Source organism: Leisingera sp. SS27, assembly GCF_028368855.1.
GTDB lineage: Bacteria > Pseudomonadota > Alphaproteobacteria > Rhodobacterales > Rhodobacteraceae > Leisingera.
The window spans coordinates 1-57,346 of the sequence record NZ_JAQNCY010000018.1; the positions used below are offsets into that span (position 1 = coordinate 1).

The window sequence follows — 57,346 nt, forward strand, 5'->3', positions numbered from 1 at the left end:
CTGCTGCGCGATCCCTTGGGAGCGCTGCTTGGTATTTCGCTCTCACGCCACAGCTTCCCTGCGCCAGCCCGGCAATTCGGCCCCGAGATCTACCTGTCAAACGGCGCGGGCTTTCCTGCGGAGTTCTACGCCGCGGTCTGCGGCTGGCAGCTGCAGGCCGCACAGGCACAGCCACAGGCGCAGGCGCAGGCGCAGGCAGCAGTGCCCATCCACGGGCCGTCGAACAGACTTGCCGGCTGGCACCTGACGCACGTCTTGCCGCCGCTTCCCCGTCCTGCTTGGGTGCCGAACATCAAAACCGCCTCTGCCTCCGGCGCGCGTTTGGCCGCCGAAGCACTGGGAGCCCGGTTTGCAGGCGAAGCCGTATTGCCCGGCACGCAGTCCCCCTGCTTGCTGCTGCAGACGCCCGGCGGCGCGCCTGCCGTGTTCAGCACCGCCCCGGCCCGGGACGGCCCGGTCAGCACATCCGGCTGACCCCAGCGTCAGGACCCCAGGGTCCTGACGCTAGATATGCAGCGCCTGCCCCAATGCTCTGAGGCAGGCCTCCTGCAGGGCTTCCGACTGGGTCGGATGGGCATGGATCGTCGCGCCGATATCCTCCAGGCAGGCGCCCATCTCGATGGCCAGCGCAAAGGCGGCAGAGAGTTCCGGCACCCCTGCCCCAACCGCCTGCAGGCCCATCACCGCATGGTCGCTCTGGCGCCAGACAACCCGGAGGAAGCCGTCCTCGCGTTCCGCGGTCAGCGCGCGCCCATTGGCCTGCAGCGGGAAAACCGTGGCGGCGGTGCCCTCGACCTCGCCCGGCAGGGCGCCGCAGGCCACCACCTCCGGATCGGTGAAACAGACCGCCGGAATGGCCCGCTTGTCCCACTGGACCGCATGGCCCGCGATATGCTCCGCGACCATTTCGCCCTGCGCCATGGCGCGGTGGGCCAGCATCGGCTCGCCGGTCACATCCCCGATGGCATAGATGCCGCGCATCGACGACTGGCAATGGCTGTCGGTTTTGACAAACGGCCCGTCCTGGGTCAGCGCCAGCTCCTCGATGCCGATCCCCGCGGTGCGGGGCCGCCGCCCGACGGTCACCAGCACCTTCTCCGCCGCCACGTCGCCCTGACTGGTCAGCAGCCTGCCGTTCTCATAGCCCCGCGCCGAGGTGCCGGTCTTCACCGCCACCCCCAGCGCCTCCAGCCGCGCCGCAACCGGGCGGGTCAGCTCCGCATCATAAAGCGGCAGAATGCGCTCCTCCGCCTCGACCACCGTGACCTTGGCGCCCAGCTTGGCAAAGGCGGTGCCCAGCTCCAGCCCGATATAGCCGCCGCCGACCACCGCTAGGCTGTCCGGCACCTGCGTCAGCTCCATCGCTCCGGTCGAGGACAGGATGGGGCCGCCGAACGGCAGATCCGGCAACTCCACCGGGGCAGAGCCGGAGGCGATCACGATATGCTGCGCCTGGATCACCTGGCCGTCGCCATTGCCGTTCACCGACACTGTCTTGCCGTCCAGAAACCGGGCGCGGCCCTGCACGAACCGCACGCCCGCCTTTTTCATCAGCGCCGTCACGCCGCTGTTCAGGCGCTGCACGATGCCATCCTTCCAAGCCACCGTTTTGGCAAGATCAATCGCAGGCGCGCCGCAGCTGATCCCCAGCGGCCCTTGCGGCGCGCTTGCGATCCGGTGAAATTCCTCCGCCGCATGGATCAGCGCCTTGGACGGGATGCAGCCCACGTTCAGGCAGGTGCCGCCCGGTTTGCCCTCGTCCACCACGATGGTGTCGATTCCCAGCTGGCCCGCGCGGATGGCACAGACATAGCCGCCGGGACCGGCGCCGATGATCAGCAGTTTGCATTTCAGATCAGACATTCAGCCCTCGACAAACAGCATCGCTGGGGTTTCCAGCAGGGATTTCAGTTTCTGCACAAAGACCGCGGCGTCCCAGCCGTCCACCACCCGGTGGTCGAAGGAGCAGGACAGGTTCATCATCTTGCGCGGCCGGAACTGCTGACCGTCCCAGACCGGGCGGATCTGCATCTTGTTGACGCCGACGATGGCCACCTCCGGGTAGTTCACAATCGGGGTGGTGGCGATGGCACCCAAGGGCCCCAGCGAGGTGATGGTGATGGTGCCGCCGCTCAGCTCCTCCCGCTTGATCGAGCCGTCGCGGGCGGCCTCCGCCAGCCGCTGGATTTCCGCCGCATTGTCCCACAGGCTGCCCGCCTCTGCATGGTGCACCACCGGCACCGTCAGGCCCTGACCTGTCTGGGTGGCAATGCCCGCATGCACACCGCCGTGGCGGTGGATCACGCCGTCCTCATCGTCAAACCGGGCGTTCAGCCCGGGCTGCTCGCGCACCGCCTCGACAATGGCGCGCAGCAGGAAGGGCAGCAGGGTCAGCTTGGGGCGGCTGCCCTCGTGCTTCTTGTTCAGCGCCGCCCGCAGATCCTCCAGCGCCCCCATCTCCACCTCCTCAACGATGGTGATATGCGGGATCTGCCGTTTCGCCTGCGCCATCTTCTCGGCGATCTTGCGGCGCATGCCGACCACCCGGATCTCCTCAACCCCGGTGTTGCGGCCGCGGGTGACGCCGCCCTGCTTGATGCCGCCCGAGGCAATCCAGTTGTCCAGGTCCTCATGGCTGATGCGCCCCGCCGGGCCGCTGCCTGGCACCTGCCGCAGGTTCACCCCCTCGGCCCGTGCCCGCGCCCGCACCGAGGGCGCAGCCAGCGGCCTGGCGCCCTCCGGCGGCGGCATCCGGCGCCCCGGTTTCTTTGCCGCAGGCTCCCGTGCCGGCTCTGGCCCTGTTTCTGGCTGTGTCTCTGGCCCTGTCTCTGGCGCTGTCTCAGCAGCCTGCTCAGCTTCTGCCTCCGGTGCGGGGGCGGCGGCATTGCCCGCGCCCTCAACCTCCAGCCGCACCAGAACCCCGCCTACCGGGATCATCGCGCCGATTTCACCGCCCAGCTCCAGCACCGTGCCGTCCGCCGAAGACGGCACCTCCACCGCCACCTTGTCGGTCATCACCGCGGCCAGGATGTCATCCTCGCGCACCACGTCGCCCGGTTTCACATGCCACTCGATCAGCTCCGCCTCGGCAACGCCCTCGCCCACATCGGGCAGCCGGATTTCAAACACCCCCATGGATCAGTCCTCCATGACTTTCTTCAGCGCCTCGCCCACCCGGCCAGGCCCCGGAAAATACTCCCACTCCTGCGCATGCGGATAGGGCGTGTCCCAGCCGGTGACGCGGATCACCGGCGCCTCCAGGTGGTAGAAGCAATGCTCCTGCACCAGCGCCATCAGCTCTGCCCCGAAACCGGAGGTGCGGGTCGCCTCATGCACGATCACGCAGCGCCCGGTCTTCTGCACCGAACCCACGATGGCCTCCAGGTCCAGCGGCATCAGGCTGCGCAGGTCGATCACCTCGGCGTCCACGCCGGTCTCCGCCGCCGCCGCCTCGGCCACAAACACCATCGTGCCATAGGCCAGCACCGTCACCTCCGCGCCGGCGCGCCGCACCGCCGCCTTGCCCAGCGGCACGATGCCGTCCCCGTCCGGCACCTCGCCCAGCGGATGGGACTTCCAGCTTTCCACCGGCTTGTCGTGATGGCCGTCAAACGGCCCGTTATAGAGCCGCTTCGGCTCAAAGAAGATCACCGGATCCGGGTCCGCGATGGCCGCCAGCAGCAGCCCCTTGGCGTCGCGCGGATTGGAGGGCATCACCACCTTCAGCCCCGACACATGGGTAAACAGCGCCTCCGGGCTCTGGCTGTGGGTCTGGCCGCCGAAAATGCCGCCGCCGGTGGGCATCCGGATCACCAGCGGGCAGGTGAAATCCGCGTTCGAGCGGTGCCGCAGCCGCGCGGCCTCCGAGACGATCTGGTCATAGGCCGGATAGACGTAATCCGCGAACTGGATCTCGATCACCGGCTTCAGCCCATAGGCCGCCATGCCGATGGCGGTGCCGACAATGCCGGATTCATTGATCGGTGCGTCAAAGCAGCGGGATTTGCCGTATTTCTCCTGCAGCCCCGCGGTGCAGCGGAAGACACCACCGAAAAATCCCACATCCTCGCCGAAAACCACCACCCTTTCGTCCGCCGCCATCGCCACGTCATGGGCCTCGCGGATGGCTTCGATCATCGTCATCCGCGCCATTTCAGAACCCCGCTTCCTGCCGCTGCCGGATCAGATGCGGCGGCATGGTTTCATAGACGCCTTCGAACATGTCGCGCGGGCTGGGGACCTTGCCGGCGCTCAGCGTGCCGATGGCCTCCGCCTCCTTCTGCGCCGCGCGCACCGTGTCCAGCACCTCTGCCTCGGCCTGGGCGTGGCGCTCCTCGCTCCACTCCCCGATGGCGATCAGGTGCTTCTTCAGCCGCTCCACCGGGTCGCCCAGCGGCCAGGCCGCCGCCTCGCGCCGGGACCGGTAGGCCGACGGGTCATCGCTGGTGGAATGGCCGCCCGCCCGGTAGGTCACATGTTCGATCAAGGTCGGCCCATGCCCCCGCCGGGCGCGTTCACAGGCCCATTTCGCCACCGCGTGCACTGCCAGATAGTCGTTGCCATCCACCCGGACTGAGGCGATGCCGAACCCGTGGCCGCGCGCGGCAAAGGTGCCGACCCCGCCGCGGGCAATGCCCTGAAAGGTCGAGATGGCCCACTGGTTGTTGACGATATTCAGCACCACCGGCGCGGTGTAGGTCGAGGCAAAGACCATCGCCGCGTGGAAATCGTTCTCCGCAGTGGAGCCGTCGCCGATCCAGCCCGCCGCAATCCGCGTATCGCCGGAAATGGCAGAGGCCATGGCCCAGCCCACCGACTGCACGAACTGGGTGCCCAGATTGCCGGAGATCGTGAAAAACCCGTGTTCCTTGGAGGAATACATGATCGGCAGCTGCCGCCCGTGCAGCGGGTCCTCGGCGTTGGAGTAGATCTGGTTCATCATGGTGACCATCGGATAGCCGCTGGCGATTAGCAGCCCGGCCTGCCGGTAGGTCGGGAAATTCATGTCGCCCGGCTCCAGCGCCCGGCTGAAGGCGCAGCTGACCGCCTCCTCGCCCAGATGCTGCATATAGAAACTGGTCTTGCCCTGCCGTTGCGCATTCAGCATCCGCGCATCGAACGTCCGCAGCAGCAGCATGTGGCGCAGCCCCTCGTGCAGCTCTTCGGTGCTCAGCGCGCCCGCCCAGTCGCCCACCGCCTCGCCGTCCTTGTTCAGCACCCGCACGATGGAAAACGCCATGTCCCGGATCGCATCCGGGTCCACATCCACCGGCGGCCGCGGCACCGCGCCCGCGCGCGGAATTTCAAAACCGGAAAAATCCGGCGTATTGCCCGGGCGGCAGCCCGGCTCAGGAACATTCAGCGAAAGCGGTCGGGTGTCACTGGTCATGCTGCACCTTTCTGGCTGTGCAGCCCCGGGACGCCGTCCGGCGGGCTGCTCCGTGCCGGGCGGACGCCGCCGGTCTGTGCCGCTGCCGTCTGCCCTGCCCCGTTTTTTTACCACATAGTCCGGTAACCAATGACTGCCACGGTTGCAGAACCGCGCCGCCACGGCAACCTTTGCATGACAGAATACCGCCCGGGCGGCGGCCCAGGCGGCTGGTTTAACGCAACTTTTCGGTCCGGGGGTGCCGCCGGCCGGTCAGGCGTAATGCTTGTTCCGGGACATCTTGCCGATGCCGGGGTTCATGCTGTTGGTGGGGTCCACCGATTTGTAGAACGCCGCCAGATCCGGCTTGGCCGGGTACAGGTGGCCGACGTTGTGCTCTGCCGGGTATTCGGCCCCGCGTTTGTCCAGCAGAGCCAGCATCGCGTCCTTCAGCGCCTTCACGTCTGCACCCTTCTTCACGATGTAGTCCTGATGCAGCACGTGGCACATGAAATGCCCGTAATAGAGCCTGCCGGCCAGCTGATCCCCGATCTCCGGCGGCAGTTCCTCGAACCAGTCCTGATCGTTGCGGCGCAGGGCGATATCCAGCGCGATGATGTCCTCCACCTCGGCCCGGTGCACGGCCATGTAGCGCACCGCGGCGCCGGCCGCAGCAAAGCGGTGCAGCCCGGCCATCTTGGCCTCGCGCGGGGTGCATTCGAAGTAGCTGAGACTGCCGCCGGCTGCCATCTCCGCCAGCAGGGCGCGGGCCTCGGCAATGCCGCCATCGCGCATCTTGAGGATCAGGTGGTGCGGGTGGGACCGGCGGAACGCCCGCATCCGCCGCGGCAGGATATCCGGCCACAGGCGCGACAGCATCTGCATCACCCGGTCGGTCAGATTGCCCAGGCCGGGAATGCCGGCCAGCCGCGCATCCACCGCGCCTTTCAGCGCAAAGAACATGGGCAGCCGGTCCGTACCCAGCTTGTCGATCATCACCATGGTGTCCTTGCCATAGCGGTCCGACAGGTCAAAGACATCCCGGTGCATGTATTCGGCGCTGACCGGCAGGGTGGCAAACTCCGCCAGAATGCGGCGGCGCAGGGCGGTCAGCGCCGCCGTGGTCCGGCTGCCGACGTAAAACGTCAGCTCTTCGGCGTTTTTCGCGTAGGTATCCAGCCGCACCGCAAAGACCGCCAGCTTGCCCGCGCAGCCCGCCGCCTCATAAAGCCGCGACTTGTCGGCATTGAACCGCGCCGGGGTCGGCGCGTCGATATCTCTAACCCTGCGCGCATAGGAAGTGTCGGAGGCTTTCCGGTTGCCGGTCTCAACATCTTCAGGGCGGTAATCGCCGTTCTGCAGCCGGGTCAGGATCTCCTCCGGGCTAGCGCCCAGATTGATGCCCAGATGGTTGACCAGTTCCAGCTCCCCGTCCCCGGTGATACGGGCAAACAGCGACAGCTCGGTATAGGACGGCCCCCGCTCCACCAGCGACCCGCCGGAGTTGTTGCAGACCCCGCCCACAATCGACGCCCCGATGCAGGAGGAGCCGATCACCGAATGCGGCTGCCGGCCCAAGGGCGCCAGCAGCTTTTCCAGCGCAAACAGGGTGCTGCCCGGGAAGCTCACCACCTGCTTACCGCCGTCCAGAAGCTGCAGCTGGTCCATCCGCCGGGTGTTGATCAGCACCACATCGCGGTCATATCTGCCCTTGGGGGTGGAGCCTTCGGTCAGCCCGGTGTTGGCCGCCTGCATGATGACGATCTTGTCCGCCGCGACACAGGCCTGCAGCACCTTCCACTGCTCCAGCAGGGTTGCCGGCCGGACCACCGCCAGCGCCTCCCCCTCACCGGAGCGGAACCCCTTGCGGAACCGCCGGGTGGCGCGGCCGCCGGTGAGCACATGGCGGCGCCCGCAGATGGATTTCAGCGCAGCAATCAGCTCTGCATCAGTCATAACAGCCGCCCTCCCCTGCTCAATACGCCACAGAGGGCAGCCAGGTCGCCAGTGCCGGCCACAGGTAGACAAACATCAGCCCGGTCAGCTGCAGCAGCACAAAGGGAATGATGCCCTTGTAGATATGGCCCAGGCGGATTTCCGGCGGGCAGACGCCCTTGAGGTAGAACAGCGCAAAGCCGACCGGCGGCGTCAGGAAGGACGTCTGCAGCGTCACCGCCACCAGGATCACGAACCACACCAGCGCCGGCTCATCGATGGCGCCGAAGCCGGGAATATCCAGGCCCAGCCCGTTCACGATCGGGCGCATCAGCGGCAGCACAATCAGGGTGATCTCGATCCAGTCCAGCACAAAACCCAGCAGGAACACGATGAACAGGATCATGAAGACGGTGCCCTCAGGCCCGAAGCCGGTGCCTTGGATCATCTCCTCGATCAGCGCGTCGCCGCCCAGCTCCCGCAGCACATAGGAAAACACCGTCGCGCCCAGGAAGATCGCAAAGATATAGGCGGTGGTGTTGAAGGTCGCCTTGAGCACATTGACCAGCTTCGCCAGCGTCAGCTTGCGGTAGCCAAGCGCCAGCAGCGTCGCCCCCAATGCGCCCACGCCCGACGCCTCGGTCGGCGTGGTGAGCCCTGCAAAAATAGAGCCTAACACGGCCAGAATCAGCCCCAGCGTCGGCAGCACCGCAATCAGCACGTCCTTGACCGCCGCCCAGTCCGGGCGCTTGGCCCCCGCAGGCACCGGCGCGACGTCGCGTTTGATCAGCGCAATCACGAAAATATAGGTGAGGTAGAGCGCACCGATGATCACACCCGGGAACACCGCCGCCATGAACAGGTCCCCCACGCTCAGCGCCATCTGGTCGGCCATGATCACCAGCATGATCGAGGGCGGGATCAGAATGCCCAGCGTGCCGGAGGCCGAGACCACGCCCGCCGCCAGAGCGGGACTGTACTTCTGCTCCATCATCGACGGCAGCGACAGGACGCCCAGCAGCACCACAGAGGCACCGATAATGCCGGTGGAGGCCGCCAGGATGATGCCGATCATGGTGACGGTGATCGCCAGTCCGCCGCGCACGGTGCCGAACAGGCGCTGCATCGCCCCCATCAGCCGCTCCGCCACGCCGCTTTCATCCAGCATCAGACCCATGAAGATGAACATCGGCAGCGCCACCAGCACCGCGTTCGACATGGTGGCATAGACCCGGTTCACCACCGCCCCCAGGGTCAGATAGTCCAGCCCGGTCAGGGTTTCCTCCAGCCCGGTCCAGTGCATCATGCCGTTGTCGAACAGATAGGCCAGCCCGCAATAAGCCACGCCCACACCGGCCAGCGTCCAGGCCACCGGAAAGCCGGTGAACAGCAGCGCAATGAAGGTGAGGAACATGGCAATGACCAACTTTTCCTCGGTGGTCTCCACCAGGAAGGTCAGCGCGGTGGCGACAATGGCAAAGCCAACCAGCGCCCAGATCACCAGCCGCAGGCTTTTCCCGGCGCGCTCCTCTGCCGGGCCCGCCAGCAGCGCGTGGGTGTCATGGATCAGCCGCGCCAGCGCCGCTGCCGCCAGCAGCACGAAACTCAGCGGGATCACCGCCTTCAGCGCCCATCGGGCCGGCAGGCCCGTGGGGCTGTCGGAACGTTCGCTCACCCGCCAGCTTTCGTAGAAATAATCGTAGCCCTGATCGATCATCAGATAGATGAACGGCACCAGCAGGGTCAGGATGCCGATCACCTCGATGATCCGCCGGGCGCGGCGGCTCAGCTGCATGTGCAGCACATCGACCCGCACGTGGCTGTCGGTGACCAGCGCATAGGATATGCCGATCATCGTCACCAGCCCGTAGAAATGCCACTGGATCTCGTCCAGCTTGGGATAGTTCTGGTTCAGCAAGTAGCGCAGCGCGACCTGCGACACGATGGCCAGCACCAAGAGCAGGTTGGCCCACATCACCAGATTGCCGGTCCCCTTGACCGCGTTGTCGATCCACACCGCCAGCTGCTGCCGGTCCTCGTCGCCATGCTCAAGGATCTCTTCGTAGCGTTCGATCGGGTCGTCCTGCAGGTGCAGATTCTCAGCCATGGTTTCCTCCTCCGGAACGTGGCGTGCGCGGACGTGAATGCGCCCGTGTCAGTCAGGGAAATGACGAAAATCGGGAAAGGCGGGGCGGCGGAAATGCTGCCGCCCCAAGGTGCGCAAGCGGATTACTTGCGCGGGAGGAATGCGTTTTCCTTCCAGACCGCATAGCCTTCGCGGAAGGTCTGCATGTCCAGCAGCACCCGGCCGAAGAACTGGTCATTGGTGGCTTCTTCCGCGGCAACCTCGTCCCAGGTTGCACGGAACAGCTCCAGCATCTGCGCGTCCCACTGCTTGATGTGGACGCCGTTGTTTTCAACATTGTCGATCAGCGCCGCATGCTGGATCGCCTCGCCTTCGGCAAAGCTGTCGGCCATCGACGCCTTGCAGGCGTTTTCGATGATCGCCTTGTGCTGGTCGCTGGCTTCGTTCCAGACGTCCTTGTTGACCAGCAGTTCAAACACGGTGGCCTGCTGGTGCCAGCCGGGGAAGTAGTTGTATTTCACCAGCTTGTGAAAGCCCAGACGGGCGTCGATGGCGGGCATCGAGAATTCGGTTGCGTCAATCGCGCCCTTCTCCAGCGCCGGGAAGATCTCGCCGCCGGGCAGCAGCGATGTGGCCACACCCAGCTTCTGCATCACCTTGCCGCCCAGGCCGAAAAACCGCATCTTCAGGCCGTTCAGGTCCTCGGCGCTGTTGATCTCCTTGGCGAACCAGCCGGAGGTCTCCGGCGCGATCACTGCACAGGGCAGCACCTTCACATTGTATCCCGCCTGATCGTACATCTCCTGATAAAGGGTCATGCCGTTGCCATAGTAGAGCCAGGCCATGTATTCGCCCGCTTCCGGACCGAACGGCACGGCAGAGAACAGCGGCGCGGCCGGGATCTTGCCTGCCCAGTAACCGGCGGTGGTGTAGCCGGAGTTGATCTTGCCCGAGGACACCGCATCCAAGATCTCGAACGGCGGCACCAGCTTGCCGGGCTCATAGACCTTCATCTTGAGGCTGCCGCCGGACATCAGGTCCAGCTGCTCAGCCACCCGCGGGATCGGCGTGCCGAGCCCCGGCAGCGCGGTCGAAAACGCAATCGGGGTTTTCAGCAGCAGCTTGTCGGCGGCCTGTGCGGCAGGGGCCGCCAGCAGCGATGCGGCCACGGCCAGCGAGGTCAGGGTCTTCTTCATGGGATCTCCTCCGGGTTCAGTCCGGCCGCTCCTCCGGCCGCAATTCCAACCGCTGATGCGGCATGACTGGTAAATATTATTGACCACACAAATCAGTCAACAACTTTATTTACCACTGAGCCGACTGACCGCGGGAACGTGAAGCGTGCAAAACCGCATGTATTTTTCGCACTTTGAAGGCAGGTTCAGAAAAGATTGTTTTCTTTCATGCTATTGTCTCAACCCCGGATATCCGTATTTCTGGGTACCGCGGCTTGCAGTTTTGCGGCGCAGTGGTAAAGTTTCGGAATGACCTCTGGTTCGAGGTTTCTCTGCATCAAAGTGGACGCCATGACCGATATCCGCCCGTTTGACCCAGTTGGACACGAATCGATTGCCGATGCCGTGGTGGAGCAGATTGAGACGATGATCGTCGACGGCATCCTCAAGGAAGGCCGCAAACTGCCCTCCGAACGGGAGCTGGCAGAGGCCATGGGGGTGTCGCGCCCCAAGCTGCGCGAGGCGCTGCAAACACTGGAAAGCCGCGGGCTGGTCAATGTCCGCCACGGCGAGGGCACCTTCATCGCGCCGCTCACCGGCCGGGCCATGTCCCCTGCCCTCCTGTCGCTCTACACCCGCCACGGCGGCGCCTTCTACGACTACCTGGAATACCGCCGCGAGCAGGAGGCCTTTGCCAGCCGCCTGGCCGCCGCCCGCGCTACAGACTCCGACAAGGCACGGCTGGCCGAGATCATCGCCGATATGCAGAAAGCCTGGGAACAGGACGATCAGGATGCCAGCCAGGAGGCCGACTTCCGCCTGCACACCGCCGTCGTCGATGCCAGCCAGAACACCACGCTGATCCACATGATGGCCTCGGTCTACGATCTGACCCGGCAGGGGGTGTTCTACAACCGGGAATTCCTGCGCACCATGGATGGCACCGGCGCCGAGCTGCTGAAGCAGCACAAGGAAATTGCCCAGGCGATCATCGACGGCGACCCGGAGCGCGCCGAGGCGGCTGCCCGGCGCCACATGGATTTTGTCGAGGAATCCTTCCGCGCCGGGCAAGAGCAGCAGGCCCGCGAGATCCGCGCCGCCAAGCGGCGGCAGCTGACCAGATAGGCCTATGGCCGGTGCGCGGCAGACGTTCTTAAGCGCTTGTCCGGCCTTTCACCCGTCCAGTCGACAAAACCGCCCTGCCCCGGTATCGTTTTCCCTGCAGAACCGGCAACCGGACCGCCGGTCAATGGCGCGTACTGCCATGCCAGACAGGGACAGACGCAATGACAGGGCACGCCCCCATTCCGATCCAGTTCGCCGAACCTGCATGCCTGCGCATCGGTGCGGTGGAATTCGGCACCGGGGATCCCGCATTGCACAGCTTCCGCAAGAATATCCAGACCGTCCCCGCTAACAGGCTGCTGCTGCAGGACGGCGACGACAGCGGCAAGATCATCATCGTTATGGACGGGTGGCTTGCCACCTCGAAATCTTCCCTGAACGGCGAGGTGCAGCTGATTGATTTCCTCCTGCCCGGAGATGTCGCCGACCCGACGTCCGCCGACGGAAAAACCGCCGGTTTCAGCGTTGAGGCGGTGACCGATGCCCGGGTCTGCGTCATCCCCCTGCCCGCCTGGCACAGCCTGCTCGCAGCATCCGCGCCGCTGGCACGCGCCCATGAACACGTCCAGGCTGCAGAACGCAGCCGGCTGTCGGAACGTATGCTGCGGCTGGGCCGCGGCAGCGCAGAAGGCAGGATTGCCTATGCGCTGATTGAACTGTGCCTGCGGCTGAAACCGCTGGGCCTGTCAGAGAATTGCGCCTTTCACCTGCCCTTGACCCAGCGCCACATTGGCGATTTCACGGGCCTGACTGCGGTGCATGTCTGCCGCACCCTGCGCCGTTTTGTCAGGAATGGCCTGGTGGAAACCGCGGATCACATGGACATCCGTATCAATGACCTCAGCGCCCTCGCGGATGTGGCAGGCGCCGAACCGGACCGGCTCGCCGCTGAGATCACACCGGTGCCGGACTAGAACCGGGCACTAGCGGTACTCGGCAATCTCTCCCAGCGCTTCCCCGGCAAGCCGCTCAGAGGCGTGCACCGCAATGTCGGTGACCGACAGCAGACCCGCCAGGTTCCCGTCACCGTCCAGTACCGGCAGCCGGCGCACCTGATGGTCTCCCATCAGCGCCGCTGCCGTTTCGATCGAGTCGCAGGTGCGGCAGCACACGGCTCCGGCTGTCATGACAGCCGCAACCGGCAGCCTTTCCAGCTGCTGGTTTTCACCGGCCAGCGTCAGAACCAGATCCCTGTCTGTCAGGATGCCCACGATTCCCTCTGCCTCGACCACCGGCAGCACGCCGATGCCAAGGCTCTTCATTTGCTCCGCGGCACTGGCAGCACTGTCCTGCGGGCGGGCAAAACGCGCAGGCACGGTCATGATCTCCTGGACTAGCATGACCTTCTCCTTTTGAATCGTTCCCCTGAACCGGCTGAGTCGCCGCATATCAAGTCTCGGCCATTCCCGCGTCCTGTGCATTAACCGCCGTAAACGGACCAGGCAGTTGCCGGACCTGCAAGGGCAGGGCAGGAGTTCACAGCTGTGAACTCTCTAGGCTGCGGCCTTGCGGGCCAGAGCCATGACCATCGGGGCGCTGGTGAAGGTGCCGGAGACCGCCTTGATGTTCAGATGCCGGAGGTATCCGCTGGGGGAGCGGATGTCCGGGAACCGTTCCAGCATGGCTGCGACCACGGTTGCGGCTTCTGCGGTGCCCATAACAATCTTGGTCTCTTCCCAGACTGCTGAAGAGATCCCCATCATCGGGCGTACGGTATCGGCCGCCCGCAGGAGGTCGGGCCAATGGCGGATGGGGCCATCCGCATAGCTCTGGATTTCACCGCAGGCCGAGAGGATCAGGCGCAGGGGGAGGTTTGGGCCGCTGGGGGCAGGGGCCTTTGGTGACTGGTGCAAAGTTTCATGGTTCACGGAACCTTGTTCTGAGGGTTTCTCAGCATAGCCGGTATCCTCTTTCGATTCCGTATGCAGTGCGTGCGCTGCCTTTACGGACTGTTCAGATTCAAAAGAGTCTTTCTTAGAATTCTGATAGTGGTGCTCATTTTGGGCGCCGCTGGTGCCCGGTTCCTCTGCAAAAAGGGTCTCTAATTGGCGTTTGGCTTCCTCCAGTGCGGCGGAGAGGGATGCCTGGATGTGAGCCAGGTCCGTCAGTCCCAGCTTGCGGCGCAGGTCGCGGGCGGTGAGATGGGCGAGGTCCTGGAACTGGTCCCAGACGGCAATCTCAGGACGCTCTGCGGCGCCCAGAAGGGCAAGGTTCAGCAGGTCGCGGCGCATCAGGGTGACGGTTTCGCGCAGCTGCTTGATCCGGTCCGCCAAAGCGCGATCCGCCTCGGCGGCGTCCGAAAACTCGGCGTAGCGGCGGGCGAGGGGAGACAGGTCAAACCCATAGGCCACCCGTTCGCCTTGAGAGCGGCGCACGTAGCGTTTGCCGTTGGGGCTGTCGCGGCGGATCAGGATGCCCGCAGCCACCAGCTTGGCCATGTGGCGGCGCATGGTGGAGTTGGGCATCCCGTTCAGCCGTTCGCAAATCGCCCGGTTGGAGGGGTGCACAACGGTGGCGCCGGGCTGCGGGTCCACTTCGGTGCCGGGCAGGAAGCTGAGCAGCGCCTGCAGGACAGAGAGGTCGCGGTCGTTCAGGCCGTAGCCCTTGCGCGCCGCAGCGAGTTCGCGCAGCGCGTCCCATTTGCTGACAGGGCTGAGCATAGGGGAGTGCGCGGCGGCGGCCTGCTGATGTTTCAGCAGGACAGCATCCACCGTCCGCCCGAAAGGCGTGAGGGGCATATATCCCATGTCATCATCACGAAAGACAAAAAAACACCGGCCCGCGAATCGCTTTCGACTTGCGGATATCACCTCCGGCCACTAACTTGAGAGTGCTAGAAACAAGTTGGTCTCGTGGAGCTTCGGTTTTGCGGGGCCTTCTTTTTTGCCTGCTCTGTGCCTCCTAAGTTGTTGTTATCATTACTCTTCGCCGCGCGACTGCCAGCGCGCGTGAAGCTCTTCAATCAGTGTTTGCGCCTCAGCCTCCAGCCAGTCGGCAAAGCCGCCGCCCGGCAGTTCCAGGCTGACGCCCTTGGCGGTGCGGCGCAGGGTGGCGCTGCGCAGCCCATCCACGGTCAGCGGCTGGCTGAGGGTGCGCGCCTTGGCGGGTTTGGCCGGTTTCTGCGGGGCAGGGGCGGAGGCAACGGCGCTGAACACCGCCTCAAACGCCAGCACCGACGGGTCGGCGGGTTCGGCCTCGGCGGTGCCATTGACGGCCCGCATGGTGAAATCGTCGTATTCCTTCTGGGCGATGGCAATCAGCCCCTCCTGCCTGGCGCCGCTGGCGGCAATTGCCTTGGCCAGCGCGTCCCAGCGGGGGCGGCCGATGCCCTGGGCCGGGCCGATGGCGCGGATCAGATCGGGGCCCACCGCCTCGGCAATGGCGATGGCCATGGAGACGGAGGATTTGGTGACGGTCAGCACCTCGGCGACTTGCGATTGGTTGCCGAAGCCGTTTTCGACCAGTTCCTGCGCGAACAGGGCCTTTTCGATGAAGGAGAGGTCGCGGCGCGCCATGTTTTCGGAAATCTGCGCACGCACGGCGGCGTCATCATCCAAAGTGGCGACCAGGGCGCGGACCTTGGTCACCTTGTCGGAGGCGCGGATCGCCTCCAGCCGGCGGCGGCCGTAGACCAGCAGGTAACGGTCGGTCTCGGACGGGTGGCGGCGCACCAGAATGGGTACCGTCTGGCCGTTGGCCTCAATCGCGTCGCGCAGGTCGTGGATGTCGTTCGGGTCGAGCCGGTCGTGGACGCGGGTGTCCTCGATCTGATGCGGCTCCAGATCCCAGACCCGGTGCGAATCCACCGCGTCGCGGGCCGAGCGCAGGGCGCGGTTGCTGGACATCATCGGCGTCGCCGGGGCAGGGGAGGAGACCGGCGCGCCGGCCGCGGCCAGGCTGTCGAGCATCGAAAGGCGGGATTTCTTGCTGGTCATGTGCGCCCCCAGGTTTCCTGAATGAGCTGGCTGATTTCGTCGTTCACGGCGTTCAGGCTTTCGACTGCGCGGTCGTAGGTGGAGCGGGTGAAAGCGCTGCGTTCGACCTCGTATAGAGTCTGTTTTGTGAGGCCCGCGTCGGAGATTGCGGTGGACTTCAGCATCGGCGCGTTCAGCACCTTGTCGCCGTACATGGTGCGCAGGAAGGCAACGATCCGGTTCTGCGGCGCATCCGAGGGTTCGTAGCGGGTCAGCAGGTAGCGCATCCAGTCGTGGGACATATCGGCGCCGGATTGCGCGATCACATCCATCAGGTCGGCGGTCATGCGCAGGAATTGCGACATCGACATCACGTCGAGCATCTCCGGGTGGATGGTGACCAAGACGCCGGTGGCGGCGGAGAGCGCCGACATGGTGAGGAAGCCGAGCTGCGGCGGGCAGTCGATCACCACCACGTCATAGTCGGAATCGACCTGTGTTAGAGCCTCTTTGACCCGGAAGAAGAACAGCCCGGCACTGCCCTGCGCGAGGGCGCGGGGGGTGTCGTGCTCAAACTCCATCAGTTCGAGGTTGCCGGGGATCAGGTCGAGATTCGGGATATAGGTTTTGCGGATCACCGAGGAGATCGGCGCCGGGTCGTCGTAGCGGATGGCGTCATAAAGCGTGCCGCCGTCCTTGAGGTCGAACTCCGGCTGGACGCCGTGCAGGGCGGTCAAGGACGCCTGCGGGTCGAGGTCGATCGCCAGCACCCGGTAGCCCTTGAGCGCGAGGCGCTGCGCCAGATGGGCGGAGGTGGTGGTCTTGCCGGAGCCGCCCTTGAAATTCATCACACCGATGATCTGCATATGATCATTCTCCCGGCGGCCGGGCAGGTAATCGCCGGACTTTCGGGCGGTTTTCTCCAGCAGTTCGCGCAGTTCGCGGATGTCCTCGGTGGAATACTGGCGGCGGTTGCCGGCAGTCAGCTCGGGCGAGGGGCCCTTGCCGTCCAGATGCAGTTTGCGCAGGTAGGAATCATTCACGCCCAGCAGGCTTGCGGCCTCGCCGGAGGTGAATTTGCGCATGGTCTTGGAAGCGTTCGGCGGGAACAGGCTTTCGCGCTGTGCATGCAGCTGGGCCGCAATCCATTCGGAATGCTGGCGGATCACTGCATTGAGATCCTCAGGTGTGTATGTATGATCCATCTGCCCTAGTGCCTGCCATATGCGCCGCTCTGCCTTTTGCCCGTGAGTTTGCTGCGTGGCGTGTTCACGGAATTTGGCGTTTGCCGCCTCTTTTCCGTGACTATTGGCCAAAGAGCGGGATTCGTGCAAGCGTTTTCTATAGTTGGCCCCTGCCGGGCGTGTCGGCAACAGCCCCCTGCGGCGTTGGTGCAGTTGCCGGGCCTGCTGCCCTGCGGCAGGCTGGGTTCAGCAGCCGGTTGGGGCAGCGGAGGGCAAAGCGCATGGCAGACCCGGTTCAGGACCGTACTCGCGGGCAACTCAGCGGGCTGACGGGGCAGCAGGCGGAGGCGGTACGGCGGACCTATGGCTGGAACGAGCTGCCGCGCGGCAGGCGGACCGGGCCGCTGCAGGTGTTCCTGCGCCAGTTCAGCAATTTCCTGGTGCTGATCCTGATTGCCGCGGGGATCATCGCCTTCACGCTGGGCGAATACACGGACACATTGGCGATCGGGCTGGTGATCGGGCTGAACGGGATCCTTGGCTTTGTGCAGGAATGGCGGGCGGAGACCGCGCTGGAAAGCCTGCGCAGCATGCTGTCGCCGCAGGCGCTGGCGGTGCGCGACGGGCGCGAGCAGGTGATCGAAGCGCGCGAGCTGGTGCCGGGCGATCTGATCATTCTAGAGGCGGGCGCCCGGGTGCCTGCCGACGCGCATCTGCACGAGGCTGCCGGGCTGCGGCTGGATGAAAGCGCGCTGACCGGGGAATCGGTTCCGGTGGACAAGGCGCCTGGCACAGACACTGCGGAGGTGTTTGCCGGCACGGTGGTGGCGGCGGGCCGCGCGCTGGCGGTGGTCACCGCGACCGGCGCGCGCACCGCCTTTGGCGAGATAGCGGCGCTGACCGGAGCGGTGGGGCTTAAGAAGACCAATCTGCAGGTGCAGCTGGGCCGGCTGGCGCGGCAGCTGGGCTTTGCGGCGCTGGCGGTGGCGGCGGCTATCCTGGCGCTGGGGCTGTACATGGGGCGGGACGCGGCGGAGATGTTCATGACTGGCCTGTCGCTGTCGGTGGCGATGGTGCCGGAGGGGCTGCCCGCGGTGGTCACCATCACCCTGGCGCTGGGGGCGGCGGCAATGGTGCGCCAGAAAGCCTTGGCGCGGCGTCTGCAGGCGGTGGAAACGCTGGGCGCAGCCTCGGTCATCTGCACGGACAAGACCGGCACCCTGACCGAAAACAAGATGACCGTGACTCGGGTCTGGACGCTGGAACGCAGCTATCAGGTGACCGGCACCGGCTATGACCCGGCGGGCCATATTGCCTGGAACGGCGCCGTTACCGGCGCGCGAGAGGATGCGGTGCTGGCAGAGCTGCTGGAAGCGGGGCTGACCTGCACCCATGCCAGCCTGCACCGTGAGGGGGACCACTGGCAGATGACCGGCGCCCCGACCGAGGGCGCGCTGGTCACCCTGGGCTACAAGGGCTGGGCAGCGCTGCCGCCGCCGGATGCGGTGGTGGCGGAAATCCCCTTCAGCAGCGAACGCAAGCGGATGAGCGTTCTGGTAAAGGGCGGCAGCGGCGAGAAGGTCCTGACCAAGGGCGCGCCGGAGCAGGTTCTGGGCATCTGTACGGAGGTGCTGACCCAGGACGGCCCGCGGCAGCTGGGTGCGGAGGAAGCGGCCGCCATCACCGGCGCCTATGAGGCGATGGCCGCAGAAGGGCTGCGGGTGATCGGCCTGGCGGTCGGCGCGGCGCAGGGCGGGGAGATCCGCGAGCAGGACATGACCTTTCTCGGACTGGCCGGACTGATCGACCCGCCGCGGCCCGAAGTGCGGGATGCCATCGGCGCGGCGCGGGCGGCGGGCATCCGGGTGATCATGATCACCGGCGACAGCCCGCTGACTGCCAAGGCAATTGCCGCCCAGCTGGGTCTGCCTGCGGGAAAGACCCTGACCGGTGATGCGCTGGAGGCACTGGAGGATGCGGAGCTGGACCGGCTGTTGCAGCAGGATGTGCTGTTTGCCCGTACAAGGCCCGCCCACAAGATGCGGATCGTCTCGGCCCTGCAGGGGCAGCATCAGATCGTGGCGATGACCGGGGACGGGGTAAACGATGCACCGGCCCTGAAGCAGGCCGATATCGGCGTCTCGATGGGGGTGCGGGGCACCGATGTGGCCAAGGATGCCTCTGACCTGGTGCTGCTGGACGATAACTTTGCCACCATCGTCCGCGCCATCGGCGAAGGGCGGCGGCAGTTTGCCAATGTGCGCAAGTTCGTGCGCTACCTCTTATCCTCCAACGCAGGCGAGGTGATCGCGCTGCTGATCAATATCCTGATCGGCGGGCCGCTGATCTTTCTGGCGACCCAGATCCTGTGGATGAACCTGGTCACCGACGGGGTGACGGCGGTGGCGCTGGGGCTGGAGAAGGGCGAGCCGGACCAGATGGAGCATCCGCCGCGCCGGAAAGACGCGCCGATTGTGGGAAAGGCCGGTCTGCTGACCATTCTGGCGCTGGGGCTTTATACCGGGCTGGCCAGCCTGTGGCTGTTCCTGCATCTGCTGGACGGCAACGAGGATCTGGCCCGCACCGCCGCCTTTACCGCCATGGTGGTGTTTGAGAAGGCGAGCGTCTTTGCCTTCCGTTCGCTGCATCTGCCGTGCTGGCGGATCGGGTTCTTCAGCAATCCGCTGCTGCTGGCGGCGCTGGCGGTGACCATCGGGGCGCAGGTTGCGGCAGTGTACTGGCCGCCGCTGCAGGTGCTGCTGCACACGGTGCCGCTGCAGGCGGAGCAGTGGGGGCTGATCGCGCTGCTGGTGCTGCCTATCCTGGTGGTGCCGGAGGTGCTGAAAACCCTGCGCTACCTGACCGGCCGGCGGGCCACGCGGGCGGCTGCGGCGGCTTGACCTCCCTCAATGCGGGTTTTGCCGTTCCGGGCCATCCTGCGGGCATGAAGGGCGATCACGGGCACAGCAAGGAGGACATCGCGCGGCGGCTTGCGGGCAGCAACGGCACCGGGCGGCTGCGGGACGCGGTCTATGGCGGCATTGACGGTGCGGTCACCACCTTTGCGATTGCCGCGGGCGTCGAGGGCGCCGGGTTTTCGCAAGGTGTGATCATTGCCCTGGGCATAGCCAACGTGCTGGCGGACGGGTTTTCCATGGCGGCGGCCAATTACCTAGGCACCAAGGCGGATCTGGACGACCGGCGGCGGCTCTACAAGGTGGAGAAACGCCATATCCGCGACTACCCGGAGGGCGAGCGCGAGGAGCTGCGCCAGATCTTCCAGGAACTGGGGCTGAGTGGCGATGTGCTGGAGGGTGCGGTGCAATCGGTCTCGGCCAAGCCGGAGAAATGGATCTCTGTGATGCTGACCAGCGAATACGGGCTGGCGCCGGCCGAGCCCAGCCCGGTGGCGGCGGCGCTGACCACCTTTGCCGCCTTCATGGCGGCGGGCATCGTGCCGCTCTTGCCCTTCATGCTGGGGCTGCCCGATCCGTTCCTGACGGCGGCGCTGGCCACCGGGGCGGTGTTTTTCGGCATCGGCGCCAGCAAGAGCGCCTGGTCGCTGGCGCCCTGGTGGAAATCCGGGCTGGAAACGCTGGCCATCGGCTCCTGCGCGGCTGCGGTGGCTTATCTGGCGGGCAGCCTGTTCCGGGTTTGAGCCGGATCAAGGGGGGCGGGGCGGTTTGGCCCTAAGCTGATGACCGGAGGGACGCATATGTTTTCAAATGCCATCAAAATCGCCACCCTGCAGGGGTTTGACATCAGGATTGATCCGAGCTGGGCGCTGATTGCCGCGCTGATCACCTGGAGCCTGTCGTCGCAGTATTTTCCGATGGTGTATCCCGGTGCCGGAGGCAGCGTCTATCTGACCCTGGCGCTGCTGGCGATGCTGGGGTTTTTCGGCTCGCTGATCCTGCACGAGATGTCCCATTCGGTGGTGGCGCGCCGCTACGGGGTTGAGATCAAGGGGATCACCCTGTTCATCTTCGGCGGGGTTGCCGAGCTGGGATCGGAGCCGAAGACCGCCGCCAGCGAGTTCTGGATTGCCATTGCCGGCCCGCTGATGAGCTTTGCGCTGGCCTTGGCCTTCTGGCTGCTGGCGCAGACGGGCGGGTGGCTTGCGCCGGGGATGGCGCTGAACCCTGTGCTGGACTACCTGGCGCTGATCAACCTGGTGCTGGCGGTGTTCAACCTGCTGCCGGCCTTTCCCTTGGATGGCGGGCGGATCTTCCGCGCCTTTCTGTGGAGCCGCAGCCGCGACCTGCTGCAGGCGACTGCCACAGCTACGAGGATCAGCAGCTATTTTGCCTATGCGCTGATCCTCTTTGGTGTCATCGGGCTGTTTTCCGGCAATCCGGTTGCGTCGTTGTGGCAGGTGCTGATCGGGGTGTTTGTGCTGGCGGCGGCCAAGGGCACATATGCCCGCCAGCTGCAGGAGGCGGCATTCAAGGGCAAGACAGCCGCCGCGCTGATGACGCGCGATGCGGTCACCGTGCTGCCGGAGGTGAGCCTGCAATACCTCGCGGATCAGGTGATGCTGTCGGAGCGCAAGAGCTTTGTGCCGGTGGTGCTGGGCGATGTGCTGCTGGGTTATGCCGATACCAGCTTGCTGGCGCAGACCCCGCGGGCGGAGTGGACGGCAACGCATGTCGGCGACGTCTATGTTGCGGCGGATGCGGACAACACTGTTGGCCCGGAGATGCCGGCCGCGGAGCTGATGGCGAAAATCTCTGCCACCGGGCGGCGCAAGTTTCTGGTGGCGGAGGGGCGCCAACTGCTGGGGGTGGTCACCCTGTCTGATCTGATGGGCTATCTGGCGGTGCTGCAGGAGATCCGGCTGCCGGAACGCAAGGCGGAGTAAGGCGGCGGTGTCAGCGGCTTTGCTCGGGTGATTGCTCAGTCTGCCGCTGCGCGGCGCCGCCGAGAAATGCAAACCAGTAGGCCAGGGCGACCCCGCCTGCGCCGCCTGCGATGTTGCCGAGGGTGACCCAGAACAGGTTGGCGGCTGCTGCCGAAAGGGGAATATCCGCTCCCGCTGCCCAGGCCTGGGGGAAGAAATACATGTTGGCGATCGAGTGCTCGAGCCCCAGCAGCACGAAGGCGGTGATCGGCCACAGGATGGCAAGGACCTTGCCGGCGGCGGTGCGGGCCGCGAAAGACAGCCAGACGGCAAGGCAGACCAGGGCGTTGCACAGCGCGCCGCGCATGAAGGCCTCCAGCGGAGAGAGGGCGGCCTTGGCCTCTGCGATCCCGGCGGAGGTTGCGCCCATCGGACCGTCCAGCAACCCGGTAAGGGCAAAGGCAGCGGCCAGCCCGGCGGCGCCCGCAAGATTGCCGGCATAGACAATGCCCCAGCTGCGCAGCAGCAGGCGCAGCGGAATCTTGCGGTCCACCGCGGCGATCACCATCAGCACATTGCCGGTGAACAGCTCTGCCCCGGCGATCACCACCAGGATCAGACCGAGCGAGAACACCGCCCCGCCCAGCACCCGGACCGGTCCTGTGACGGGGGATGCGCCGGTCAGGGTCATGGTGTAGGCCGCCGCGCCGAAGCCGATGAAGGCCCCCGCCAGCATCGCCAGCACGAACATCTGCGGCAGCGGCAGCCGGGCCTTGGCGGTTCCGGCGGTCTCTACCAGTTTTGCGATTTCGGCGGGTTTGTAGGCGTCAAAGGGGGCCTGGCTGGTCATCGGTCGGCTCCTGAGGTCATGGGCGCAAGGGTGCGGCGGGCGTCAGTGGGCAAACAGCACCGGCAGCTCTGTCTGCTCACTCATTGTCCGGGTGGTACCGCCAAACACGGCCTCGCGCATGCGGGAGTGGCCATAGGCCCCCATCACCACCAGACCGGCCCCGGCCTCGCGGGCGCGCTGCAAAATGCCGTGGCCGACATCCTGGCCGCCGCCGGGGAACTGCGACACGGTCACGTTGCAGCCGTGATGGCAGAGCCATGCTGCGGCATCGGTGCCTGGATCCTCGCCGTCGCGCTGGTCTGAGGCGCTCGATTCAAAGCATCCGATCACGACCTCCTCGGCGCGGCGCAGCCAGGGCAGGGCCAGATGCGCGGCGCGGGAGGCGGCAAGGCTGCTGTCCCAGGCGAGGAAGACGCGGTTGCAGCTGGCAAAAGGCGAGCCGTTCACGATGACCGGAACCGGCGACTGGAACAGTAGGCCGTGCAGGGCGTCGCGGAAGATGTCGTCGCGGTCCCTGAGGTCATCGGCAAACTGCGCAAAATCACAGGTCTTGGCCCGCTGGGCGCACAGCTGCCGGATGTCGGCGCCGGCGCAGACCGCATAATGCACATCGCCGGAGCAGATGTTGCGGGTGAGGAGATCGTTCACCTCTGCGGCGCGGGATTCAGCGGCCTGACGGGCGTCCCGCAAATGATCAACCCAGTCCGCAGGCATTGCAGCCGCGCCGAACCCCGTCGCGCTGTAGACGAAATAGGGCCTGGCGGGCAGGCTGTCCAAAAGCAGGCAGGCGAGATATGCGTCCTGGGCTTGCGCCGCTTCGGCGGCGGCAGTGATGGTTGCGTCACTGGTGTCTGCAGTCAGCACGAAAAGAGAGGTTTGGCGTTGCATGGCGGGCCTCCGGCAGCTGGGGTGCGGCAGGTGGGGTGCGTACCGCGTTCACCAGTAGATCAGCTGCGCCGGCGGGCGCCATGATCCTGATCAATCCGCTGCTGCGGCTAACCTGTGTCAAGGCAGGCCGCCGGAAACCGGCGTAGACTCGGACCGCATCAGAGGAGGATCACGATGTACAAGCATATTCTGGTTCCCATTGCCCCCGATCACGGTGCCAATACGGCACGGTCGCTGGAGGCTGCCCGCCTGCTGGCTGACAGCGATGCCAGGATCACCGCGCTGACCGTGGCGGACGAGATCCCCGGTTATGTGGTTCAGCAGCTGCCACAGGGCCTGCTGGAAGGCACCCGTGCAGAGATGCTGGCAGAGCTGAAGGCGGATCTGGGCGGGGTCGCGGACGTCAAGGCGGATGTGGTCACCGGACATGCCGGGCGCACGATCACCGATTACGCGGACACGCATGGCGCCGACTGCATTGTCATCGCCTCGCACCGGCCGGGACTGCAGGATTATTTCCTCGGCTCGACCGCGGCGCGGGTGGTGCGCCATGCCAAATGCACCGTGGTGGTGATCCGCTAGCCGTCCTGCGCCACGGACCGGCGGAACAGCACCAGACTGGTCGCCAGCAGGGTCGCGCCCAGCAGCGCCATCCACAGGAATTCCGGCCAGACGGTCTGGAACCCTGCGCCTTTGAAGACGATGGCCTGACTGGCGGACATGTAGTGGCGCGAGGGCAGCAGCATGGTGGTGGCCTGCAGCCAGGCGGGCTGGCTTTCCACCGGGGTTTCGCCGCCCGACAGCATCAGCATCGGCAGGATGGTCAGCATCACCAGCAGCGCAAACTGCGCCATCGAGCGCGCGACCGTGGCCAGGAACACTCCCAGCGCGGTGGCTGTGAACAGGAACAGCGCGGTGCCGCAGAGGAACAGCAGCTTGGAGCCCGCAATGGTGATCTCCAGCACGCCCTGCATCACAAAACCCAGCGACAGCGCTGCCGCAACCAGCACCACCGCGGCGTTGGCCCAGATCTTGGCCACGGCGATATCGAAGGGCGAGAGCGGCATCGCCAGCAGATGCTCAATGGTGCCGTGCTCGCGCTCGCGGATCATCGCGGCGCCGGTCAGGATCGTGGTCAGCCACATGATCTGGCCGATCAGCGCGTTGATACCGGCAAAGCGGACGGTGTCGCGGTTGGGGTTGAAGGCGCTGCGGATGATGATGTTCAGGGGCTGCGGCACTGCCAGATCGGCGCCGATGGCAAAGCGGCGGATCTCGGTGCTGAGGATGCTGGTGATGTAGCTGGCGCCGATGCCTGCCTGTTCCATCGCGGTGGCGTCGATCAGCACCTGGATTTCCGGCACGCGGGCGGCGCGCAGGTCTTTTTCGAACCCGGGCGGCACGGCGACCACGAACAGGAAATCGCCCGCATCCATCCGGGCGGCGCCGGTTCCCGGTTCAATCTGGGCAACAGGCTGGAATTCGGGCGGAAAGAACGCCTCCGCCAGGGTGCGCGACAGCGGCGAGTTGTCCTCATCCGCAAAGGCGATCGAGGCGTTGTTGACCGAGGTGGCGACCCCGGTCGCCTCCATCACCGGCGCCAGGGTGAAGGACCAGGCCAGAAGCGCCATCATCACCCAGTCGCGGCGCAGGCTCATCATCTCCTTGAGGCCGAGCCAGAATATGCAGGAGAGCCGCCGCATCTATTTCTCCTGCGCCCGCAGCGCCAGCGCGGCCAGCAGGGTGAGGGCCGGTCCGAAGCAGGCCAGCGCCAGGATGTCGGGCAGCAGCGCCTCCCAGCCCAGCCCCTTGGTGAAGGCGCCGACGTTCAGGTGCAGGAAATAGGACGACGGCCACAGCGCGCCGATGGTCTGGGCGCCGGGTTCCAGTGTCGAGACCGGCTGCAGCAGGCCGGAGAACTGGATCGTCGGCACCACCGAGGCGATGGTGGTGGCAAAGGTTGCCGCCACCTGGCTGGAGGTCATGGTGGCGATCAGCAGCCCATAGGAGGTGGCGGCCCAGACATAAAGAAGCGCGCCAAGGGCCAAGGGCAGCGGGTTGCCCTTGAGCGGCACCTTGAAGACCGCGATGGTCATCGCCGCGAGCAGCAGGAAGTTCACATAAGCAATCACGATATAGGGGATCTGTTTGCCGATCAGGAACTCCAGCCGGGTGGTGGGCGTCACGTAGAAATTGGTGACCGAGCCCAGCTCCTTTTCGCGCGCGACGCTGACCGCCATCAGCACCGCGGGCAGCATGATCAGCAGGATTGCGGGCATGGCCGGCGCCATGGCCGCGATGCTCTCGAAGCTCTGGTTGTAGCGGAACCGCGGCTCTATCCGGGCGAGTTCGGGCTGGCGGGTGCCGCTGGCGGCGGCCTCAGCGTTCAGGAAGGTCTGATGCAGGCCGGCAGCATAGCCCTCCACCGTTTCGCCCTTGAAGGGGATGGCGCCGTCAACGACGGCCAGCACCTCTGCCGGTTCATCCGCGCGCAGCTTGCGGCCAAAGTCAGGCGGCAGCTCGATCACCAGCGAGACCTCGCCCGAGACCAGCCGGTTGCGGCCTTCGGCGGCGCTGGACAGGGGCGGGGTGGTGCGGAAGTAGCGGGAGCCGGAAATCTCCGCCAGGTAGGCGCGGCTTTCGGGGCTTTGCGACAGGTCGAGCGCGGCATAGTCCAGCTCGTCGATGTCCAGCGAAATGCCGAAGCAGAACACCAGCATCAGGATCACGGAGCCGAGGAAGGCAAAGGCGAGCCGCACCGGGTCGCGCAGCACCTCCACCGTTTCGCGCCGCGCATAGGCCAGCGCGCGGGTGAGGCCGCCCGCTACGCGGCCCTTTGCCTGAACCGTGGTTTCGGGTGCTGAGACCGGGGCAGGGGGGTCGGCGGCCTTGAGTATGGAGATGAACGCCTCCTCCAGGCTGTCTGCCGCTTCGGCGGCCATCAGCTCTTCGGGGGTGCCCTCGGCCAGAACCTTTCCCGCGTGCATGAAGGAGACCCGGTCGCAGCGCTCCGCCTCGCCCATGAAGTGGGTGGAGACAAAGATCGTCACGCCCTCGTTGCGCGACAGCTCAAGCAGCAGCGCCCAGAACATGTCCCGCGCCTCAGGATCGACACCGGAGGTCGGCTCGTCCAGGATCAGCACCCGCGGACGGTGGATCACCGCAACCGCCAGCGACAGCCGCTGCTTGATGCCCAGGGGCAGGGCGGCGGCCAGGGAGGTCCTGTGCGCCGCTAGGCCGAAGCGCCGGGTCAGTTCGGCGACCCGGGCCGCGCGGTCTTTGATCCCGAAAATGCGGGCGTGGAGCTGCAGGTTCTGTTCAACGGTCAGTTCGCCATAAAGCGAAAACGCCTGGCTCATATAGCCGGTTTCGCGGCGCATGGCGCGGTTCCTGGCATCCACGGGCTTGCCGAACAGCTGCGCCGCGCCGGAGCTGATGGGCAAGAGGCCGGTCAGCATCTTCATCGTTGTCGACTTGCCGCAGCCGTTGGAGCCGAGAAAGCCGAAGATTTCACCGCGGGCAATGCAGAAATCGACGTGGTCAACGGCAGTGAAATCGCCGAAGCGGCGGGTGAGGCCGCGGGCGGTGATGACCGCTTCGCCGCTGTGCGCAGCCGGGGCAGGGTGCGGAACCGGCGGCGGTTTTCCTTTCGCGCGCAGCTGCCGGTAGGCGGTCTCGAGGTCTTCGGCCCCGCTTCGCAAGTCTTCCGGCGGGCCCTGGAACAGCACCCGGCCTGCATCCATGGCGACGATCCAGTCGAAGCGCTGCGCCTCCTCCATATACGCGGTGGAGACCAGCACCGAGAGGCCGGGACTTTGGGTGCGGATGGCGCTGATCAGCGCCCAGAACTGGCGGCGCGACAGCGGGTCAACGCCGGTGGTCGGCTCATCCAGCACCAACAGTTTCGGGTCGTGGATCAGGGCGCAGCACAGCCCCAGCTTCTGCTTCATGCCGCCCGACAGCCTGCCCATCAGCCGGTCTTCAAAAGGCGCCAGCCCGGTAGCGGTGAGGAGGGATGCGATGCGGGCCTCGCGCTCTGCCGCGCCCTGGCCGAACAGGCGGGAGAAGAACTCCAGGTTTTCGCGCACGGACAGTTCGGGATAGAGGTTGCGGCCCAGCCCCTGCGGCATGAAGGCAATAGCGGAGCAGATGCGGCGCCGATGGGCGGCGTTGCCGATCGGGCCGCCCAGCACATCTATCGACCCGGCCTGCAGTTGCTTGGCGCCGGTGATCAGGCCCAGAAGGGTCGACTTGCCGACACCGTCCGGGCCGATGAGCCCCACCAGCCGGCCCGGGAGCAGGTCCAAGGAGATCCCATCCAGTGCCACATGCTTGCGGTAGCGGTGGCTGACCTCCGCGATGCGTATCCCAGGACTGTCAGCCCGGGAAGTCATTCGAACAGCTCAGGCGGGATGCGCCGCTCCAGTGCTTCGGGCCAGGGGCTGTCCGGATCGAGCCGGATCACGGCGATGCCGCGCAGGCCGGTTTTCACATGTTCGATCCGCGCGGCCACCAGATCCTGCGGGATGCGGACGCGGACGCGGAACACCAGCTGCTCGCGCTCGCTGAGGGTCTCGACCTGCTTGGGAGTGAACTGGGCCTCTGGCGACACGAAAGTGACGGTGGCGGGAATGGCATAATCGGGCAGGGCGTCCAGCACGATGCGGGCTTCCGCCCCGATTGGCAGAAGACCGGCCTCGCGGGCGGGCAGGAACACCTCCATGTAGATGTTTTCAAGGCTCAGGAGCGTCAGGATCGGCCCGCCGGCGCCGACCACCTCCCCCGGTTCCGCCAGCCGGTACAGGACCCGGCCCGGCATCGGCGCAGTAAGTATGCTGTCCTCGATCTGCGCGGCGATCCGGCGGACCTCTGCCTCAGCCGCTGCGATGCGGGCCTCTGCGGTGGCGACCCGCGCCTTGGCCGCGCCCAGCACCGCCTCGGCGACCTGGTGGGCGGTTTCGCGTTCTTCAAAGAGGGTTTCGGCAATGTTGTGACCGGCCAGCAGGGCGGTGGCGCGGTCCAGCTCATGCTCCGCGCGCCGGTGCTCGCTCTGGCGCTGGACAACCAGTGCCTCCGCCTCGGCCCTGGTCTGGCGCGCCAGCGCGGCTTCGGCCTTGGCCCGGTCATGCGCCGCCGACAGCTCATCCGTGTCCATTTCCACCAGGACGCTGCCGGCCGCCACCAGGCTGCCCTCGGCGGCCAGAACCTTGGCCACCCGGCCCGCCCGGGCGGGGGCGATCTCAACCTGCTCGGCCTCGATCCGGCCGTTGCCCTGGACGAACCCCTCGGGCAGGCCCGCGCCGTTGTCCGCGACAAACAGATACACGGCGGCGGCCGTAAGCAGAACGGCAGCACCGGCCAGCAGTGCAGCGGCAGTTTTGGTCATGGCAGAACCCCCCGTTCCGTTGCGGCACCTGCGGAGCCTAGTCCGGTTCCGCACGGCCCGCCTTGCTCTGGGTCAATTCTGCGCTGCCGGATTGCCGCTAAGATCACTTCATCTGCGGCGTGCACCGGGACCAGGCGGGGCTGCGCAGAAGGTCCGGAGCAAAGGAGAACGGCGATGCTGATGCGGCTGGCAGCAACACTTGCAATGGCAGCAGGCCCGGTCTGGGCGCAGGAAAGTGGTGCCGGTGAGGGGCGGGACCTGTTCCTGTACTTCTGCGCCGAATGCCACGGCAAGGACGCGGCAAGCCAGGGGCCGATGGCGGAAATGATGGCCTTGCAGCCGCCGGATCTGACCCGGCTGGCCGCGCGCAACAACGGCGCCTTCCCGGTTGAGGCGGTGGCCAAGCAGATAGACGGCCGCCAGCCGGTTGCCGCCCATGGCGACATGCCCGTGTTCGGCCCCTCGCTGGACGAGGACCAGTATGTGGCCCTGGCCCTGCCGAACGGCCAGCCGATGATGGTGCCGCAGGCCCTGGGCAGCCTGATCGCCTATCTGAAATCGGTGCAGCACGGCGGGACCGGGAGCGAATAGCCGCGCGTCCCTTGCGGATGAACGGCGCAGCACACTGATGAGGCTCGGAATCCGCCCGGCGCTCCCTCCAGAAGTTAAAAAAGTCTGAATATTTTACGCAAAGACAAGTTGTCGGCCACGGTCTGCCGCAATTTTGCCTTTGATGGCTGATTGTTCGTTAACCAGAAAATAAAGAAGGCAGCTTTGACCGCGAATTCATTCGTTGCTCGCACAGACCGACAAGGAAATTACCCTATGGATGATACACCCGACTGCCAGCCGGCTGGCCTTGGACGTTTTCCCTTTTTGCGCGACGGCCATGACAGCCTGGACGGGCTTGCAGGCGAGATCGTGGAGCTGAAGGACCTGCTGCTGGACATTCAGGCGCTGGAAGCCAAGGGCAGCCGCAGCCAGATCGCCCGGCAGCTGAAGGAACTGGACGAGTTCAAGCCCAGCGTCACGATGATCGGGCAGATCAAATCCGGCAAGACCTCGCTGGTCAATGCTATGGTGGCCCGCCCCGGGCTGCTGCCTGCCGATGTGAACCCCTGGACCTCTGTTGTCACCTCGCTGCACCTGAATGCGCCGCGCAAGGATGGCGATCCGGTGGCCTCCTTCCAGTTCTTCAACGGTGACGAGTGGGACCATCTGGTTTCCAACGGCGGCCGGATCGGTGAGCTGTCGATGCGGGCGGGCGCCGATGAGGAGCTGCAGAAGATCCAGGCGCAGATTGCGGAAATGCGCGAGAAGACCCGCAAGCGACTGGGGCGGCGTTTTGAGCTGCTGCTGGGCCAGAAGCATGATTACCGGCATCTGGATGACGACCTGATGCAGCGCTATGTCTGCCTGGGCGACGATTTCGAGATGGCGGGCAGCAGCGACCAGCAGGGCCGGTTTGCCGATATCACCAAATCCGCCGACCTGTTCCTGCCGCTGCCCTCGCTGCCGGTGCCGCTGTGCCTGCGCGACACGCCCGGCGTCAACGACACCTTCCTGATGCGCGAGCAGATCACCATCAAGTCGCTGCGTAACAGCCGCCTGTGCGTGGTGGTGCTGTCCGCTTCGCAAGCGCTGAGTTCGGTCGATATGGGGCTGATCCGGATGATCTCCAACGTGCGGTCCGAAGGGATCGTGATCTTCGTCAACCGGATTGACGAGCTGTCGGACCCGGAGACCCAGATCCCCGATATCCGCGACAGCATCCTGGCGACGCTGGAGAAGATGAACGGGCCGGAAAATCCCAGGATCGTCTTTGGCAGCGCCCTGTGGGCCAACGCGGCGCTGGCGCCGGACACCCATCCGCTGGGTGCGGACAGTGCCGCCGTGCTGCGGCAGTACGCCGGGCCGGAGGCAGATGCAGACGGGCAGGATGTGCTGAGCGACCCGGCGCTGATGTGGCAGCTGTCCGGCGTGCCGGAACTGTTTGAAACCATCGGCGCGCGGATTGCCGAAGGCGCCGGAGCGCGGCTGCTGTCCGAGGTGCGCCAGCGCGCCGCCAACCAGGTGTCCAGCATGAAGGCGGCCTCAACCGTGGCGTCAATGCGGATCGACGGCAACCGGATCTCGGTGATCGAGCCCGCCGCGCTGAGCCAGCTGCTGCGGCGGCTGGAGACCGTGAGCATGGCGCAGATGGATACTGCGCTGGACCAGGTGTTCGCCACCTTCTCCTCGCGGGTGGACCAGGCGCATAACAAGTTCCTGGAGCGGGCGGTGGCCTCATTGCTGCAGCATCTGGAGAACTATGGCGAAAACGAAACCTGGCAATATGCGCCGGACGGGCTGCGGATCCTGCTGCGCTCCAGCTACCAGGTGATGCGCAAGAATCTGATGGCCGCCTGCACACAGGTCTACAGCGATGCGGCATCGGCGATCCATGACACCTATCAGCAGGCGGTCTCCATTCAGGTCAGCGATTTCCGCATTGCGCCCGCGGCTGTGCCCGAGGTGCCGCCGCCGGTGGCGATCGGCGCCACCATCGCGCTGGACCTGCAGACCTCCTGGTGGAAGGGCTGGTGGCAGCGCCGCCGCGGATACCGCGCCTATGCCAGCGGCTATTACGATCTGATCAAGGCGGAGACGGCACCGATCATCCATGAGCTGAAGGAACAGCAGGCGGCGGAGATCCGGCAGGACGCCCGCGAGCGGCTGATGGCGTTCTTCACCGAACAGCGGGAGCTGCTGATGGACGTGGCTGAGAAGACGCGGATCAGCATGAATGACCTGAATAACCTGTTCGGCATCAGTGCCCAGCAGGAGCGGGCGGAGCTGCTGGAGCTTCTGCTCAAGGAACTGGCATCAGAGGACGCGGAGCCGGTCGCAGAACCGGCCCGGGCAGCACGTAAAGGAGCGGCGGCATGACGAACCCGCAGCCATTGGACCGCAAACCCCGTGTCGCCATCATGGGTGAGTTCAGCGCGGGCAAAAGCACCCTGTCGAACCTGCTCTTGGGGCGGCGTATCCTGCCGGAGAAGGTGACGGCAACCCGGCTGCCGCCGGTCTGGATCACCGAAGGAGAGGACCCGCCCGAGCGCAAGGCGCTGGACGGCAGCCTGCATCCGGTCTCGCTGGAGGCGCTGGAAGCGGTGCCGCTGGAAGAGACGCTTTATGTGCAGATCAGCTGCGAGGCACCGGTTCTGGAGGCCTGCGACCTGATCGACTTTCCCGGTATTTCTGATCCCAACATGCCGCCCGAGGTCTGGGAACGGATGCTGGAAGAGGTGGACTGCGTGCTGTGGTGCACCCATGCGACCCAGGCCTGGCGCCAGTCGGAGGCGGCGGCCTGGGGGCTGGTGCCGGAGATGGTGCGCCAGCGCAGCCTGCTGCTGATCACCCGGTTCGACAAGCTGACGACGCCGCTGGACAAGCTGCGGGTGCAGACAAGGGTTGCGCGGGAGACCGAAGGCCAGTTTGCCGGCGTCTGCCCGATCTCGCTGACCCAGGCGCTGGACGCAGAGCCGGAGAGCATGGAATGGGAGACCTCGGGCGCCCAAGGATTTGCCGCGGCGCTGGAGGCCATTGTGACGGCGGCCCGCGACGGCAGCACGCCTGCGGTGCAGGAGCCTGTCCCGGCTGCTGCCGCGGCCCGGCCGGCGGAACACTCTGCTGCGGCGGAACCGGCAGCCGCCGCCGAAGGCACTCCCCAGGCGGCCAGCCCGCAGGAGGTGCAGCCCGGCCGCGTCATGCCGCGCCGGGTGCGTCCGCAAGGCGCCAAGCGAACCCCGCGCCCCGGCGCGCGCCGGGATGCGGATCTGGCAGCCCTGCGCAGGGAATTGCTGGAGAGCTGAAAAAAGAGGCTTGTAATCCCGGGCCCGTTACGGTTGTGAATTGACCTGCGGGCCGGGCGGAACCGGCCCATCAGGCAAGGGCGCATTATGACGGTATCGGAAGAACTGGACAGTCTGCACGCTCAGTTTCCCGCCTGCGGGACGGTGGCCTATGCGGATCTGGCCGCGGGCATGGTGCTGGTGGCCAACAGCCAGTCGCCGCTGGACCGCCATGCGCTGGATGCGCTCTGTGCCCAGGCCGGCTGCCTGCTGGGTGAAAACAGCGCGCCGCCCCTCGGGTCCGGCGCGCCTGCCTTTGCGCTGGCGCGGGAGCCGGGCAGGCTGATGCTGGCCTTCAAGTCGCCCCGGCAGCCAACCGATGCGCTGTTGTGCCTTGCGGCGCCGGATCTGGATCTGGGCGCGTTTCAGGCCGCCGCCCGCGACTGCCTGGACCGGATCACCGCAGATGGCTGACGGACCGGCGCACCACGACCTTCGAACGGGAATTTCAAAGTGACTCACGACGACGCAATTGCCGGCAACCTGGCGGCCCTCGGCGCCCGGCAGACCGTGTTCCGGGATGGCAGACGGGTTCTGTCCAACGGGCTGTTCCCGCCGCCGCTGCCCTCCCTGCTGCAGGAAATCGGCACCACGGTGCTGCAGCGGCAGCTGACCTTCCGCGCCGGGGCCAGTGCGCTGTCCTTTGTGGTGTCCGAACGGCGGCTGATGGCGCTGGTCTCTGCCAGCAGCGATCTGGAAGAGGTGCAGCATCTGGCCGGCCAGGGCCTGTCCCATGACCAGCCGGAGGTGCTGGAAGCGGTTGCCGCGGCAATGGTGCGGCTGGCGCAGGCGGAAGAACCGCTGACGGTTGAGACCGCCTTTGCCGCGCCCGGCGGCAGCCCGGCCGGGCTGGGACTGCCGGCGGCGATGCTGGAAGAGGTGATGGAGCTGGACCCGGGCGAGCAGGAACGGCCGATGGAATTTTTCATCGAGGCCGCCGCCGGTATGTATTCGGCCTGCCTGCTGCACGCGGGCGGCGCCTGGCTGGGCGGCGGCGAGGATGCAGCTGTGCTGACTGCGCTGCAGAAGATTGCCGATGCGCAGTGGGACCGGTTCCAGGCATCTTATGCCAAACATGCGGCGCTGACAGAAACGCCGCGGCTGATTTCGCTGGGTCCGGTTCTGGACGGCGGCAGCTGTGTGTCGGTTGTCTGGGCGGATGGCGAATGCGCCCTGTTCGCCCATGGCGAGGCGGATCTGGCCGGGCTGCACGGCATCTGGCAGCGGGTTTTCACCCTGTAAGGTGAAAACCCTTGCTGTTCTTCCGCAGCTTGGCCGCCTTCAGGCGGCGAGCTGCGCCTGCATGTCGCGTTTCAGCTGAAGCAGAATGCTGGTGGCATCAAACAGCGACGTGCCGTCCTGTTCCACCTGGATCAGCTGAATGAGGTCTTCCGCTTCCGACACCGCGCCGCGGATCTCTGCCAGCGCGTTGCCGCCGTTGCCGCCATACTCCTCGAAATGGCTGTCCAGCCACTGCACCGACTTCAGGGCAGTACGGATCAGCTGGCTGCTGCTGCCGGTGCCGGTGCTGTCCTGCAGCGCCTGGCCCATGCTGCGCCCCTGCGCGGACAGGTAGTCCAGCGCCTGATCATAGGCCTGCCGGGCCTCCGGGCTGAGCGCCGCGTCCTGCGGTGCCGCGGATTCTGCGGCCGCAACAGGCGCCTGTGCCACGGGGGCAGAGCGGTCCTGTACAGGAGTTTCCGGCGCAAGCGGAGCATCCGGCTCTGCCAGGGGGGCCACCAGAGGGGGCGGTGCCGCGGTTTCCGCAGCAGGGACCGGGGCGGGCGCAGGCGCGTATTTCGCCAGCAGCACACCAGCCTGATCGAGTGCTGCCTGACGCCGCAGCTTCACCTCATGCATGATGGCCGAGATCAGCGCCTGCCCGCCGGAACGGCGCAGCCGGTCGCGGTCCACCGTGCCATCGGGCGCCCTTGCGGCCTGTGCCTCCAGCGCAGCCAGCGGCAGGATGCCGTTGAACTGTTCGGAGGCCGCGTCCTGAATAGCGGCCAGCGCGGGGGCAAGCCGGTCCTGCGATGCCATTTCATCCGCCTTGGTCACCAGAAGGAAAGCGCCGTCCTTCATCTGTTCCGGCGCGCGCGCCCAGGCGGCCTGCTCTGCAGAGGTGAAGTCCTGAGTGCACCACAGGGCAATGCCGGTCCGCTGAGCGGCCCAGGGCACTGCGCGTTCCAGGGCAGCGGCATCCGGAGCAGAAATCTCCAGGAGACTGATCTGGTTCAGGGCGGGCAGCGGCAGCTGCGCCTCAGCAAAGACCGCACCCCGGGCCGCCAGCGCGCCGGTGTCGAAACCGGGCAGGCTGAAGCCGCTGCCATCCGCCAGCACGCCGCTGCAGGCCGCGGTTCCGCCGCCGCTGATCTGCAGGGTGGGCAGGGAGACGCCCGCCGGGATCACCTGGCTGCCCAGCAGCAGGTTGGCGACGCTGGACTTTCCCGACCCCGCCAGGCCGAACAGGGTGACGGCCACCGGTTTCTCCAGCTGCTCCAGCAGCGTCCCGGTGCCGGACTGCAGGCGGGCGGGGATCCGGCCCTCTGCCAATGCTTGCCGCAGAGATGCGGCAGCGGCGGCGGTTTCCGCTTGGGTCATTCCTAACGCCCTTTCCCGGCCAGCCGGACCACCTTGGCGTCCTGCTCCGGCAGGGACGGCCCGTCATAGGAGTTGCTGTTCATGGCCACCACACGGGTTGCGCTGGCCGATTGGTCGCCCACTAGGTCAACTGGCTTGCGGCGCATCTTGCGGGTCACCGGCTTGTTGTGGTTGAGCTTGATCACCGCAAAGGAAATGTTGTCCTGATCCGGGTCCGCCAGATCATCCAGCGCCGCCAGCAGCCGTTCGACGATTTCCGCGCTCTTGCGGCGGCGGTACTTGTGCAGGATCTTCTCGATCCGCGCATCCTCGAGGAACTGCAGCCCGTCGCTGGAGACAACCACCAGGTCGCCGACCTCCATCCGGAACGGGGCCTTGGGGCAGTCGGTGCGCGTCACCCGGTCGCCCAGGATGACCGAGGTCAGGCAGTTGCGGTCGGGATGGTCGCGGCCGGCTTCGGCGTCCAGCAGGCCCGCCTTGACCATCATGTCGATCTGCGGCGCCATCGAGTGGTCCTCGTTCAGCTGCTGCAGCTTGCCGCCGCGCATCAGATAGAGCGGCGAGTCGCCGATCGACAGCCAGTACAGGCGGTCCTCGATCATCACCACCGACACCAGGGTCGCGCCCATGCCGCGGACGCTGGGATTGTCCTGGACATATTCCTGCACGCAGGTGTTGGCCTCTGCCGCGGCATGGGTCAGGTGATAGGGGATCTGCTTTTCGTATTCGGCGAAGTTGACGCTTTCGAACTTCAGCTTGCTGAAGGCCTCGGTCACCACCATCTTGGAGGCGACATCGCCGGCCGCGTGGCCGCCCATGCCGTCCGCCAGGATGGCCATGCCGATGTCGGTGCCCGCCGGGAAGTCGGTGATGATGGCGTCTTCCTGGTAGTCGCGCGCGCCCTGGCAGATGGCGGCGGCAACGTCAAAGCGCGGTTCAGGCGATTTCCACATGTTCCGCCTCCTGCCCGCCAGCGCTGGTCCAGTTGAAGTCTTTGCCGCAGAGCGCCATGAAACGCAGCGTTGTTTCGCCCAGGCGGATCAGGTCGCCGCTGTTCAGAACCTCGTTGCTGATCACCGGCTGGCCGTTCAAGCGCACGATGTTGCTCTTGCCGCCGTGGCCCAGATAGAATTGCGAGCTTTCGGGATCAAAGACGATGGCAGCATGGTTGCTGCGGGAGATCGCGGTGTCGCCGAAATCCAGCGCAACCGCCTGATCCTCGCCGCGGCCGATGGCCGACATGCCGGCCTTGAGCGTGAAGCTCTCGCCATAGCCGGGGCCGTCGGCGACCACGATCCAGCCCACCGGGAACTTGGTGTCGCGGGCCGGGGCGGCGGCGCCGGTGCTGTCGAACAGGTTGACGACATCGCCGTCGGAGGTGTCAAAGCCCAGGAGGCGGGTCTTGGCGCGGCGCTTGCGGGCCGGGGCGGCGCTGACATGCGCGGTCAGGTCGGGCAGGTCACCGCCGGGCTGGGGCATCTGCGCCGCCGCGCCAGCGGGCGGGGCAGCGGGCGGGGCAGCCGGGGCGGCTGCGGCCGGGTCCAGATCCCAGATGCCGGCCGCCGTATCCGCTGCGGCGGGCGCGGCGGTTTCCGGCTGGCTGTCTGCGGCATGGCCTGCCTGCGGGTCCAGATCCAGTTCCACGGAGCGCGTGTGCTGGGCGACGGCCTTCAGCACTTCTTGCTGCATCGTCTCATCCGCGACCTGCAGCCGCTCCATCGGGGCGGGCTCAGAAAGCGGGTCCTGCCGTCCGATAAGTTTTCCGAAAAATCCCATGTCGTCTGCCTTTTTTGGTTGTTACAGGCGTCCGTGCAGTCACGGCAGGCGCCCGGTTTACCCTATGTGCGGAGAGCCGCCCGTCCGCGGCCCTTGCGGCCTGCCATGCCCCCGCACCAGGGGCATGGCGGTTGCCCGGATCAGCTGCCGATCTTGTTGAATTCGGCCAGGCTGTCGGCGATGATCGCGTACCATTCGCCGCTTTCGCGCATCTCGTTCAGGCCCTTGTTCAGAAGGGTCAGATAGACGCGGCCGCGCGGGTTGGTCTTATGCGTCACAAAGTGGATCGCCTGCAGTTGCGACAGGTTGGAGTTCAGCTGCACCTTACCTTCTGCCTCGGCAACTTCGCGGACCGCGGCATCGCCTGCTTCGAGGTCCAGCAGCGCCATGTCGGCCTCGCCGGTCACCAGCTTGCGGATGCATTCAACCGCAGAGGTCGGATGCACCAGGGAGATCACCGGCTCCACCAGGCCTTCGCCGGACAGCTCGGCCAGGGACCAGCCTTCGGGGCGGCAGATCTTGGCGCCGGCGTAATCCGCATAGTCCTTGACGTTGGCATAGGGGTTGTCGGCCATGGTCCAGTGGGCGGACACCGATTCATAGATCGGCAGCGAGAAGTTCAGCTGGGTGCAGCGGTACTTGGTGTCGGCGTCGGTGTTTTCGAGGTTGGAGCAATCCGCCGGCTTGTACCAGGCGATCGACACGTCGAAGGCGCCGAGCGGCAGCAGGGTGTCGAAGTGGGCCTTCCAGTCGTCCACGAAGCTGAGGTTGTATTCACGGTCGTTGCCGCCGCGGTTCAGTGCGGTGGTAGCCAGGCGCACCAGCATGCCGCCGCCCTTGAGGCTTTCGCCGGTGAAGGGTTCCCAGCCGTTGCCGGAGACCATCTTGATCGGCGGCTCATAGATGCTGGACTTGGCCCGCTTGGCCTGTTTTTCCTCTTCCTGCGCGATGATGTCGGTGACATCGCTGTCGGCGGTCAGGCGGCCGTCTTCACAGGGGATCTGCAGAACGGTGCCGGCCTCCAGGCTGTTGGGGTTGGCAATCGCGTTGCGGTTGGCGTTGAAGATCATCTGATAGTCAAAGGAGCCATAGGCGGCCTGGGCGATGGAGCCAAGGCTGTCGCCGTCCTGAACGGTATAGGGGGCACAGGCCTCCTGCGCGGCTGCCGAAGTGGAGATGAACAGGGCGGCGGAAACGGTGGTTGCGCTGTATTGAACCAGGGATTTGATCATCGACATGAGAGTTAGTTCCTTTTCAATGGGGCACCGCCGTTGCGCAGGGGGCTGCTGGCAGTGGGTCATGGTTTGTGTTGGGGGGGAGGTCAGTTGGTGAGGGTTCTGATTTCGCGTTGCAGGGCCTTGGAGACGATGGCGTACCACTCGCCGGAGACGGACATGTCCTTCAGCCCGCTGTTGAGCAGATCCAGGGTCTCCTGAGCCCGGGGGTGATCCTTGTGAACGATGGCGTGCAGGGATTTCACCTCGCCGAGGTTCGGGTTTTCCTTGATCTGGCCGGCCAGGCCCATGGTGGCGAGCGTATCGCTGGCAACCAGGGTATCCAGGGCGACCACATCCACGGCGCCGGCGGTCAGCGCGGTAAAGCATTCCGCAATCTGGACCGGGCGGTAGAATTTCACGGTTTGCTCCGTCAGGCCCGCGGTATCCAGATGGGCCATGGAATAGCCCTCGGGGCGGCAGATCCGGGTGCCCATCAGCGCTTCATAATCAAAGGCGGCGGCATAAGGGCTGCCGGTGGCGGCAAAGAAGCCGTCGACCACTTCATAGAAGGGATCGGAGAAGCGGTAGTTGTCGCAGCGGAACTTGTCGCCGGCGGACAGCAGGCCATAGTCGCCGCAGTTGGGCTTCAGCCAGGGGAAGGAGCCTTCGAACGCCATTGCAGGCAGCAGGGTTTCCAGATGCGATTCCCAGTCGTTGACAAAGGTCACTGAGACCTCGGTCTCCGGCGCGGCGCGCAGGGCGGCGGTTTCGATCAGCTGGGTGAACATGCCGCGGCCGGGCAGGTCCTCGCCGGTGAAGGGCGGGAAATCATTGCCGGTGATCAGAACCATCGGTTCCGGCGCAGCTGTGGCCGCCGGGGTCTCTGCGGGCGCGGTCTCTGCCGCTGCGGTTTCAGTTGCCGGCGCCTCTGCGGCAGCGGTTTCTGCGGCGGATGCCTCCTGAACCTCCGCCGCCGGGGCTTCCGCTTCCTGAGCTGCGGGTGCCTCAGCCGGCAGGCTGCCGTCGGCGCAGGGCAGGACCAGCTGCATGCCGATTTCAATGATGTTCGGGTTGCGGCCGATGACAGAGCGGTTGGCGTCGTAGATCACCCGGAATTTGGAGTGGCCGTAGGCCTTCTCGGTGATTTCCCGCAGGTTGTCGCCGGACTGGACCGCGTACACCTGGCAGGCTTCCTGAGCCTGGGCAGACTGTCCGGCTGCCGCGATGGCGATCAGGGACGCACCCATAAATTTAGCAGTATTGCGCATTAAATCTGTCCTTAGTGGGTCAGAGAGGCAAAGCTCTCCCGGGAACGGCCGCCGGAGGGGCTGACCGCCTGATGCTTGTGATTGGGGGAATGGCTGGCGGGCTTAGCTGTTTCCCGCCAGTTCCAGGCTGGCTGAGGCCGCGGCCCCGTCGCGCAGAATGTCGAAGGTTGCGGTCGCGGCGCCCTTGTCCTGCAGGCCCTGCAGGATCTCCGCCAGCGACTCCGCGCCGGTCAGAGCGGTGCCGGTTGCGGTTTCGCGCAGCAGCACGTCGCCAGGCTGCAGATCCGCGGATCCCTGGGCAGCCTGCTGGCTGACAGAGGTGACCCAGGCACCGTCCTGCATACGGGCTTCGAACTGCAGGCCGCTGTTCAGGCCGGTCCGGCGCACCACCGGAACCGCCAGCAGCCCCATTTCGAACCGCTTGCTTTCGGCGTCCTTGTAGCGGACGGAGGCGCGGGTGTAGCCATCCGGGTCGATCTGCATCGCGGTCAGCAGCTGCGATGCGAAGGGCGAGCCCGCCGACAGCGGCTGATTGTTGACGGTCAGGATTTCCACGCCCGGGGCAATCCAGCTGCCGGTCTTGCTGAGGTCGGTGGTTTCGCCGGTGCCAGTGATGGAGACAACCTGCGCCTTGCGGACCGTCAGCTCCTCAAACTCAAAGGGGATCGAAACATCCCACAGCGCATAGCTGACCTCATGGCCCGCAAAGGGCGCAGGGGCCGCCGCCGGTTCCGGCTGCGCAGGCTCGGCAACTGCCGCAACGGCGGTGGTTTCTTCAGAAACTTCCGCAGGGGCCGGCTCTGCCGCCTGCACCGCGGGTTCGGCGGGTTCAGCGGGTTCGGCGGGTGCTGCAGCTTCTGTTTCTGCAGCAGCCGCAACAGGGGCCGGGGCAGCGGCTGCCGGGGCCGGATCCGCGGCAACCGGCGCCGGTTCCGCAATTGCCGCGGTTTCAACCGCTGCTGTGGGCTGCTCTGCCGCTGCATCCGCCTGGGTGTTGCCATAGTAGACGTAGCCAGCAGCGCCCAGACCGGCCACAACCGCCAGAACGGAGACGGCCGGCAAGCGGCTGCGCTTCTTTTCCTCATGGACCGGGGCTGCGGTGCTGTTGGCCGCCTGCGGCGCAGCCGCCGCGGGCTTCTTGCCGTCCAGCATCGCCAGCCAGTCCTCAGCCGATTGCAGGCGCATGGAGGGCTTGGTGTTCATCGCCTTGTCGATGGCCTCCAGGAAGCCTTCGGGATAACCATCCACGGCACCGGCCAGCGGCTGATAAGGGTCGGGGCGCTGTTCGGCGATGGCAACCAGGCGGGCCTGGCCATTGACCGGCGCCTCGCCCCGGATCACGTGGTAGAGGGAGGCCGCCAGCGCATAGAGGTCGCTCCAGGGGCCCTGCTCGCTGCCCGCAATATAGAATTCCTGCGGCGAGTAGCCATCCTTGACCACCCGCAGCGCAGAATGCTTGCGGCCGTCCTCGCTGGTGTCTTCGCGGGCAGCGCCAAAATCGATCAGCACCGGCTCGTCATCTGCGGTGAGCAGGATGTTGTCGGGGGAAATGTCACGGTGCAGCAGGTTGGCGTCATGCACATAACCGATTGCATTCAGCAGCTTGCGGGTCATGCCGGTGATCTGCTCCGGGGTCAGAACGGTGTTCTGGTCGTCCAGGATGTCCTGCAGGTCGCGGCCGTCGACATAGTCGATCGCCATATAAGCCGTGTCGTTGTCCTCGAACACCTGATGCACGCCGACGATGTTGGGGTGCTTCAGCTTGGACAGGCTTTGGGCTTCACGGATGAAGTGGCGGATGATCGACTTCAGCTCGCTCTGATGCGCCCGGGACCGGGCGCTGACCAGCGCGTTGGTCCGGCGGCAGAAGGCATCGGCAAAGCATTCCTTGATCACCACCGTCCGGTCCAGGCTGTCCTTGGCAAGATAGGTGATGCCAAAGCCACCGTTGTTCAGAAAGCGCGTGATGGTGTACTGGCCGTGGAGCAGAGTTGTGCCCGGCTGCAGATCATCCTGTTGATCCGCGTCAACTGAAGTCTCAACAAGCGAATTGAGTGCCATTTTGTTGCTCCCGTCTCAATGTTGTCTGGCCGCTGCGTCTGCTGCTGCCCGCTTCTTGCGTTAATTCTTTGTTAAGCTGATCTGTTGAGAAACCGGCAACAATAAGGCGCAAAGAGGGAATATTGGCGGAGTGGGATTTTACAGGCGTTTCAACCGGGCCGGGAAACTTGAGACTCACAGAGAGCGCAGAATTTTTTGCGCGTTTTCTCAATGCCTTATTCAAGAAAGCCGCCGCCGGCCCGTGGTTTGCCTCGCCGGTGGGCGTGTGCTGTCATCTGACGGCAATGCCGCTGGATAAGCGGGGCTCCCTGTCGGAATCAGGCTGATTTGCCCCCGGAATCAGCCCGTCCGCACCCCGCCCGGCCCCTTTGCGCCGTAAAAATCGGCGTCTTGGTTAACGAATTCTGAACAATACTCTGCACGCCAGCCGCCCGTGGAACCGGCAGACCGCGGCCGGAACAGCGCGAACAGGCAGCGGTTCGGGACTCGATAACAACATAACTTCGCTTACGCGCGCTTTGCGCCCTGAGGGCGCAGCCAGGTGTTCAGTCCCGGCATCTGGTGGATCGCATTCGGGATGAACTGGTCTGGCTCTGATGTTCAGATTTGAAGATGCACGGGTTTGTTGCGGACTTCGGCGCAGCGGATTCATGTCGCGCTTCCTGCTGATCGCAGGAGGAAGAGGTGGCGGTCCGCCTGTGCTTGCCGTTCAGAAATAGCCGGGGAAAAATGCGCGGGCGGTGATCCGGCAGATTTCTACCGCATTCTCCCTGCTGAATTCACGGGGATGCGCGTGAAAATCAGTCCACAGCCCTTCCAGCAGCGACATGATGGCCATCGCAACCCTTTCGGGATCGCCTTGGGTGCCGCATGCTTCGCACAGCACCTGGCAGCAGCTGCGCACATGGTCGTGCAGGTCGGTTCCGCGGGTTTCGGTATAGCCTGGCCCAAGCGCCTGCAAATCAGGCTCGGCACGAAAGGCAAAGGTCAGCCGGGCGCTGCGTTCATTCAGGACGTCCTCGGAGAAGTCCGTCGCAAACAGCGCCTGCAGCCGGGCTGCCGCATCTTCAGGTGTGCTGACCGCTTGCGGTGCCTGGCTGGTAAAGCTCTGCCAGGCGTCATTGTAGGCCTGCGTCAAATGAATGGCGAGTTCCCGGATCAGATTGTCCTTGGACTGGAAGTGCAAGTTGATCATGCCGCGCGACAGGCCGGATTCTTCCTGGATACGGCTGATCGTGGTGCCGCTGACCCCGTGTTTCAGGATCACGCTGGCGGTTGCATCAAGCAGCACCTCCCGGTGCAGGTCTTTGTCGACCTTCCGCTTTTTTCTGGCCGCTTCAGCACTTGCCATCTGCCCGCCCCTCACTTTCTTGCCGCCGGTCCGCTGCCTTTTCAGCACCATGCCCGCGTTTGCAACAGATTTCCATCGACAATGAACGATCGTTCACTTAAACAATAAATGTACGAACGTTCATTCCAAGGGGCGATATCCCGGACAGAGGGCGAGATGACCAAAGCTGGAAACGACTTTGAAAACTTCAAAACCTGGGACAAGGAGCACTTCTTTCATCCGTGGGAAGGGCTGGAAGCCCAGGGGGCCGAAGAAGCCGGCAGGACCTTCAGCGAATATGCCGAAGGTATCTATGTCTATGACGAGCACGGCAACAAGATGATCGACGGGCCGGGCGGCATGTGGTGCATGCAGCTGGGTTACGGAAATACGGAAATCGCTGATGCAATGGCGGCGCAGGCCCGCAAGATGGCCTATTGCTCCCCCTTCTCCGAAGCCACATCAGTGAGCGCCCGGTTCGCCCGCGCGATTGCCGAGCGGGCGCCGGGCGATCTCAACCGGGTGTATTTTACCACCGGCGGCTCCACTGCGGTGGACACGGCCATCCGCTTTGTCCACTTCCGCAACAACCTGCTCGGCAAACCGTCCAAGAAGCGGATCATCTCCCGCGCGCATGCCTATCACGGCGGCACATATCTGACCGCCTCGCTCAGCGGCAAGCCGGGCGAGCGCCAGTGGCTCGACACTGATCAGGCCATTCCCCATTTCCTGCCGGACGTGAACCCCTTCCGCCGCCCGGCAGGCATGAGCATCGAAGCCTTCCTCGATGAAAAGGCGGCGGATCTGGAAAACGCCATCCTGGAGCTGGGTGCGGACAACGTCGCCGCCTTTATCGCCGAGCCGGTGCTGGGCTCCGGCGGCGTGATCGTACCGCCCGCGGGCTATCACAGCCGCTGCCTGCATATCTGCCGCAAATATGACGTGCTCTATATCTCGGACGAGGTCGTCACCGGCTTCGGCCGCCTCGGCCACTGGTTTGCCTCCGAGGAGCTGTTCGGCATCACCCCCGACATCATCACCTGCGCCAAGGGTCTGACCTCGGGCTATGCCCCGATGGGCGCCGCGATCTTCTCCGACCGGCTGTTCGAAGACATCGGGGGCGATATCTCCAAAGGTGTCTATTTCACCAGCGGCTACACGTATTCCGGCCACCCGGTCTGCGCCGCCGCAGGCCTCAAGAACATCGAGATCTTCGAGCGCGACGGCATTCTGGAACATGTCCGCAGGGTGGCTCCGCATTTCCAGAAACGCCTGCATCAGCTGCAGGAGCTGCCGCTGATCGCGGATGTGCGGGGCATGGGGCTGGTGGGGTGCATCGAATGCACGCAGATCCGCGGCGGCCAGGCCAGCACGCAAAACGGCGCCGCCATCGGTGCAATGATCGACGCCCGCTGCCAGGAGCTGGGCCTGATGGTCCGCCCCTACGGCAGCATGGCGATCTTCTCGCCGCCGCTGGTGATCACCAAAGCGCAGATCGACGACATGTTTGGCATGCTGACCGAAGGCATCCAGCACGCCACCAGGGACTTGCTGGAACAGGGGTTCGAATTGGAACAGGCGCGGGCCTGAGGCCCGCATCCCAATAGAGGCGCAAACAGAAAACCCGCAGCAAGGATCAGATCGCCGCCGCCAGGGCCGCATGCCGGCGTGATCCGCAAATTTTCACCCGTATTCCCGCCGGCGCACTGTCCGGCATCATGACTGGCGCCCTGTTCGGCGGCGATGCCCTTTGGGCTGACAACAGCGCCGGGACGGCCCGGCCCCGTTTCCTAAAGCGCACCCGCCCGTCTGCGCACACCACTGGCAATCGACTCCGGCAGAAGCTGCGGAAACCCGGCTGGCAGGGTGCCCAGAACGGTTTCCAATGCGGGTTCAAGCTGCAATTGGATGTCCGCCAGGACCTCTTCAGCCAGCGCAACACCAAATCCCGCCGCCTTGGCGGCCTGCAGAAAATGCCGCGGCACAACCTCATTGATCCGGTAGTGGCCGTCCGCCGCCATGGCGAGGCGCATCCGGTTCTGGCGGATCTGCCCGTCGTCAACAGCCTTCTGCGCGCTCAGCACATCATAGAGCGGCGTCATGCGGAACCCGCCGGGGCGCAGCGCGATGCTGAAATTCTTGGCATGGCCGTCCGTTGCCCCCAGCAGCCAGAACAGAACCTGGGCACGGAAGAACGCACGCTGATCCGCCTCCGGATCGTCGCTGCCGGCCAGCAGCCCGATCCCGTCAGAGATGCCCGGCCCGCCATCCATCTGGTATTTCCCGCTGGGCGGCACCGCAAGCGCCTGGCAGAAATCCTCCTGCGGGAGGCGGATCAGCCGGCCGTCCCTGGTCCAGCGCCTGTCAAACCGCGTCACCGCAAGGCTGCGCACATCCTCAAAGTCAAGGATCTCAACTTCAGCCGCATCCATGCCCATGGCGCGGCAAAAGTTCATGCAGAAGAACTCGTTCTCGACACTGTCGGAGAGATCAATGCCTGCAGGCAGCACACCCAGCTGGGTCTTCAGGATATGGGTCGTGGGAGTCGCACCCGCCGGCCGGATCCATTCGCCCTCATGGCGCAGCAGCGCGGTTTTTTCCTGCGCACCGGCGATGGAGATCCGAAAGCCGTCCTCCTCCTGCAGCCCCAGCGGCGCGCTCGCCAGGTTCCGCAGCATGGCGGCAATTTGCGCCTCCGTCACAGGATCGCCGTCAATCGTGCCCATGCCGCCGCCCCCGTCCGCGGCGAACTGCAAGGCCCCCACGCAGTCGCGCCCGATCTTCTCCAGCATGTGCCAGGCATCGGTGCCGCCCGCGCGGACCCGCGCCGCAACGCGCTCGCGGATTGCCTGATTGTCCGGCAGCAGGTTTTCCAGATACGCGATGACAGGCCCGCCCTGATGCGCCTCCTCCCGCAAGGGCAGGGAAAGCGAGATCGGCATCGCATGTTCCCACGCCAGCCACTCTGGATCATAGGCAAAGCTGATGGCGCCGGAACCCGCAAGGCGCAGGGCCCCGACCTGCCGCCCGTTCAACAGCACCTGCATCACGCCGCCGCGCCCGCGCTTCGCCATCAGAAGATATCCTCGATCCCGGCCGCGCCGCCGCGTTCGGTCAGCCGGAACTCAAGCCCGAGCGCGGCCATGACAGCCAGCACCGTGGCCAGCTTGGTGCCTGCATCGCCATTCTCAAGCGATGAAATCGTTGCGACACGCAAATTGGTGCGGGCGCTGATATCGCCTTGCGTCCAGCCGCGCGCCTTGCGCGACCGGCGCAGCGCCTCGCCGATTTGTGCGGCTGTTCGTGCTGTGAGTTCCATGGCTCGGCCCCTTTTACGCCACAGCGTAATTCAAACAAAATTACGCTGCAACGTAAATTTTGAAAAATTACGCTGTGGCGTAACCTTTTGGCCTGTTATCTTCCTGACGGCCGGACCGGCCGGTGGCCGCCTCGCGAACACAGTCCCGCGGGAACTGATACCTGACAGTTACTAAGGGCGCCGCGCCAGCAGGTCTGCAATGTCCGGGCGGCAGGCGCCGCAGTTTGTGCCGGCCTGCAAGGCCGCGCCGACCTCTTCAACGCTCATCAGCCCGCCGCTAGCGGCAGCCTGCAGAATGCTATTGGCCCCGACGCTGAAGCAAGCGCAGATTACCGGCCCGGGGTCCGGCCGGCCCGGCGCCGGAACGCCGGTCAGAACATCCGCCGTGCAGCTGCCCGGCAGCCCTGCCAGATACTCCCGGCGGACCGCCACCGGCTCTGGCGCGGTGAACAGGGCAGCCATGACCTTGCCCTCCTGATGCAAGGCCAGCCGGGCAATACCCTTGCGGCGGTCCGTCATTACCTGCACATCTGCCTCCGGCAGCGCGAACAGATCCCGCGCAACCGCCTCCAGGTCCGCAAGCGGGGCCAGCCCGGCCAGTTCCGCCCGGTACCCGGTGCCGGTGCGTGCCACGGCCCAGTATTCCGCCCGGGGGCGCATCGGCTGCGAAGAAACCGCAAAGCCGTACCAGGCTGGCTGCCAGCGTTCCGCCGCAACAACGGCAGCCTTGCTTTCGGGCTGGCCCGAAACCGGATCAACGGCACCAGCGACAAGGTTATCTATGCGCGCAGAAGGCGCGGTTTCGCCGGACCAGTGGATCGGCACAAACAGATCGCCGGGCTGCACGTCTGCTGTGATCCGGGCCCGCAGGATGGCCTGCCCGTGCGGGCTGCTGAGCCGCAGCAGGTCCGCAGGCTGCACGCCCAGCCGCCGGGCGTCCTCCGGGTGGATGTCGGCAAAGGGTTCCGCCAGATGGCCCGACAGGCGCGGCGCTTTGCCGGTGCGGGTCATCGTGTGCCACTGGTCGCGGATGCGGCCGGTGTTCAGGCGGAGCGGATACTGGCGGCCCGGCACAGCTGCCGGGGGCCGGTGCCGGACCGCCAGCATGCGGGCCTTGCCGTCCGGGTGAAAGAACTGCCCGTCCGCAAAGAACCGGCCGCCCTGACGGTTGCGGCTGACCGGCCAGTGCACCGGGGCCAGCCCATCATAACCTGCATCGGACAGGCCGCTGAGACCGGAGATATCGAAGTCCAGCCCGAAACTGCCCGCCAGCCCGGACAAGGCCGCATGCTCGCGGAAGATCTGCGCCGGAGACTGGTAATCGAACGCCGCGCCCCAGCCCATGCGCCGGCCCGCATCGGCCAGAATGTCCCAGTCCGGGCGGGCCTCACCCGGCGGCGGCAGGGCGGCGCGCTGGCGGCTGATGGTGCGGTCCGAATTGGTGACGGTGCCGTGTTTTTCCGCCCAGGCGGCGGCGGGCAGCAGCACATCCGCCAGCCGGGCGGTATCGGTTGCAGTGGTGATGTCGCTGACCACGGTGAAATCGCAAGCCTTGATCGCGGCAGATACAGCATCGGCCTCTGGCATGGTCACAGCAGGGTTGGTGTGGATGATCCACAGCGCCTTGAGCCGCCCATCGCCTGCAGCGCGGAACATATCCACCGCCTTCAGGCCCGCGCGGTCAGGCATCGCGGGCGCCCCCCAGAACGCCTGCACCGCATCCCGGTGGCGGCTGTTTTCCAGATCCATGTGGCAGGCCAGCATATTGGCCAGCCCGCCAACCTCGCGCCCGCCCATGGCATTGGGCTGGCCAGTCACCGAGAACGGCCCGCAGCCGGGCGTGCCGATCCGGCCCGTGGCCAGATGGCAATTCAGGATGGCATTCACCTTGTCCGCACCGGAGGTGGACTGGTTCACCCCCTGGCTGAAGACCGTCACTACCTTTTCCGTGTGCATCCACAGATCGCAGAAAGCCGTTATTTCGCTGTCAGACAGTCCGGTCACCCTCGCATCGGCGGCATAGGCAGCGTCCAGCGCCCCGCCCAGCCCCTCCACATGCTGCAGATATTCCGCATCCAGCGCACCGCCTTCGTGAAGCGCCGCCAAGAGCCGGTTAAACAGCGCCACATCGCTGCCTGCCCGCAGTTTCAGATGCATGTCCGCCTGATCGCAGCTGACGGTGCGGCGCGGGTCGATCACCACCAGTTTGGTGCCGCGCGCCTTCCGCGCCGCCAGGATGCGCTGATGCAGCACCGGGTGGCACCAGGCCAGGTTGGAGCCGACCAGAACAATCAGATCGGCCTCGTCGAGATCCTCATAGGTGCCGGGCACCGTGTCGGTGCCAAAGGCGCGCTTGTGCCCTGCCACGGTAGACGCCATACAAAGGCGCGAGTTGGTGTCGATATTGGCGGAGCCGAGAAAGCCCTTCATCAGCTTGTTGGCGACATAATAATCCTCGGTCAGCATCTGGCCCGACAGGTAAAAGCCGACGCTGCCCGGGCCGTGCTGCTCCACCGCCTGCCGGAACCTGGCAGCCACAAGGTCCAGCGCGCTGTCCCAATCGGTTTCCTTCCCGTTCACCTGCGGTGCCAGCAGGCGGCCCTCCAGCCCCAGCGTCTCCCCCAGCGCCAGCCCCTTGGAGCAGAGGCGGCCGCGGTTGGCCGGGTGCTCCGGGTCACCGCGCACCGCCTGACCGCCCTGCCCGTCCGGGCGCAGCAGCACGCCGCAGCCGGTGCCGCAATAGGGGCAGGTGGACCGGACCTCCTGGCAAGCCGCTCCCGCCATCACGCCGCGCTCCGCTTGCCAAGGGCATCGCCGTCTATCAGCAGGCGGCTGCCGTCCACCCGCACCGGATAGGTGCCGATCCGGCCCTCATCCACCCCCTGCGCCGCACCGGTGTTCAGATCGAACACCCAGTTGTGCAGCGGACAGGTGACGCTTTGCCCGTGCACGATGCCCTCGGACAGCGGGCCGCCCTTGTGCGGGCAGCGGTCGTCGGCGGCAAACACCTCTGCCGCGCCGGTGCGGAACAGGGCAACGCAGCCCGCCGGGGTTTTCACCACCCGCGCGCCATGCAGCGGGATGTCGTCGATATGGCCGATGTCGATCCAATTCATTCCGCAGCCTCCAGAGTGAGATTGGCAAGCGGCGCGTATTGCGCCCGTGTGGCGCTGTCCTGCGCGTGCTCCGCCCAGGGGTCCTTGCGGTAGACGGACTGCGACAGCTGAAACCGCTCTGCCAGCACCCTGCGGTTCTCCGCATCGTCCACGATCTGCGCCTTGACCCAGTCGAGCCCCACCCGGTCAAGCCATTTGTAGATCCGGTCCAGATACCGGGCGTTTTCGCGGTAGATCTGGGTCATGGCCGAGATCACCTCGATCGCCTCCTCCCCGGTTGCCGCCTTGCACAGCAGCTCGGTGCCCTTGATTTCCATCCCCGCGGCGCCGCCGACGTGGATTTCATAGCCGCTGTCGACGCAGACCACGCCGATGTCCTTGCAGGTCGCCTCGGCGCAGTTGCGCGGGCAGCCGGAGACCGCCAGTTTCAGCTTGTGCGGCGTCCAGGACCCCCACAGGTGTTTCTCCAGCTTGATGCCCAGCCCGGTGGAGTCCTGGGTGCCAAAGCGGCAATGGTCGGTGCCGACACAGGTTTTTACCGTGCGCAGTCCCTTGGAATAGGCATGGCCGGAAACCAGTCCGGCGCGGTTCAGGTCGGACCAGATCTCGGGCAGGTCCTCACCCCGGACGCCCAGCAGGTCGATACGCTGGCCGCCGGTCACCTTGACCGTCGGCACCGCGAATTTGTCGGCAGCATCGGCAATCGCGCGCAGCTCATCCGGGGTGGTGATACCACCCCACATCCGCGGCACCACGGAAAAGGTGCCGTCCTTCTGGATGTTGGCGTGCTTGCGCTCGTTCACAAAACGGCTTTGGGGATCGTCCCGGTACTCCAGCGGCCAGTCGGCCAGCAGGTAGTAGTTCACCGCCGGGCGGCAGACATGGCAGCCGTTGGGGGTGGTCCAGCCCAGCTCCTGCCAGACCGCGGCCTGGCTTTTCAGCTCCTGAGATTTGATCAGGCGGCGCACGTCCTCGTGGGTGTGGCTGGTGCAGCCGCAGACGGGTTGGGCCTGAGGCGCCGCGTAGCCGTCCCCCAGCGTCACCGCCAGCAGCTGATCCACCAGCCCGGTGCAGGTGCCGCAGGAGGCGCTGGCCTTGGTCGTGGCGCGGATCGCGCCAAGGTCTGTTGCGCCGCCTTTGATGGCGCGGGTGATCTGTCCCTTGCAGACGCCGTTGCAGCCGCAAATCTCCGCCTCAGGCGGCAAGGCTGCAACGGCTGACAGAGGGTCCGCGGAGGCGCCCCCCTGAAAGGCCGGGCCGAAGATCAGCGCCTCGCGCATCTCTTCGATGTCTGTACCGTCCTTGATCAGGCCGAAGAACCAGCTGCCGTCGGCAGTGTCGCCATACATCACAGCGCCGATCAGCCGGTCGTCCTCGATCACCAGCCGCTTGTAGACGCCGCGGGCGGGATCGCGGAAGACGATATCCTCGCGGGTCTCGCCCTCGGCAAAATCCCCGGCGCTGAACAGGTCGCAGCCAGTGACCTTGAGCTTGGTCGCCAGTTCCTTGACCGCAAAGGCATTCGGCTGGCCCAGAAGGCTGTCCGCCAGCACCCTGGCCTGATCGTACAGCGGCGCCACCAGACCAAACAGATTGCCGGCAAACTCCACGCATTCGCCGACCGCATAGATATCCGGGTCCGAGGTCTGCATCTGCGCGTTCACCTCGATACCGCGCGCCACATCCAGATGCGCGTCATTGGCCAGCCGGGTTTCCGGGCGGATGCCCACCGCCATCACCACCAGATCGGCCCCCAGCGTCTCGCCGCTTTCCAGCAGCACCGCTTGCGCCCGGTCCTCGCCGAGGATCGCCTTGGTGGAGGCCTGGGTTTTCACGGTGATGCCGCGCGCCTCCAGATCCTTGCGCAGCAGATACCCCGCCGCCTCATCCAGCTGGCGCTCCATCAGGTGGCCCGTCAGGTGCAGCACGGTCACATCCATGCCGCGTTCCTTGAGCCCGGCAGCAGCCTCCAGCCCGAGGAGGCCGCCGCCGATCACCACCGCCTTGCCGCCCTTGGCGGCAGCCTCGATCATCGCATTTGTGTCGTCCAGGTCGCGGTAGGAGACCACCCCCGGCAGATCGTGCCCCGGCACCGGGATGATAAAGGGGGCGGAGCCGGTGGCGATCACCAGCTTGTCATACGGCACATGGCCGTTTTCGCCCTCGACCACTTTCATTTCCCGGTCGATCTTCACCACCTGTTCGCCGAACCGGCAGGTGATGCCGCGCTCCGCGTACCAGTCGTCCGAATGGGTGACGATCTCCTCATAGGTCTTCTCGCCGGACAGCACCGGGCTCAGCATGATGCGGTTGTAATTGCCGCGCGGCTCGGCGTTGAAAAGCGTGATGTCATAGGCGCCGGGATCGGCATCGAGCAAATGCTCGATCACCCGGCCAGAGGACATGCCGGCCCCGATGATGACGAGTTTCTGGGTCATGGTCTCACTCCGCTGCAATCTTGTCTGCGGCTGGTTTGGGGGCGGGTTTCGCCCCGTGCTCGTACTCCTCAAGGAAATCGAGCACCTCCTGCCGGTAGGTGTAGTAATCCGGGTGCTCCAGCAGCGCCTTGCGGGTGCGGGGGCGCGGCAGGTCGACGTCTGTGATCTTGCCGATAGTGGCCTGCGGGCCGTTGGTCATCATCACCACCCGGTCGGCCAGCAGGATCGCCTCATCGACATCGTGGGTGACGCAGATGGCGGTCACCTTGGTGCGGCTCCAGACCTCCATCAGCACCTCCTGCAGCTCCCAGCGGGTCAGGCTGTCGAGCATGCCGAAGGGTTCATCCAGCAGCAGGAGTTTCGGGGAGAGCGCAAAGGCGCGGGCGATGCCGACCCGCTGCTGCATGCCGTTCGACATCGCATTTGCGGGCTTGTCCATCGCATCCGCCAGGCCGACGCGCTCCAGGTAGTATTCCACCACGTCCTGCCGTTCGGCCTGCGTCGCCTTGGGGTAGACCTTGCCGACCCCGATGGCGCAGTTCTCCCGCGCGGTCAGCCAGGGGAACAGGTTGGGCGACTGGAACACCACGGCGCGCTCCGGGTCGGCACCCTCGACATGGCGGCGGTCCAGCTTGATCGCCCCCTTGGAGATCGGGTTCAGCCCCGCCGCCATGGTCAGCACCGTGGACTTACCGCAGCCCGAGTGGCCGATCAGAGAGATGAACTCGCCCTTGCTGATCTTGAGGTTGAAATCCTCGACCACCGTCAGCGGCCCCTTGGGCGTCGGGTAGATCTTGTGGAGCTGCGAGAAATCCAGAAACCGCTCCCCGGTGATCGACTTCGCGGCCTCCGCCACAGCCGCCGGCAGCCCGTGGATCGGGGTCACATCCGGCAGGGTCTTGGCCCCCTCGGCCCGCGCCTTAATGCCAATGTCCATCAGGCAGGAGGTGACCGCCGCCCGCAGGCGCTTGAAGCCTTCGTCCGTGTTCATCGCGGACCGGTCGCGCGGGCGGGGAAAGGCGACGGGAAACGTCTCGCCCAGGCTGCCGTCCGGGTTCAGGACGAGGATGCGGTCGGCCAGCAGAATGGCCTCGTCCACGTCGTTGGTGATCAGCACGCAGGTCTTCTTGCCCGCCTCCCTGATGGCGTCGATTTCATCCGCCAGATTGGCCCGCGTCAGTGCGTCCAGCGCCGACAGCGGCTCATCCAGCAAGAGCATCTCCGGGTCCATCGCCAGCGCCCGCGCCACGTTGACCCGCTGGCGCATGCCCCCCGACAGTTCCGCAGGGCGGCGGTGCGCAGCATGGCTGAGGCCAACCATTTCCACATAGTGATCGACCTTTGCCTGCTTCTCCGCCTTGGGCAGGCTTGGGAAGATGGTCTCCACTGCAAGCCAGACATTGCCGTTCACCGTCAGCCAGGGCATCAGCGAATAATTCTGAAAAACCACACCGCGCTCGGGACCGGGGCCGGTGATCTCCCTGCCCCGGTACGTGACCGATCCTTGCGACGGCCTTTCCAGCCCGGCCATCAGATTGATCAGCGTTGTCTTGCCGGTGCCGGAAAAGCCCAGCAGCACCAGGAACTCGCCCTCCTGCACCTCCAGATTGATGCCGTTCAGAACCTGCGTGCGGCGGGTGCCCTCGCCAAAGCTCTTGGAGACGTTTTTGAATTCAAGAATGCTCATGGCGGCTCACCGGTTGTTCGTGAAGGTAAACAGCGACTGCAGCGCGTACATCACCCGGTCCAGGAGGAAGCCGATGATGCCGATGGTCAGCACCGCAACGATGATCCGGGCCAGCGACTGGCTGGAGCCGTTCTGGAACTCGTCCCAGACAAACTTGCCAAGGCCCGGGTTCTGCGCCAGCATTTCGGCCGCAATCAACACCATCCAGCCGACCCCCAGCGACAGCCGCAGCCCGGTGAAGATCAGCGGCAGCGCCGACGGCAGCACCAGCTTGGTGATCTTGGTCCAGGTGTTCATCTTCAGAACCTTGGAGACATTCACCAGGTCCTTGTCGATGGAGGCGACTCCAAGCGCGGTATTGATCAGCGCAGGCCACAGCGAACACAGGGTGACGGTGATGGCCGAGACCAGGAAGGATTTTGCGAACAGCCCGTCATTGCTGGCATAAAGCGCCGAAACCACCATGGTCACGATCGGCAGCCAGGCCAGCGGCGACACCGGCTTGAAGATCTGCACCAGCGGGTTGATGGCCGCGTTTGCAGCCGGAGAAAGCCCGGCCAGGATGCCCAGCGGGATCGCCACGGCGGCGGCGATCAGAAACCCGAAAAAGACCGTCAGGATCGAGGTCCCGATCTGCTGGTAATAAGACGGCGCGCCGGTAAAGGGGATGTCCTTCACCCGCTCCGGCTGGCCGCGGTCGATGAACCGCTGGTTGCGGGCCTCCACCTTCTCGGAATGGGCACGCTCCTTGGCGGCCTTGGCCCGGGCATCCTGATGCAGGTTCACCGCCTCACTCCACACCGCCCCCGGGCCGGGGATCGCACCCAGCGAGGTCTGCACCTTGGGCGCCAGCACGGCCCACAGCATCAGGAAGGCGGCGATGGCGATGACGGGAACCGCAAGCAGGCGCCAGATTTCCTTCATCTGCGCCTTGGGGTTGTCTCCGGCGGCGGCCTTCAAAACGGGGGTGATCCAGGCCAGTCCAAAAACCTGGAGCCAGGCGTCCATCTTGCTGATGCGGGTGAACAGCCGGGCGCGGCGGGCCTCCTTCTGGTGACTGGTGGGGCTCAGCGTATCGGGGTCGGCGATCGTCATGGTGTCGTCCTCTGGGAATTGCTGAGGGAGGGGAACGCCGCCCGCTCCTGCGGGCGCTCCGCCCCCCTGCCCTCCTGTCCGGGGTCAGCCCTGAATGGCGCTGCCAACGACGGTCTGGCCGGACTTCAGTCCGATCGGCAGGCTGTCGATATAGGCGTTGGGCGTTTTGCCATCGAAGGGAATGGCGTCGATGATGTCTTCTGCGGGCGCCGGGGCCTTGTAGCCGTCACTGTCCCAGGGAAAATCCGCCTCATCAGCGAGGCCGTCGGCGACCAGCAGCCGGGCGGCTTCCAGATAGATCTCCGGCTTGTAGACAGAGCGGGCAACCTCGTCATACCAGCTGTCCGGCTTGGGCTCGGCAATCTGCCCCCAGCGGCGCATCTGGGTCAGGTACCAGACCGCGTCCGAGTAGAACGGAAAGGTGGCGTTGTAGCGGAAGAATACGTTGAAATCCGGGACATCGCGTGTATCGCCCTTCTCGTATTCGAAGGTGCCGGTCATCGAATTGGCGATCACCTCATAATCGGCGCCGACATATTCAGGCCGCGACAGGATCTCCACCGCTTCGGGGCGGTTGGCGTTTTCGTTTTCATCCAGCCACTGCGCCGCACGGATCAGCGCCTTGACCACCGCCAGCGTGGTGTTCGGGTTTTCCTCGGCAAATTCCGCCGTGATGCCGAACACCTTTTCCGGGTTGTTCTTCCACAGCTCATAGTCGGTGATCACCGGCACGCCGATGCCCTTGAACACCGCCTGCTGGTTCCACGGCTCACCGACGCAGTAGCCGGAGATCGTGCCGGCCTCCAGCGTCGCGGGCATCTGCGGCGGCGGCGTCACCGACAGGAACGCCTCGGCGCCGATCTGCCCGGTCACGTTCTCCGGCGAGTAATAACCGGGATTGACGCCGCCCGCCGCCAGCCAGTAGCGCAGCTCATAGTTATGGGTGGAGACCGGGAACACCATGCCCATGTTGAACGGCTTGCCTCTGGCGTTGAACTCCTCGATCACCGGCTTCAGGTAGGAGGCGGAGATCGGATGCGCGATCCGGCCGTCCGCGTCCCTGGGCAGGTTCGGCTTCATCATCTCCCACACGTCATTGGACAGCGTGATGCCGTTGCCGTTCAGGTCCATCGAAAACGGCGTGACGATATGCGCCTCGGTGCCGTAGCCGATGGTCGCGGCCAGCGGCTGGCCTGCCAGCATATGGGCACCGTCCAGCGTGCCGTCGATCACCCCATCCAGCAGAACCTTCCAGTTCGCCTGCGCTTCCAGCGTGACAAACAGCCCCTCGTCATCGAAAAAGCCCCGCTCATAGGCCACCGCCAGCGGCGCCATATCCGTCAGCTTGATAAAGCCGAAGGTCAGCACATCCTTTTCCAGCTCCAGGGTGGCCGCCAGGGCCGGCCCGGTCAGTGCGGTTGAGGCCGCAAGCGCCATGATCAGTGTCTTCATCGGGTTGGTTCCTTATCCTAGCTGTGTCCGGCGGCGGGTGCCGGAACAGAAAAAGCCGCTGACACGCACCGCCAGGAGGAGTGGCGGCGGGTCGAGCGGCTTTGCTCAGTGAACCCCGGTCTTCGGGAAAATTCTCAGTCAGGCTCCGTTGCCTGTCTGACCTCAGACTGCCGGAAGACCCGGGGTGCGCCAAAGGGTATTTTGCGTGCGCAGCATAAAATTCTGCATTGCAGCGTACCGATGCGGATGGCTGCCTGCTTTTTCATCAATCTGCAGCCCGGGGATCAAAAACACGGCCCTCCCAAAACCAGGTCTGCAGCAGGCCAGCCGCTTCCGATTCTCCCGCTGCCAATATCCGTGCGCTGTTTGAGCCTTCCGGTTACGAAGAACCGGCCGGCAAATCCGCGCGCCTCCCGCCAAAGACGGCCCGGTAAAGATCGCATCGGTCAGCGGGACACAGCCGGCGGGGATCCGCGTCAGGCTCATGCCAGCAGCCCCGCCGCCGTGACCAGCGCCTGCGCCACTTCGGCAACGCGCTTGTTCTGGTCCATCGCCGCCTTGCGCAGCAGCGCATAGGCTTCGTCCTCGCCGATGCCGCGGGCCTTCATCACCATTCCCTTGGCGCGGTCGATCACCTTGCGCTCTTCCAGCGCGCGCTTGGCCTCGGCCAGTTCCGTCCGCATCCGCTGAAACAGCCGGAACCGGGCAATGGCCGCCTCCAGAACCGGCTTCAGCCGGGCCGGATGCAACCCGTCAACCACATAGGCCGAAACCCCCGCCTCCACCGCGGCGGCAGACAGCCCGTCCTCGCTGCGCCCGGCGAAAATGGCCACCGGCCTGTCCTTGGACCCGGATGCCAGCGTCAGCTCCTCCAGCACATCGCGGGAGGGATTGGCGATACCGATCAGCACCACATCCGGGTCGCGCATCTGTATCTGGCGCGCAAGCCCCGATGGTTCCGGGATCACCTGGACGTTAAAATCCCCGGCGTCCCGCAGCCCTTCCACAATCATGAGGGCGCGGTCACGGTCGGTTTCGACAACGGTAATGGACAGGGCATCCGGCATGCGCAGAACACTGCAGAGCGCAGCGGGCGGCTGTAAAGGACGCTTGTACGGCACCCATTCCGGTTATCCTGCAGGCGCCGGATTTTTGGGCAATCTGCCCGGACATCCGGCACCGCAAAGACACGCCCCGGCGGTGATCCTTGTGCGCTCCAACGCCGGGGCTGCGCCTTAGACGGTTGCCGCAGCAGCAGGAAGCGGCTAAGCAGGCAGCGGCGCAGTTGGAGTTGCGAGGCGAGAGTGAAAGCTGTTTCTGGATGCCCCGGTTCCGCCGCCGC

45 protein-coding genes and 1 pseudogene are annotated in these 57,346 nt (G+C 65.5%); 13 read left to right on the forward strand and 33 right to left on the reverse strand.

The annotated features are described in order from the left end of the window. Positions 1 to 474, forward strand: a pseudogene (locus N6L27_RS22310) (hypothetical protein); the annotation flags it as partial. A 30-nt stretch (positions 475 to 504) separates the two neighbouring features. Here the strand turns inward: N6L27_RS22310 and lpdA are convergent. From lpdA to N6L27_RS22350, 7 genes are all read right to left on the reverse strand, one after another. Further along, on the reverse strand, positions 505 to 1,863 hold the full coding sequence (lpdA, locus tag N6L27_RS22315) for a dihydrolipoyl dehydrogenase (RefSeq protein ID WP_271909629.1): 1,359 nt from the start codon (positions 1,861 to 1,863) through the stop codon (positions 505 to 507). Further along, the gene (locus tag N6L27_RS22320) at positions 1,864 to 3,135 is read right to left on the reverse strand and encodes a dihydrolipoamide acetyltransferase family protein (protein ID WP_271909630.1); all 1,272 of its coding nucleotides are present in this window, start codon (positions 3,133 to 3,135) and stop codon (positions 1,864 to 1,866) included. It abuts the gene before it with no gap. A 3-nt stretch (positions 3,136 to 3,138) separates the two neighbouring features. After that, entirely contained in the window at positions 3,139 to 4,152 is a 1,014-nt protein-coding gene (locus N6L27_RS22325; protein WP_271909631.1) for an alpha-ketoacid dehydrogenase subunit beta, read from the reverse strand. A 1-nt stretch (position 4,153) separates the two neighbouring features. Beyond that, positions 4,154 to 5,389 carry a 3-methyl-2-oxobutanoate dehydrogenase (2-methylpropanoyl-transferring) subunit alpha gene (locus N6L27_RS22330; protein ID WP_271909632.1) on the reverse strand — a complete coding sequence of 412 codons (1,236 nt, stop codon included), beginning with the start codon at positions 5,387 to 5,389 and terminating at the stop codon, positions 4,154 to 4,156. 252 nt (positions 5,390 to 5,641) lie between these two features. Then, on the reverse strand, positions 5,642 to 7,324 hold the full coding sequence (dld, locus tag N6L27_RS22335; RefSeq protein ID WP_271909633.1) for a D-lactate dehydrogenase: 1,683 nt from the start codon (positions 7,322 to 7,324) through the stop codon (positions 5,642 to 5,644). Positions 7,325 to 7,343: 19 nt separating this feature from the next. Beyond that, positions 7,344 to 9,410 (reverse strand): TRAP transporter large permease subunit, encoded by a 2,067-nt coding sequence (locus N6L27_RS22340; protein ID WP_334312521.1) that lies wholly within the window; start codon positions 9,408 to 9,410, stop codon positions 7,344 to 7,346. A gap of 122 nt (positions 9,411 to 9,532) precedes the next feature. Further along, complete coding sequence (locus tag N6L27_RS22350; RefSeq protein ID WP_271909634.1) at positions 9,533 to 10,585, reverse strand: TRAP transporter substrate-binding protein; 1,053 nt, start codon at positions 10,583 to 10,585, stop codon at positions 9,533 to 9,535. A gap of 330 nt (positions 10,586 to 10,915) precedes the next feature. Here N6L27_RS22350 and N6L27_RS22355 point away from each other — a divergent pair, with 330 nt between their 5' ends. Then, positions 10,916 to 11,689, forward strand: coding sequence for a FadR/GntR family transcriptional regulator (locus N6L27_RS22355; protein WP_271909635.1), 774 nt, complete (start codon positions 10,916 to 10,918; stop codon positions 11,687 to 11,689). Positions 11,690 to 11,850: 161 nt separating this feature from the next. Beyond that, positions 11,851 to 12,603, forward strand: a complete 753-nt coding sequence (locus N6L27_RS22360; RefSeq protein ID WP_271909636.1) for a Crp/Fnr family transcriptional regulator — start codon at positions 11,851 to 11,853, stop codon at positions 12,601 to 12,603. A gap of 9 nt (positions 12,604 to 12,612) precedes the next feature. Here N6L27_RS22360 and N6L27_RS22365 read toward each other — a convergent pair whose 3' ends face one another. The 4 genes from N6L27_RS22365 to repA all read right to left on the reverse strand — a co-directional run bounded on the left by N6L27_RS22365 (position 12,613) and on the right by repA (position 16,808). Beyond that, positions 12,613 to 13,029, reverse strand: a complete 417-nt coding sequence (locus N6L27_RS22365) for a CBS domain-containing protein (protein ID WP_271909637.1) — start codon at positions 13,027 to 13,029, stop codon at positions 12,613 to 12,615. 153 nt (positions 13,030 to 13,182) lie between these two features. After that, on the reverse strand, positions 13,183 to 14,427 hold the full coding sequence (repC, locus tag N6L27_RS22370) for a plasmid replication protein RepC (protein WP_271909638.1): 1,245 nt from the start codon (positions 14,425 to 14,427) through the stop codon (positions 13,183 to 13,185). Positions 14,428 to 14,607: 180 nt separating this feature from the next. After that, positions 14,608 to 15,624, reverse strand: coding sequence for a plasmid partitioning protein RepB (gene repB / locus N6L27_RS22375; RefSeq protein ID WP_271909639.1), 1,017 nt, complete (start codon positions 15,622 to 15,624; stop codon positions 14,608 to 14,610). Further along, positions 15,621 to 16,808, reverse strand: coding sequence for a plasmid partitioning protein RepA (gene repA / locus N6L27_RS22380; RefSeq protein ID WP_271909640.1), 1,188 nt, complete (start codon positions 16,806 to 16,808; stop codon positions 15,621 to 15,623). The genes repB and repA overlap by 4 nt, the downstream gene beginning before the upstream one ends. A gap of 260 nt (positions 16,809 to 17,068) precedes the next feature. Here repA and N6L27_RS22385 point away from each other — a divergent pair, with 260 nt between their 5' ends. The 3 genes from N6L27_RS22385 to N6L27_RS22395 are packed head-to-tail and all read left to right on the forward strand — an operon-like array spanning position 17,069 to position 21,648. Further along, positions 17,069 to 19,687, forward strand: coding sequence for a cation-translocating P-type ATPase (locus N6L27_RS22385; RefSeq protein WP_271909641.1), 2,619 nt, complete (start codon positions 17,069 to 17,071; stop codon positions 19,685 to 19,687). 44 nt (positions 19,688 to 19,731) lie between these two features. Then, positions 19,732 to 20,445, forward strand: a complete 714-nt coding sequence (locus N6L27_RS22390) for a VIT1/CCC1 transporter family protein (RefSeq protein ID WP_271909642.1) — start codon at positions 19,732 to 19,734, stop codon at positions 20,443 to 20,445. A 57-nt stretch (positions 20,446 to 20,502) separates the two neighbouring features. Continuing rightward, a complete protein-coding gene (locus N6L27_RS22395) occupies positions 20,503 to 21,648 on the forward strand; it encodes a site-2 protease family protein (protein WP_271909643.1) in 1,146 nt (381 codons plus the stop codon). A 10-nt stretch (positions 21,649 to 21,658) separates the two neighbouring features. Here the strand turns inward: N6L27_RS22395 and N6L27_RS22400 are convergent, their stop codons facing one another. Both N6L27_RS22400 and N6L27_RS22405 read right to left on the reverse strand, forming a co-directional pair. Then, on the reverse strand, positions 21,659 to 22,477 hold the full coding sequence (locus N6L27_RS22400) for a formate/nitrite transporter family protein (protein WP_271909644.1): 819 nt from the start codon (positions 22,475 to 22,477) through the stop codon (positions 21,659 to 21,661). 42 nt (positions 22,478 to 22,519) lie between these two features. Next, entirely contained in the window at positions 22,520 to 23,365 is an 846-nt protein-coding gene (locus tag N6L27_RS22405) for a universal stress protein (RefSeq protein ID WP_271909645.1), read from the reverse strand. A gap of 174 nt (positions 23,366 to 23,539) precedes the next feature. Here N6L27_RS22405 and N6L27_RS22410 point away from each other — a divergent pair, with 174 nt between their 5' ends. Beyond that, entirely contained in the window at positions 23,540 to 23,947 is a 408-nt protein-coding gene (locus N6L27_RS22410) for a universal stress protein (protein ID WP_271909646.1), read from the forward strand. On the opposite strand, the gene N6L27_RS22415 is transcribed toward N6L27_RS22410, so the two are convergent. Genes N6L27_RS22415 through N6L27_RS22425 form a run of 3 tightly spaced genes read right to left on the reverse strand, consistent with a single transcriptional unit; the run spans position 23,944 to position 28,751 of the window. Then, positions 23,944 to 25,068: an ABC transporter permease gene (locus N6L27_RS22415; protein WP_271909647.1), complete on the reverse strand. Its 1,125-nt coding sequence runs from the start codon at positions 25,066 to 25,068 to the stop codon at positions 23,944 to 23,946. The genes N6L27_RS22410 and N6L27_RS22415 overlap by 4 nt on opposite strands. After that, complete coding sequence (rbbA, locus tag N6L27_RS22420; RefSeq protein WP_271909648.1) at positions 25,069 to 27,759, reverse strand: ribosome-associated ATPase/putative transporter RbbA; 2,691 nt, start codon at positions 27,757 to 27,759, stop codon at positions 25,069 to 25,071. It abuts the gene before it with no gap. Continuing rightward, positions 27,756 to 28,751: an HlyD family secretion protein gene (locus tag N6L27_RS22425; RefSeq protein WP_271909649.1), complete on the reverse strand. Its 996-nt coding sequence runs from the start codon at positions 28,749 to 28,751 to the stop codon at positions 27,756 to 27,758. Before N6L27_RS22425 ends, rbbA begins: the two co-directional genes overlap by 4 nt. A gap of 174 nt (positions 28,752 to 28,925) precedes the next feature. Here N6L27_RS22425 and N6L27_RS22430 point away from each other — a divergent pair, with 174 nt between their 5' ends. The 5 genes from N6L27_RS22430 to N6L27_RS22450 all read left to right on the forward strand — a co-directional run bounded on the left by N6L27_RS22430 (position 28,926) and on the right by N6L27_RS22450 (position 33,886). Then, entirely contained in the window at positions 28,926 to 29,342 is a 417-nt protein-coding gene (locus N6L27_RS22430) for a c-type cytochrome (protein WP_271909650.1), read from the forward strand. 234 nt (positions 29,343 to 29,576) lie between these two features. Then, positions 29,577 to 31,679: a dynamin family protein gene (locus N6L27_RS22435; protein WP_271909651.1), complete on the forward strand. Its 2,103-nt coding sequence runs from the start codon at positions 29,577 to 29,579 to the stop codon at positions 31,677 to 31,679. Next, a complete protein-coding gene (locus tag N6L27_RS22440; protein WP_271909652.1) occupies positions 31,676 to 32,605 on the forward strand; it encodes a dynamin family protein in 930 nt (309 codons plus the stop codon). Before N6L27_RS22435 ends, N6L27_RS22440 begins: the two co-directional genes overlap by 4 nt. 87 nt (positions 32,606 to 32,692) lie before the next feature. After that, positions 32,693 to 33,058, forward strand: coding sequence for a hypothetical protein (locus N6L27_RS22445; protein WP_271909653.1), 366 nt, complete (start codon positions 32,693 to 32,695; stop codon positions 33,056 to 33,058). Positions 33,059 to 33,097: 39 nt separating this feature from the next. Next, positions 33,098 to 33,886: a hypothetical protein gene (locus N6L27_RS22450; RefSeq protein WP_271909654.1), complete on the forward strand. Its 789-nt coding sequence runs from the start codon at positions 33,098 to 33,100 to the stop codon at positions 33,884 to 33,886. Positions 33,887 to 33,925: 39 nt separating this feature from the next. On the opposite strand, the gene N6L27_RS22455 is transcribed toward N6L27_RS22450, so the two are convergent. The 8 genes from N6L27_RS22455 to N6L27_RS22490 form a co-directional block, all read right to left on the reverse strand. Then, complete coding sequence (locus N6L27_RS22455) at positions 33,926 to 35,245, reverse strand: hypothetical protein (RefSeq protein WP_271909655.1); 1,320 nt, start codon at positions 35,243 to 35,245, stop codon at positions 33,926 to 33,928. Positions 35,246 to 35,247: 2 nt separating this feature from the next. Beyond that, positions 35,248 to 36,198, reverse strand: a complete 951-nt coding sequence (locus N6L27_RS22460; protein ID WP_271909656.1) for a PP2C family protein-serine/threonine phosphatase — start codon at positions 36,196 to 36,198, stop codon at positions 35,248 to 35,250. Next, positions 36,182 to 37,021 carry an FHA domain-containing protein gene (locus tag N6L27_RS22465; protein WP_271909657.1) on the reverse strand — a complete coding sequence of 280 codons (840 nt, stop codon included), beginning with the start codon at positions 37,019 to 37,021 and terminating at the stop codon, positions 36,182 to 36,184. The genes N6L27_RS22460 and N6L27_RS22465 overlap by 17 nt, the downstream gene beginning before the upstream one ends. Before the next feature lie 140 nt (positions 37,022 to 37,161). After that, the gene (locus N6L27_RS22470; RefSeq protein ID WP_271909658.1) at positions 37,162 to 38,259 is read right to left on the reverse strand and encodes a LysM peptidoglycan-binding domain-containing protein; all 1,098 of its coding nucleotides are present in this window, start codon (positions 38,257 to 38,259) and stop codon (positions 37,162 to 37,164) included. A gap of 83 nt (positions 38,260 to 38,342) precedes the next feature. Next, positions 38,343 to 39,506, reverse strand: coding sequence for a transporter substrate-binding domain-containing protein (locus N6L27_RS22475; protein ID WP_271909659.1), 1,164 nt, complete (start codon positions 39,504 to 39,506; stop codon positions 38,343 to 38,345). Positions 39,507 to 39,608: 102 nt separating this feature from the next. Next, a complete protein-coding gene (locus tag N6L27_RS22480) occupies positions 39,609 to 41,567 on the reverse strand; it encodes a serine/threonine-protein kinase (protein WP_271909660.1) in 1,959 nt (652 codons plus the stop codon). Next, positions 41,545 to 41,790 carry a hypothetical protein gene (locus N6L27_RS22485; protein ID WP_271909661.1) on the reverse strand — a complete coding sequence of 82 codons (246 nt, stop codon included), beginning with the start codon at positions 41,788 to 41,790 and terminating at the stop codon, positions 41,545 to 41,547. Before N6L27_RS22485 ends, N6L27_RS22480 begins: the two co-directional genes overlap by 23 nt. A gap of 486 nt (positions 41,791 to 42,276) precedes the next feature. Next, positions 42,277 to 42,918 (reverse strand): TetR/AcrR family transcriptional regulator, encoded by a 642-nt coding sequence (locus tag N6L27_RS22490; RefSeq protein WP_271909662.1) that lies wholly within the window; start codon positions 42,916 to 42,918, stop codon positions 42,277 to 42,279. A gap of 156 nt (positions 42,919 to 43,074) precedes the next feature. Between N6L27_RS22490 and N6L27_RS22495 the strand changes: the two genes are divergently transcribed. After that, positions 43,075 to 44,487, forward strand: a complete 1,413-nt coding sequence (locus N6L27_RS22495; RefSeq protein WP_271909663.1) for an aminotransferase — start codon at positions 43,075 to 43,077, stop codon at positions 44,485 to 44,487. A 200-nt stretch (positions 44,488 to 44,687) separates the two neighbouring features. On the opposite strand, the gene N6L27_RS22500 is transcribed toward N6L27_RS22495, so the two are convergent. The 9 genes from N6L27_RS22500 to N6L27_RS22540 all read right to left on the reverse strand — a co-directional run bounded on the left by N6L27_RS22500 (position 44,688) and on the right by N6L27_RS22540 (position 57,071). Beyond that, a complete protein-coding gene (locus N6L27_RS22500) occupies positions 44,688 to 45,971 on the reverse strand; it encodes a type II toxin-antitoxin system HipA family toxin (protein WP_271909664.1) in 1,284 nt (427 codons plus the stop codon). Beyond that, a complete protein-coding gene (locus N6L27_RS22505) occupies positions 45,971 to 46,216 on the reverse strand; it encodes a helix-turn-helix domain-containing protein (RefSeq protein ID WP_271909665.1) in 246 nt (81 codons plus the stop codon). The genes N6L27_RS22500 and N6L27_RS22505 overlap by 1 nt, the downstream gene beginning before the upstream one ends. Positions 46,217 to 46,387: 171 nt before the next feature. Continuing rightward, a complete protein-coding gene (locus N6L27_RS22510) occupies positions 46,388 to 49,000 on the reverse strand; it encodes a nitrate reductase (RefSeq protein WP_271909666.1) in 2,613 nt (870 codons plus the stop codon). Beyond that, complete coding sequence (nirD, locus tag N6L27_RS22515; protein WP_271909667.1) at positions 49,000 to 49,332, reverse strand: nitrite reductase small subunit NirD; 333 nt, start codon at positions 49,330 to 49,332, stop codon at positions 49,000 to 49,002. The genes N6L27_RS22510 and nirD overlap by 1 nt, the downstream gene beginning before the upstream one ends. Further along, positions 49,329 to 51,770 (reverse strand): nitrite reductase large subunit NirB, encoded by a 2,442-nt coding sequence (nirB, locus tag N6L27_RS22520; protein WP_271909668.1) that lies wholly within the window; start codon positions 51,768 to 51,770, stop codon positions 49,329 to 49,331. The genes nirD and nirB overlap by 4 nt, the downstream gene beginning before the upstream one ends. 4 nt (positions 51,771 to 51,774) lie before the next feature. Next, complete coding sequence (locus N6L27_RS22525; protein ID WP_271909669.1) at positions 51,775 to 53,457, reverse strand: ABC transporter ATP-binding protein; 1,683 nt, start codon at positions 53,455 to 53,457, stop codon at positions 51,775 to 51,777. A gap of 6 nt (positions 53,458 to 53,463) precedes the next feature. Further along, complete coding sequence (locus N6L27_RS22530; RefSeq protein WP_271909670.1) at positions 53,464 to 54,552, reverse strand: ABC transporter permease; 1,089 nt, start codon at positions 54,550 to 54,552, stop codon at positions 53,464 to 53,466. Between the two features lie 84 nt (positions 54,553 to 54,636). Continuing rightward, a complete protein-coding gene (locus N6L27_RS22535) occupies positions 54,637 to 56,004 on the reverse strand; it encodes a CmpA/NrtA family ABC transporter substrate-binding protein (protein WP_271909671.1) in 1,368 nt (455 codons plus the stop codon). 482 nt (positions 56,005 to 56,486) lie between these two features. After that, positions 56,487 to 57,071 carry an ANTAR domain-containing response regulator gene (locus tag N6L27_RS22540; protein WP_271909672.1) on the reverse strand — a complete coding sequence of 195 codons (585 nt, stop codon included), beginning with the start codon at positions 57,069 to 57,071 and terminating at the stop codon, positions 56,487 to 56,489. Positions 57,072 to 57,346 lie beyond the last annotated feature (275 nt).

What these genes read in the sequence shown, in the direction of transcription:
- lpdA (WP_271909629.1), bottom strand. Translation starts at nt 1,863, where the DNA reads ATGTCTGATCTGAAATGCAAACTGCTGATCATCGGCGCCGGTCCCGGC.
- N6L27_RS22320 (WP_271909630.1), bottom strand. Translation starts at nt 3,135, where the DNA reads ATGGGGGTGTTTGAAATCCGGCTGCCCGATGTGGGCGAGGGCGTTGCC.
- N6L27_RS22325 (WP_271909631.1), bottom strand. Translation starts at nt 4,152, where the DNA reads ATGGCGCGGATGACGATGATCGAAGCCATCCGCGAGGCCCATGACGTG.
- N6L27_RS22330 (WP_271909632.1), bottom strand. Translation starts at nt 5,389, where the DNA reads ATGACCAGTGACACCCGACCGCTTTCGCTGAATGTTCCTGAGCCGGGC.
- dld (WP_271909633.1), bottom strand. Translation starts at nt 7,324, where the DNA reads ATGACTGATGCAGAGCTGATTGCTGCGCTGAAATCCATCTGCGGGCGC.
- N6L27_RS22340 (WP_334312521.1), bottom strand. Translation starts at nt 9,410, where the DNA reads ATGGCTGAGAATCTGCACCTGCAGGACGACCCGATCGAACGCTACGAA.
- N6L27_RS22350 (WP_271909634.1), bottom strand. Translation starts at nt 10,585, where the DNA reads ATGAAGAAGACCCTGACCTCGCTGGCCGTGGCCGCATCGCTGCTGGCG.
- N6L27_RS22355 (WP_271909635.1), top strand. Translation starts at nt 10,916, where the DNA reads ATGACCGATATCCGCCCGTTTGACCCAGTTGGACACGAATCGATTGCC.
- N6L27_RS22360 (WP_271909636.1), top strand. Translation starts at nt 11,851, where the DNA reads ATGACAGGGCACGCCCCCATTCCGATCCAGTTCGCCGAACCTGCATGC.
- N6L27_RS22365 (WP_271909637.1), bottom strand. Translation starts at nt 13,029, where the DNA reads ATGCTAGTCCAGGAGATCATGACCGTGCCTGCGCGTTTTGCCCGCCCG.
- repC (WP_271909638.1), bottom strand. Translation starts at nt 14,427, where the DNA reads ATGCCCCTCACGCCTTTCGGGCGGACGGTGGATGCTGTCCTGCTGAAA.
- repB (WP_271909639.1), bottom strand. Translation starts at nt 15,624, where the DNA reads ATGACCAGCAAGAAATCCCGCCTTTCGATGCTCGACAGCCTGGCCGCG.
- repA (WP_271909640.1), bottom strand. Translation starts at nt 16,808, where the DNA reads ATGGATCATACATACACACCTGAGGATCTCAATGCAGTGATCCGCCAG.
- N6L27_RS22385 (WP_271909641.1), top strand. Translation starts at nt 17,069, where the DNA reads ATGGCAGACCCGGTTCAGGACCGTACTCGCGGGCAACTCAGCGGGCTG.
- N6L27_RS22390 (WP_271909642.1), top strand. Translation starts at nt 19,732, where the DNA reads ATGAAGGGCGATCACGGGCACAGCAAGGAGGACATCGCGCGGCGGCTT.
- N6L27_RS22395 (WP_271909643.1), top strand. Translation starts at nt 20,503, where the DNA reads ATGTTTTCAAATGCCATCAAAATCGCCACCCTGCAGGGGTTTGACATC.
- N6L27_RS22400 (WP_271909644.1), bottom strand. Translation starts at nt 22,477, where the DNA reads ATGACCAGCCAGGCCCCCTTTGACGCCTACAAACCCGCCGAAATCGCA.
- N6L27_RS22405 (WP_271909645.1), bottom strand. Translation starts at nt 23,365, where the DNA reads ATGCAACGCCAAACCTCTCTTTTCGTGCTGACTGCAGACACCAGTGAC.
- N6L27_RS22410 (WP_271909646.1), top strand. Translation starts at nt 23,540, where the DNA reads ATGTACAAGCATATTCTGGTTCCCATTGCCCCCGATCACGGTGCCAAT.
- N6L27_RS22415 (WP_271909647.1), bottom strand. Translation starts at nt 25,068, where the DNA reads ATGCGGCGGCTCTCCTGCATATTCTGGCTCGGCCTCAAGGAGATGATG.
- rbbA (WP_271909648.1), bottom strand. Translation starts at nt 27,759, where the DNA reads ATGACTTCCCGGGCTGACAGTCCTGGGATACGCATCGCGGAGGTCAGC.
- N6L27_RS22425 (WP_271909649.1), bottom strand. Translation starts at nt 28,751, where the DNA reads ATGACCAAAACTGCCGCTGCACTGCTGGCCGGTGCTGCCGTTCTGCTT.
- N6L27_RS22430 (WP_271909650.1), top strand. Translation starts at nt 28,926, where the DNA reads ATGCTGATGCGGCTGGCAGCAACACTTGCAATGGCAGCAGGCCCGGTC.
- N6L27_RS22435 (WP_271909651.1), top strand. Translation starts at nt 29,577, where the DNA reads ATGGATGATACACCCGACTGCCAGCCGGCTGGCCTTGGACGTTTTCCC.
- N6L27_RS22440 (WP_271909652.1), top strand. Translation starts at nt 31,676, where the DNA reads ATGACGAACCCGCAGCCATTGGACCGCAAACCCCGTGTCGCCATCATG.
- N6L27_RS22445 (WP_271909653.1), top strand. Translation starts at nt 32,693, where the DNA reads ATGACGGTATCGGAAGAACTGGACAGTCTGCACGCTCAGTTTCCCGCC.
- N6L27_RS22455 (WP_271909655.1), bottom strand. Translation starts at nt 35,245, where the DNA reads ATGACCCAAGCGGAAACCGCCGCCGCTGCCGCATCTCTGCGGCAAGCA.
- N6L27_RS22460 (WP_271909656.1), bottom strand. Translation starts at nt 36,198, where the DNA reads ATGTGGAAATCGCCTGAACCGCGCTTTGACGTTGCCGCCGCCATCTGC.
- N6L27_RS22465 (WP_271909657.1), bottom strand. Translation starts at nt 37,021, where the DNA reads ATGGGATTTTTCGGAAAACTTATCGGACGGCAGGACCCGCTTTCTGAG.
- N6L27_RS22470 (WP_271909658.1), bottom strand. Translation starts at nt 38,259, where the DNA reads ATGTCGATGATCAAATCCCTGGTTCAATACAGCGCAACCACCGTTTCC.
- N6L27_RS22475 (WP_271909659.1), bottom strand. Translation starts at nt 39,506, where the DNA reads ATGCGCAATACTGCTAAATTTATGGGTGCGTCCCTGATCGCCATCGCG.
- N6L27_RS22480 (WP_271909660.1), bottom strand. Translation starts at nt 41,567, where the DNA reads ATGGCACTCAATTCGCTTGTTGAGACTTCAGTTGACGCGGATCAACAG.
- N6L27_RS22490 (WP_271909662.1), bottom strand. Translation starts at nt 42,918, where the DNA reads ATGGCAAGTGCTGAAGCGGCCAGAAAAAAGCGGAAGGTCGACAAAGAC.
- N6L27_RS22495 (WP_271909663.1), top strand. Translation starts at nt 43,075, where the DNA reads ATGACCAAAGCTGGAAACGACTTTGAAAACTTCAAAACCTGGGACAAG.
- N6L27_RS22500 (WP_271909664.1), bottom strand. Translation starts at nt 45,971, where the DNA reads ATGGCGAAGCGCGGGCGCGGCGGCGTGATGCAGGTGCTGTTGAACGGG.
- N6L27_RS22505 (WP_271909665.1), bottom strand. Translation starts at nt 46,216, where the DNA reads ATGGAACTCACAGCACGAACAGCCGCACAAATCGGCGAGGCGCTGCGC.
- N6L27_RS22510 (WP_271909666.1), bottom strand. Translation starts at nt 49,000, where the DNA reads ATGGCGGGAGCGGCTTGCCAGGAGGTCCGGTCCACCTGCCCCTATTGC.
- nirD (WP_271909667.1), bottom strand. Translation starts at nt 49,332, where the DNA reads ATGAATTGGATCGACATCGGCCATATCGACGACATCCCGCTGCATGGC.
- nirB (WP_271909668.1), bottom strand. Translation starts at nt 51,770, where the DNA reads ATGACCCAGAAACTCGTCATCATCGGGGCCGGCATGTCCTCTGGCCGG.
- N6L27_RS22525 (WP_271909669.1), bottom strand. Translation starts at nt 53,457, where the DNA reads ATGAGCATTCTTGAATTCAAAAACGTCTCCAAGAGCTTTGGCGAGGGC.
- N6L27_RS22530 (WP_271909670.1), bottom strand. Translation starts at nt 54,552, where the DNA reads ATGACGATCGCCGACCCCGATACGCTGAGCCCCACCAGTCACCAGAAG.
- N6L27_RS22535 (WP_271909671.1), bottom strand. Translation starts at nt 56,004, where the DNA reads ATGAAGACACTGATCATGGCGCTTGCGGCCTCAACCGCACTGACCGGG.
- N6L27_RS22540 (WP_271909672.1), bottom strand. Translation starts at nt 57,071, where the DNA reads ATGCCGGATGCCCTGTCCATTACCGTTGTCGAAACCGACCGTGACCGC.